We start from the raw sequence: 57,671 nt of genomic DNA, 5'->3' as shown, positions 1-57,671 counted from the left end.
TAACTTCAAGAGTCTTCCCTTGATTATTGTCCTGATCCCTCTGGTGGGTGGTCCCATAGAAATGTATTTTTTCAGACGACGGGAAAACTCAAGAGACATGGCAGTGGTCTATACAACAGTGCTTACCTTCTTTCTGATCCTTGCTCTTTTCCCTCAGGTCATGGAAGGAACTATGAGGTTTGAGATTCCCAGAATGCTTGGGCTTGGACTGAATTTCAAGGTGGATCTCATGGGATTCATCATGGCCATGGTGTCATCCATCATCTGGGTTCTTGTGAGTATGTATGCCCATGATTATATGAGCATCGAAAAACATCGAAACAGATTCTTTCTTCAGATGTCCATCACTTATGGGGGAGTACTGGGAACCATCATGGCAGGGGATCTCATCACCATGTTTCTGTTCTTCGAGATTATGACTTTCGCTTCCTATTTCCTTGTGGCGCATAATCAGTCCAAAGAGTCTCTCATCGCCGGAGACAGCTATATCTATATGGGTGTCGCGGGAGGCCTTGCGCTTCTACTTGGCATCATACTTCTTTATGTCCATGCAGGTACGGTGGCATTTGTTCCCATGGCTACGAAAGTCAGTTCTCTTGGCAATGTCAAGTATCTTATTGCCACACTCTTTCTCATCGGATTTGGCATCAAGGCAGGAATGCTACCACTTCATATCTGGCTGCCCAGAGCCCATCCGGTGGCTCCGACACCAGCCAGTGCACTTTTATCGGGTCTGATGATCAAAATCGGTGCATTCGGGATGCTAAGGGTGCTGACCAGTTTCTTCATGCCGGCGAAGGGGGCTTTTCTACCCTATGATGATCCAATCTGGGATCTGAGCAATGTGTTGGGGGCCGTCATCATCTGGATCGGCATCATCACCATGGCGGCAGGGGTCTTCATGGCTCTTCAGCAGAGCAATATGAAGAAGATGCTCGCCTATCACAGCATCAGTCAGATGGGATATATCATTATGGGGATCGGAGTAGCGGCATATCTTGGCCCCAAAGGGGCCATGGGGTTCTCTGGGGCCATCTATCATATGGTCAATCACGCTTTGTTCAAATCACTGCTCTTCATGGTCGCAGGGGTCATTTATCTCAAAACCCATGAAATGGACATGTACAAACTCGGTGGTATGTGGAGAAAGTTTCCCTTTACTGCGCTGGTTTGTCTGATTGCAGCTCTAGGTATAACGGGAATGCCTCTCTTTAACGGATTTGCCAGCAAGTCCATTCTGCATCATGCCATTGTAGAAGCCTACGAATACGGCCATCCGTCCTTCCGATACGCAGAGATGATTTTCACACTGATCAGTGCCGGAACGGTCACTTCCTTCATCAAGCTATTCGGATTTGTGTTCCTGGGGAAGCTTCCAGAGAAATACAAGGATATTAAAGGGGAGAAGATCATGATGAACCTTGGGATGGGCGGACTGGCGCTTCTTGTGACCCTCATTGGAGTATTTCCGAATTTCATCATGAATCAGTTCATCATCCCTGCAACGAGAGGATTTGCATACAGTGAAGATTTTATAGAACATTATCTGGTGGGCATGAATTTCTTCAACAGCCATGACCTGATGACTATGGTTTATATATTCGCCATCGGCATTGCGATCTTTTATCTGGGCATCCGGTATCATCTGTTTCATCTGCATCTTCCGAGATGGATGGATGGAGATTTTACGCTCAACAAAGGGATCAGAAAGAAGAGTCTGGCCATGTCCAATACATTCATACATGGTATGGAAACAACAATCATCAAGAGTGATGTGGTGATTTATGCCATTGTACTGCTGGGTATTATCATTTACCTTGTATCCTGAAGGAGGGTGTAGCGATGAATACAGCACGAGCGATTGTACAGTTATGGCTGCCTGTGATCATAATCATGCTGACTATGATTGAAATTCTTCTAATTCCTCTCTTAAGCGGAAAAAACAGAGGAATCAGGCGGTTTTCTGTACGGGCTGTCATTCTTTTCACTACGATACTGATGATTGCCATCTATCCTGAAGTGCTGGCAGCTCCCACAGAGTATGAGATTGCCAGGGTATTCGGGAATGGAATCATCTTCAGAATCGATCTTTTAAGCCTGGTATTCATGATTCTGGCAGGGGTCATCTTTCTGGCGGTCAGTTTCTACACATCCGTGGATATTAAAGGATGCGGGCGAGAAAGAAGTTTTTACCTGTTCTTCATGATCACCTATCTGGCTACCATTGGTACACTGATGGCTGGGGATCTGCTCAGCTTCTTCATGTTTTTTGAAATTGTGACCTTTGCTTCCTTTGCGCTGATGGTTCATGAGAGGGGACAGAAGGTCATAGAAGCGGGAAGTATCTATATTTATTTCGGTATTTTCGGTGGATTATCCATCCTGGCAGGAATTCTTGTATTATCTGCCTATACCCAGAATTACGAATGGATCACCATCGCTGAAAAATTCGGAGAAATAGGTAATGTCAAATACGTTTCAGCGGCTTTCTTCCTCACCGGATTTGGCGTGAAGGCAGGGATGGTTCCACTGCACCATTGGGTACCGGTCATCTATCCAAAAGCTCATATCTCAGTGAATGCGTTGTCTTCAGGTATCCTCATGAAATTAGGTGGATATGGCATTGCAAGGCTCATTGTATCTGTCATCAGTTCTACAGAGGCGCTAGAAGAGCAGACAGTGAACAGGGTGCTGGTCACACTGAAAGACATCGGTGCTGTGGTCATATGGCTTGGCATCATTACAATGGTTGTAGGCGTCATAGCGGCGCTGGAGCAGGAGAAAATGATCCGTATGCTCGCTTATCACAGCGTAAGTCAGATGGGTTATGTGATCATGGGTATAGGAGTTGCTGCCTATCTGGGATACGATGGTGCCATGGGATTTTCTGGAAGCGTGTATCACATGATTAATCATGGTTTATTCAAGGCGTTGCTGTTCATGGTCGCAGGGGTAGTCTTTTTCAGAACCAGGGAAAAGAATATGTACAATCTGGGTGGTCTATGGAGAAAAATGCCTATTGCAGCAGCTGCAGGACTTATTGCAGCACTAGGGATCACAGGAATGCCTTTACTTAATGGTTTTGCAAGTAAATCCATCCTGCATCATGCCATCATAGAAGCATACGAATATGGACATCCAGCCTTTAGGTGGGCAGAGTATCTTTTTACTTTTGTCAGTGCATGCACTGCGGCATCATTCATCAAGCTCTATTCTCATGTTTTTCTTGGACACATGCCTAAGAAATATAAATATGTGAAAGAAAAATATGATACGGGAACCATTGCCATGATTGTGCTTTCTGTCCTGATTCTTGCTATTGGGCTCTTTCCGAATCTGATGATGGATCACTTCATCATACCGTCAGCCCGGTCACTGAATTTTGATGCCTACTTCATAGATCAATACCTCGTTGACATGAACTTCTTCAACAGCAAGGATCTCTTGTCCATGATAACTGTATACAGTGCCGGATTTATAATCTATATTGCGGGCATAAAATTCAATCTGTTTCACTTTCACTTACCCAAGCAGCTTGATTTTGAAAGCGAATATTACGCTCCAGTCTATGAACGTTCTGGAAGATTCTTACGAGGGTTATTGCGTTCAGCAGAAAAATACATCAATAAATCGGATGTTTTTATCTATGGATTTATGCTTCTGCTCCTGATTTTGCTGCTGCTTAATTTCCTGTAATCAAAAAAGAAATCGCGCTATCTAGTATATTCATGATTAGATAGTGCGATTTTTTATTCTTTCAAGATAATGAGTAGGGGATGGGCTTGGTGCAATATGTATTTTATGAGAGGACAATTTCTGAACATTTCAAATAATTATTTTTTTCTATTTACTAAAAAAGCAAACAGAATTGACCTGGATTTTCAAAAAAATATGGCTCGGGAGTTTTGCTTGGATTTCGCTTTGCAGAAGAACAGATGTATAGTCATGATCACTAGCTTATAGTGTAAATGTTTCAATGAAGTGAGAGGGGGGAAGGGGATGCTGAACGCCAATCAGTAAACTAAATAAATATTATGTAAAGTTGAATTCATCGTAATTTTGAAGAAGTACAATATATAAGGTCAAAAGAATAAATTGACACCTATATATTGTGTTGGTTATTCATCGGCCAATGGATTTGCTTTGACAGCTTCACGGAGTGCTTCGTTATCGACATGGGTATAAATCTGTGTGGTTGAAACATTTTCATGTCCAAGAATCATCTGTAGACTTCTAATATCGACTTTTCCATGCTTATACATCAGTGTAGCTGCTGTATGTCGAAGCTTATGAGGACTGTATTTTTCATCCGTCAGACCAGCGTGCTGCACATGTTTCTTCACTAAGATCTCAACGGTTCGCTTATTTATGGGTCTTCGGTGGGTGGACAGAAACAGGTAGTCTTTATGCTGGTCATCCGTTTCGATTTTAGATCGGATTGTCATATATTCATTCAAACTAGAGATGCATGCCTGATTCAGATAAACGACCCGTTCCTTGTTTCCTTTACCGATGACGGTAAGAGTATCTTCTTTGATTTTACTGATTCTGATGCTGACAAGTTCTGATAGACGGAGTCCGCAATTCAGAAATAACGTCAGTATGCAGTAGTCACGCTTGTAGTTGATATTTTCTTTGTCCATTGATCTCAGCAGAGACAAGCTTTCATCGAGGGTCAGATAGACGGGGTTTCTTTTCTTGATTTTGGGTCTTTCTAATTCTATAGTTGGATCTTTATCGATGATACGGGCTTTCACGGTTAAGTATTTAAAAAAAGTTTTGATACAGGCCGTTTTTCTAGCACGTGCATAGGTTGAATTTTTACGTTTTTTATCTGTAAAAGATAGGAACGCATAAATTTCGGATAAAGTGATTTTCCTTAAGAATTCATCATCGATATCATGGATGAGGATTTCATCGAAAGGAATCTCGGCAGGAACAAGTCTTCGATGCATTTTGATGAATCTGAAGAACAAACCCAGATCATAGCCGTAGGCTTCAATGGTGCTGTCTGACTTGCCGCGTATGGTGCTGGAGTAGTTCAGAAAGTCCAGCACGCGTGCGGGATAAACTTCATAATAAGTCGTGTTATTTTCACTCATAGTTACCATCCTTAAATGTATATTTCAGAAGGGCGATTTCGGTCAAAAAGCATGATTTTTGTATCTCTATCTTAATTATATCGTATTAAATTCGCGAAATCAACATTTCGCGAAATAAAATATTTATAGAGAAATGGACCCCAAAAGCCCTCTTCTATCCTTTTCAGGAATATTTATTGTTAATGATGGCTTCTTCATGCTTCTCTGACACTTTCTTTTATCGGATCTCATCTCTTGAACCGGGTCTTGCTTTACATCCTAGATGCTCAGAATCTTCTCGATCTGTTTTACTCTCATACTATTGCATCTTGGCCGTAATGATTCATGCTGCCAGTTTTTCTGTACGCTCAAAGATTAGATACTCTTATCTTTCACGATATTAAATATTTATTTGAAATATCATGATATTTATAGATATACAGTAATCTTGAAACACCTCAAAATTGATCAAAAAAGTGCCAAAATCCCGAAGAAGTTCGGGGTTTTTTCTTCTGAAAGTATGTTACCATTAGTATCAAGATAAGTTGTTCATCAGCTTATCAGGTTTTACTTCAATCCATCACGCATATATTTGACAACAGCTGGAATGGGATTCCCCCCTTCCAGCTGTTGTCTGTTTGAACGTTCAATTCATTATTCGAATATGGTCAGGTTCTCTATGCCGATGATTTTGTATGGAATTGCAAATGATACAGGTGTTCTTTCATTCTGATTGATTTCTATGGATTCACTTGCAAAGTAGATATCAGTTCGGTTCAATCTGAATGTGAGGCTTTCCAGAAGTTGATCAACAAACTCATCTGATCGTTCGACACCTCTGGGAATCGCCCCAATTAGTACTTTTCTTATCAGTTCTTCATAGTCAAAAAAGGGTCGAAACAGTGATTCCAGCGGCGCGATGGTTCCATCCTCTCTGAACGTGGCGTATTCCTGAGTGAAATTGAACTGTCCATCATGGTAATTCTTCATCTTGCTGAAGATGATATAGTCACCAATGGAAGATGCGGTGGATTCCTGATAATAAAACTGCTGGTGCTCTCCTTCTGCAATGTCTTTGATTTCCTCTATGTTCACTTCAGAGAAATCGATAAACTTTTTCTTCAGGCTACTGGATAAATTCCATGGATAACGCAACTCTTTATGGACATCAATACCTTCTATAGGAATGATGGAATTCTCTCCTTCTATCCGCTCCTGAAAATTACTGATGAGGATGTGTTCTCGTGGAGTTTCGTTTTCAAAAATAGACGAATCTTCCTTGTAAAAACGTTCTTTAATGGCGAATATATCCTCCAGATCCTTATAGGGAATGCTGATGGTCACCGGATAGTTTCTGGTATCAAATTCAGGTGTATCACAGTCGAAAATCAGCATCAATGTGTTTTCAGTCAGATTGAATTTCTGATCCTCTTTAAGCCCAATAAACGGCCCTGTAAGTGTAATGAATTGAAACTCCTTGCCGTACTCCTCAGTGGCCTGCTGGTAGCTCAGGTAATCCGACACAAGGGTATTCAGGGTTTTCAAATAATCCGAATCGCTCAGAAATAAATCCGACAGCCGGATCTCCTCTCCGGTATGAAGATCCAGAGTCAGACTGTCACGATAATCCACGTATTCCGTATTCAGGCCAGATGCATCTGTGCTGTATGTTCTTGATACGGATGTCATCACTGAAATGATGTCATTGTAGCTGAATATAAGCTGGGTGGATACATCCTGATTCAGGATCGTAGATTCTTCAGGAATCAGCCTGCGTATGCCTCTATATGGAGGCAGCTTTATCTCTTTGAGGCTCATGTGATGCTCCGCGATTTTCTGGTTGATCTTCTCTTCCACGGTTTTATCTTTCAATCCTTTTATGGAGAGAGTGAATTCACGAAATTCAGGGCTTTTTATTTTCTCTGTCAAAACCTCTATGGGTGGATTGGCAATGAGGTAAGTTGTATGAACAGGACCAGATACTTCACGAAAAGGAGAAACATAGTCTTCTCTCCCCTCCTTATTCAACGCAGGAGTAATCCTAGAGGTCTCAGCGGGCTCTTTTTCAATGGAATTACATCCCACAATAACAAGAAGAACTACAATCATCCATAAGCAGATGATAAAGCGTTCGATGCTGCCTTTTCTATGGATTTTCTTTGATTCTGACATAACCTGCCTCCTCTGCCATTGCCTGACCTTCTTCTGAAAGCAGATAGGAGATCATTTTACGTACAGGACTGTCCTCTGGTTCATCACCACGTATAACGGCGTAATAGGCTGTTTTGAGTGGGTATTCTCCCGATGTGATGGTCTGAGGATTTGGCTCAACACCGTTGACTTCAAGGAGTTTAACACGCTCATTCCCCCACATTTCGCTGGTATAGTAATAGTAGGAGTATCCGATACCATTGGGACTGTCTGTATAAGCCGCAACAGAATCAATGAGTTCTCCCATACCTGCTATGGTCTGCTCCATAGGCGCTTCCATAGGCGTCAGATCCTTCATGACCAGATTAAGGAACCCTGTCTGACTGCCTGAATTGACTGGTCTCTGATAAGCGACGATATCCATATCAGGTCCGCCCATCTCTTTCCAGCTTTTAATTTTCCCGGAATAGATCCCCCTGATCTCTTCCAGACTCAATCCGGATATGGGATTATCTTTACCGGTAAGAAAAACGAAGGCTTCACTGACGATGGGAACCACTTCCAGTTCCACGTCATGATTTTTTGCCATGTCCAGTTCTTCTTCAGATGGACTGGTGACGAAGATGATGTCTGCATTCTTCTCGATGAGATTGATATATCCTTCATGTGTTTTGTTGTGAAGGACATATTGTCTTGCTTCTTCCCGCGGCAGATCCATCAGCCTGGATGCCAACACTTCTGAGAGCGGGATTGTCACCGTAGATCCATCTACAACCGGGTATGTCTCAGGTGTGAAGGACAGTTTTTCAGCCTTCTCTGTTACATCTGCACATCCTGAAATAATGAATACTGATAAAATGAGTGCAATGGTGATGGTACGTGTTTTGTTCATGAATAAGCCCCCTCTAAATACAACATATTAAAAGAGTTTCAAAAGAATTCACTTTGAGCACTTTTCCTCTTGAAACTCTGTTTTCCTACTGGTTCACTTCAGCGATGGTTCCGTCTTCATTGACGATTACAGTATACTCCACATGATCTTCTGCAGTTTCTTCACCTTCCCAGGATTTGAAGTAATCAAAGATGATGGTAGCTTCGCCAGCGCTGAGACCTTCAAATTTGTATTGATGCATCCCTCCGCCACCTACGACTTCGGGGTCTTCTGAGTCTTCCGTATAGACATCTTCAACGAGATGAATCACATCAGTATCCGAAATGGTGTAACTCCAGCTGAATCCGGTTGTGGGGTTTTCTTCAAGCTCGATGATCAGTGCTTTTCCTTCATAGCTGACAGCATTGGAGGCGTCATCTGGAGAGAACTGTGAACAAGCAGTAAGGGATATTACAAGCACAAAAGCAAAAAGCAAAGTGCAAAGCAATTTTGTTTTTGTTGTACTCACTTTTATCACCTTTCCTTCTTTTTGTTTAGAATATATCAAAAAATCATTTCTTAAAAGATACAAATCAATTAATTTTAGAACAATCTGAAAAATAAAAGAAGGTAAAAAAATACCGCTACAGCTGCAGCGGTATCTTTCAGCTTTATCTTCTGTTGTGATTCAATGCTTTTGGTTTATCCAGTATTTCATGCCAGATGAACCCCTTCTGCGCTTCAGAAAGACTGATCACCAGTGGTACTGACGAAGCGGTTCCGGATTCCTCAGAAACCCCATCATCCAGCATTTCGAGCTTGAGCGCGTCATTTTCTTCTGCATACGCTTTCTCTCTTGCCTCTGATTCAAGTCTCCTTGCCTTTTCGAATGCCTCTACAGCTTCCTGTTCGCTTCTCTTTTTTGCTTCTTCCAGTTCGAGTTTCTTTAATCGCTCCACATCCATGGTCTTCCGATCTTTAAGAACTTCTTCGCCGGCCAGCATATTGAAAAGCGAAGTAAGACCATCCTGAAGGTTTTCAGGCTTTTTCATCTCGTTCACTTGTGTCTGAACCGTTGCAGAACGAGGATTACTGGATAGATTCTTGTTGGGATAGTTGGTTACTGCTGGTCTTTTAGTCTGGGGCTTTTTGCTCTTTCTGGTTAAAGAAGAGATTACGCCGAAGATCACCAGCATTACAATAAAATCCATAGGAATCCTCCTATCTTAATCTTCCTTCTGCTGTGGGGTAGGCTGTTTGCCACTCTGAGAAATTGAATCTCTCATATTGGTGTCAGCCATCACATTTTTCATGTTGTAATAGTCGAATGCACCGATATTTCCTTTTCTGAATGCTTCTGATAGTGCCTTTGGTACTTCAGCTTCAGCTTCAACAACCTTGGCGCGCATGGCTTGTACTTCTGCACGCATTTCCTGTTCCTGAGCAACCGCCATGGCACGTCTTTCTTCAGCTTTTGCCTGAGCAATCTTCTTATCTGCCTGAGCCTGATCTTCCTGAAGTTTCGCACCGATATTTCTACCGATGTCCACATCAGCGATATCTATGGACAGAATTTCAAATGCAGTACCGGAATCCAGGCCCTTCTTCAGAACTGTGGAAGAAATCGTATCCGGATTTTCAAGAACGGATTTGTGATCTTCTGCAGAACCGACTGTTGTTACAATACCCTCACCGACTCTGGCGATGATGGTTTCCTGTCCTGCACCACCGACCAGTCTATCCAGGTTTGCACGTACAGTTACTCTTGCTTTTACTTTGACTTCAATACCATTCTTTGCTACTGCAGCGATGAATGGAGTTTCAATCACAATGGGGTTAACGGACATTTTAACAGCTTCCAGAACGTCTCTACCAGCAAGATCGATTGCTGCTGCTCTTTCGAACTGTAGTGGAATCTGAGCTCTTTCTGCAGCGATAAGGGCATTGACGACTCTGTCGACATTACCACCTGCAAGATAGTGCGCTTCAAGCTTATTTCCGTTCAGTTCCAGTCCAGCTTTGTCACCCTTGATCCAAGGATTGACGATTCTGCTTGGTACGACTCTTCTAAGTCTCATACCAATCAGATTAAAGAATCCGACTTTAACACCTGCTGCTAGAGCGCTGATCCATAATCCTACTGGGATAATGGTGAAAAGTAGAATAAGTAGAACAATGATTATCACGAATAGAATAAGTGATCCATAAATTTCTGGCATTTACTACAACTCCTTTTGATTTTCTTTTACGATGACTCTCATACCTTCGACACTGGTGACAAGTATTTCAGTACCAGCTTCGATGAATTCCCCTAAAGTGACCACGTCCACTAATTCGCCATCAAAAATAGCGGTACCTGATGGTCTTAGGGTTGTTTTAGCAATCCCTGTTTTGCCGATGTACTCTTTTAATCCGGGTTTCGCAGCGGTATAGCCACGTTCCGGCGTCTCGCCCATGCTTAGTACCAATTTCTTGAAAAAGTTTCTAATCGGCACCTACGTCAACTCCTTTAGTTTGTTTTACGATGACTCTCATTCCCTCTACGTTAGTGACAATGATCGGGGTGCCTTCTTCAATGTACTCACCTGAAGTGACCACATCAACAAAAGCATCATCAAATTCAGCGGTACCGGAAGGTCTGAGCGTGGTTTTGGCGATGCCTTGCTTACCGATGAGAGAAGCAAGACCCTGCTTTGCAGCTACATAACCTTTTTCGGGCGTTTCCTCCATATCCAGCACAAGACGTTTGAAGACCTTTCTGCCTGGAGTGAACCTGAACACGATGAAGATCAGGACCGCCGCCCCGATGATAGCAATGACCAGTGACTGTACAGCCGTTGAAGGATCCGGGGTAGATAGGAATATACTGCCAAATAGTGCTGCAAGTCCAAGAACACCTGCAATACCAAATCCCGGGATGATGAATACCTCTACCAGCAGTAATGCGAGTCCGATGATGAACAGTAATGCTGCTTCCCATCCTGAAATCCCTGCGAGGATACCTCCTCCAAAATAAAGTCCCAAAGCGGCTATTCCAATGCCACCTGGTATTCCGAATCCTGGAGTGAACAATTCAATAAGTATGCCTGCAATGCCAATCATCAATAGAACAGTACTCACTGCTGCGGTTGTCAGAAAATCCGTCACATAATTGATGGTGGTTTTTCCTGAAGATCCTATGATATTCAGATTCTTATCCGCTCTCAGATCGAGTTCACTACGATAAATACCATCCGTCATCTCATATTTCAATGCTTCTTCCGCGGTGAGCGTCAGAAGCTTCCCCTCTTCCACCAGGCCTTCAATAACGATGGCATCGTCTGCCATTGCTCTTGCGATGAGTGGGTCTCTTCCATTCTTTTCCGCCTGGGAAGCGAGTTCTGCTGACCATACGGATACTGTTTTCTCATCAGCTCGTTCACCGCCGATCTGGGGTTCTGCGCCACCGATGGTTGAACCTGCAGTCATGTACATCTCACTTCCGCTAAGCGCCATGAGAGCACCTGCTGAAATCGCTCCGCCATCCACAAGAACTATGGTGTCCATGGATGAAATGGTTTTGGACATTTCCAGTGCAGAGTCGACTCTTCCACCTAGAGTGTCCAGAATGAGATATACCGCATCCGCCTGATTTTCTTCAGCTTCCTGATAGGCATTCGCAAGCCAGCGGGACTGGCTGGGAGATACTTCACCGTTAAAGCGAACTTCCCATACATCCATAGCCATAACTGTGGTCAGAAACATGGAAAACATCAGAACAGTCATAATCATGGTTTTCAAGACTCGTTTCATACGACTCCCTCCTTTCAGAGATTAGACAGAAGGTCTTTACTAAACTGGTACTATTCTATACGGTTAGATTTGACCACATGTCTTAAATATATCATAGCACTAATACACTGGTGTTTCTATCTTTTTTGGCGAATATGACAGTTAGTTGCACCTTTATTTATAGGGGGTTAAGCGATTTCATGGTGAAGAATGTGACATGTGGGCGAAGGTACTGTACAGGTTCCGTTCCATGAAAAAAACCGGATATATATATCCGGTCAGATTCAGAACGTCTGATGATACCAGGAAGAAGCATCCTGCACTTCTTCCTGAGTCAGGGAATGTCCTCTCTTGTAGGTGTGGAGGGATACGTCTGCCCCCATTTCACTCAATGTCTTTTCAAGAGCTAACGTATTGTTCAGGGGTACGATGGGGTCATTTTCTCCGGCCCCAATGTAGATGCTGGTTTCCTGAAGTTTTGAAGCTGGTGTTTCCTTCAGTGGAACCATGGGATGAAATAGAATGGATTTAGTAAAAACAGACCCGTACAGATAATGGATTGCTGCGATGATGTTGGCTCCGTTGGAGTAGCCCAAACCTGCAAGCGCATTCAAGCTGAAACCATACTCTTCTGCTGCTGTTTCCAGAAACTCTATGATTTCCCGGGCTCTGTACCGGATATCCTCTTCATCGAAGACACCTTCCTGAATTCTTCGGAAAAAGCGGTTCATCCCATTCTCATTGACGTTTCCACGCAAGGACAGAATGTTCGCTTCAGAATCAATCATCTGTGCAACAGGAATCAGATCGTTCTCATTTCCCCCTGTTCCGTGAAAAAGCACCAAAGTTCTAGTATTGTCTGTACCTTTAATGAATTTATGCTTCATGAATTCTCCTCTCTTTGAGACGTTATTGTATGATCAGTTCTTTTCTGACAGTGCTATCAGTGAATCAGGATCTGAGCTGATTCTACCGATTTCATGTACTGACTAAATGTCCCATTATTATTTAGATTCTATCTCATAAATCTAAAATGGTCAAATTAAATAGCATAAAATCAGTGGTGGGGCTTCATTGATTTCCATAAAAAAGAGATAATCTTTTCAGATTATCTCATAATTCCCTATAGTTCTTTTCTGTAAAGGATGATTCCAGACTCAGTGCTCACAGCATAAACGAAGTCGAAGGTTTCCCCTTCTCCGACATCCAAAGTGAAGTAGAGATTGTAGACTTTCTTGTTGTTGTAGACATCCACTTCATGCTTGATGATTTCCTTGGAGAGCTTAGACGCGAATTCCTCTGTACTTGCATTGGCTCTGAAGTAATTGATGATGATTTCCTTTGCTTCGTCTACAGAAATCTTGTCTACAGTACTCAGTACATCCGGATTTTCATACTTGAAGGAAATGCTGATCAGCGTACCGTCGCTGGTATACTGCATGTAGATGTTGTTTCCGGTAAAGTACTCATCCTGTTTTTCGCGGGATACGCTTTCATACTGTTTCATATTTTCATGATAGGTTACAACAGTCTTGAACTTTTCCGCCTCGTAATCCAGTCTCTTCAGATTATCTTCCGCTTTCAGGTGGATTTCTTCCTTTGTTGCCAAATCAGGTGAGGTGTTGTTCGGAGTATTTCTCAGAAAAATGGTCATCAGCCGTCCTTCTGGGGTCACTTCATAATAGTATTTAGAATCTGTAAATTCTTTGATGGTCATGCCATCATAGGATTTTGTTCGGACGAACTTTATATTTTCCTCTTTATCACTGGTATAGGCCAGGATTGGCGCCATCTGTGTCTCGATTTCTTCTTCGCTGGTACCACAAGCAGTAAGGACCAGCACCCCTAAAACAAGCAGTATGCCAAGGATGATTTTTCTATGCATGGGAATCCTCCTTCTTAATACCTTCAGATTATATCTGAGAATTATAAATGGAATATAAAGTTCCTGGCTTAAGTTCTTAAATAATTTTAAGAAATCCTATTAAAGTGCTGAGTCGATCGGTTCTGTCATATCAAAAGACATCCTCGGACTCGTTTCATCAGAGAATGTCTTTACCATTCTATTCTAGAAAATGGTCTTCGCGGTAAAGAACCCGGGAATCAGCAGACAGATGATGGTAATCACTGTCGCGGACAAAACAGCTCCGATGAAATTGCACAGCAGTGATTTCTTGAAGTCCAGTCCCAGAAAGGCAGCTACTGCGCTTCCCGTCCAGATTCCTGTAGTAGGAAGCGGGATTGCCACGAAAAGAATCAGACCGATTTCCTTTCGCTTTTCCAGTTTGTCCGTATTTTTGGCGATCTTGTGATCGATGAGATCCACAAACCTTTTGAAAAAAGGTTTCGAAGCCATGAATTTGTAGATCTGCTTGAATAGGAGCAGGATGAATGGTGATGGCACGAGACTTCCGAATAGTGCCAAGAGAAAGATGGTGACTGGTTCCATCTCATATACAAAGCCTAGAGGGATTGCTCCTCTCTGCTCGATGATGGGAATCATACTCAGTATGAATACTTGCAGTTGCTGACTCATGTGTTACTCCTTGAAGACATGAGAGGGTCATGCCTTTTAGACCTCTCATGCTGTATTTTCTAGACGGTGATGTCTGATTTTTGAAAGTCGTCGCTTTCATATAAGTGAATAAGCGGGTCAATTTCTTCCTTCATGAACTCATCCACCTGCTGAGGTGCTCTGCCGATGTAATTTTCAGGGTTCAATGTGGAGTTAAGTTCCTCTTCACTGAGACCAAAACGCTCATCAGCAAGGATTCTGCTTATGAGATCGTTGTCCAGTCCTTCCAGTTTTACACGCTTGGAAGCTTCCATGGAATGTTCTCTGATGAGTTCATGGAGTTCCTGTCTGTCTCCACCTTTTCGGACCCCTTCCATGATAATGTTTTCCGTCGCCATGAAAGGCAGCTCGCTTTGCAGATGCGCTGCAATCATTTTCTCGTAAACAATCATGCTTTCGCTGATGTTGATGTAGAGGTTCAGAACGCCATCCAGTGCAAGAAAGGCTTCTGCTACGGAGATTCTCTTGTTGGCGGAATCATCCAGGGTTCTTTCAAACCACTGGGTGGAAGCGGTTATGGCCGGGTTCAGGGCATCCACGATGATGTATCTGGACAATGCGCCCATTCTTTCGCTTCTCATGGGATTTCGCTTATAGGCCATGGCCGAGGAGCCGATCTGGCTCTTCTCAAAGGGTTCTTCGATCTCCTTCATGCTCTGAAGCAGTCTGAGATCATTGCTGAATTTATAAGCGCTCTGTGCGATCTCACTTAATGTATTCAGAATGAAGCTGTCCAGTTTTCTGGGATAGGTCTGCCCTGTCACTTTGAAGGTTTTCGGGAAATTGAAATGTGCTGCGACCTTTCGGTCTAGCTCCTTCACCTTCATCTCATCTCCATCAAAAAGACTCATGAAGCTTGCCTGGGTCCCGGTAGTCCCCTTGACCCCTCTGAAGCGCATGTTTTCGATGGTGTGATTGAGATTTTCCAGATCCAGTGCCAGATCCTGCATCCATAGCGTTGCTCTTTTTCCCACCGTCGTGATCTGAGCAGGCTGATAATGGGTGTATCCCAGTGTAGGCACGTCCTTGTATTTTAGCGCAAATACCTTAAGATTTTTTAAAACTTCTATGAGTTTTTTTCTTATCAGCTGAAGTCCCTCTCTCATGATGATGAGGTCCGTATTGTCTCCGACATAGCAGCTGGTCGCCCCCAGATGGATGATTCCTTTTGCGGAGTCCGCCTGGAGTCCGTAGGCATAGACATGGCTCATGACGTCATGACGGACCACTTTTTCCCTTGCCTCCGCCTCCTCGTAGTTGATGTCATCCTTATAACGGATCAGATCATCAACCTGAGACTGGGTGATGGGGAGGCCCAGTTCCATTTCCGCTTTGGCCAGTGCAATCCATAGTGCTCTCCAGGTTCTGAACTTCTTCTCATCCGAAAAGATGTAACTCATCTCCTTTGAAGAATATCTTTTGTTTAATGGGCTTTCGTAAGTATCTCTCATAAAATCCTCCTGTTCGATCCTCTTCTGTTTACATTCTGTTTCTGATTTCAATATTTGTCTTGCATCACTGCTTCTTTGGCATCGGTATATATTTCAGAGACTGATTCTGCACTTCCTGTATAATGCGGCCTGTCTCCAGAAGATATTCCACGTAGCACTGGAGCATTCTTTCCACCACCAGATACTTGAAGGTGGAATCGATCCGTATCCGCATGATCAGAGCCACTTCCTGAAGGAGCTCCTCTTTTGTCATAGGTCCTGTAATGACGGAAAGAATCTCTTCCGCTCTGTTTCTGTAGAAATAGATGTTGTCCGTGATGAGATCCTTCACATCCGGGTAGATGCCTTTATGCGCCAGAACATACTGGCTGGATTGAAGGCTGTACAGCTTCATCTTGCTTGCTATATCCTGGGTAAGGATATAGGCATAGGGAAGTTTTGCGCTTTCCATGATCTCGTAGCTGATGAGAGCATCCCCGATGTAGGTGACATTGTCCGGTGTTGTGATGGTGATGTGCCCTGTGCTGTGGCCAGGGGTATGAAGTATCCGAAAGTCTGCACCGCAGAACGTGATTTCGGTCTCATCGGGCTCAATCATCCGGTCTGTCTCTACCACCATATGTCCGAAGTGGTCCCGGGCATGATTCATGGCGTAATTGGCATAGAACTTCTTCAGAGACAGAACGGATTCCACGATGCCTGCTTCTTCTCTGGTCATGGCTACAGGACACCCGTATTTTTCTCTGAAATAGGCCGCATTGCCCACATGATCTATATGAGCGTGAGAGCAGAGTATACCCGCCACGTTTAAATGGTTCTCTTCGAAATAGGTGATGAGTTTTTCTCTGTGGTTTCTCATGTATCCCGTATCCAGAAGGATGATGTTCTCTTCATCAATCTTGTAGTAAGGCAGATAAAGAAGGTCCAGGTCCAATACGTAGGTATTTCCTTTGACATGTATGCTCTTCATGTTTTATTCACCTCGATCTTCAGTAGAAATGCTGCACATGCAACAGTACAATTATACACCAAAACACATACATTATAACAAAATTCCTGAAAAATGTTTGTGTTTTCGGTTTCATCCGGATGGAAAAAGAAAAACTAGGATTGAAACTCAATCCTAGCATGTTCTTCATCTACTATCTTGAAAATTACTCTTCAAGTGTTTCAATCAGCTTAGCAACTTCTTCACAGGCGACTTCTTCGTCTTCGCCGTTCGCGATTACTGTGATGGTTGCTCCCTTAGTAACTCCTAAGGATAGAACACCGATTAAACTCTTTACGTTTGCTTTCTTGCCGTTATACTCCACACTTACATCAGACTTGAAGGAAGATGCCTTCTTGACAAGTAGTGTAGCAGGTCTAGCGTGCAGACCGGTTGGGTTTTTTACTGCAACGTCTTTTGAAACCATTAAATCACCTCATATTCATATACTTTTAATAAACAACTTAATTATATCATGTTTTATTGCTAAAACAACTAAATCCTAAAGAGAGATTTCTGCGAATTTTACAAACGCCCCTGACACCTCATAATTGACAGACAGATCCTTTACCTTCTCTGGCGTGGTGATGATGATGGGTGTGGTGATTTTCGCATCCAGTTCCACATAATCACGGTCCATGTATAAAAGCTTATCCCCCACAGTGACCTCATCGCCCACTTTGACATAAGTGGCAAAACCTCTACCCTGGAGTTTCGCTGTGTCGAGCCCCGCGTGAATGAGAATGGTCAGTTTTTCCTTGGTGCTGATGGCCACGGCATTGAGATTGTCGGAAACAAGAACCACTTCACCGGATACAGGAGCAAAGAAGATATCTCCATCTGGAATGATGCAGACGCCCATACCACCCAATAGATCATCTTTCAGGTAATGGTTTGCCTCCTCCAGGGGGATGATTTCTCCAGCCACCGGCATGTAGAGTTCACATTTCATTTTCATTTTCTTCCCTCCTATGAAAGTTGAGACAGAAATTCTTCGATGCGGTCAAATCCCTTTCCGATAGATTCCTTGCTGATGGCATAGGAAAGTCTCACAAACCCTTCCAGTCCGAATCCTGAACCAGGAACCAGTGCCACCATATGGTCGCTGAGAAGACTGTCTGCAAAGTCCAGAGAGTTTTCCATGACTTTTCCCTTATAGGTTTTTCCCAGGTAGTTTCTGATGTCCACCATCAGATAGAAAGCCCCCTTCGGATAGATGTATTTCAGTCCATCCAGCTTTTCGGTACGCTCAATCATGTAGTCTCTTCTGCTCCTGAATTCCTTGTTCATCTCTGGAATGAAGCTCTGATCGCCGCTCAGCGCCTCTACAGCCGCATACTGAACAAAGGAGGTGGAGTTGGAAGTGGTGTGGCTCTGGATATTGGACATGATCTTTACGAGATCCTTGGGTCCAGCGGCATATCCGAGTCTCCACCCTGTCATGGCATAGGCTTTGGACAGGGCATTGATCACCAGGGTTCTGTTATAGGTCTCCTCACTGAGTGAGGCAATGGAATAATGCTTCTCTTCTCCATAGATCAGCGGCTCATAGATTTCATCGGAGATGATGAAGATGTCATGCTCTTCGCAGAAATCCGCAATGGACTGCAGTTCTTCCCTGGAATAGATGGTGCCTGTAGGATTGTTCGGACTGTTCAGGATGATCACCTTCGTCTTGGACGTCAGGGAAGCCTGAAGATTCTCCGGCGTGTATTTGTAGTCGTCTTCTTCCTTTGTGTCGACAATAACGGGAACACCGTCTGCCAGATGCACCAGGTCAGGATAGCTTACCCAGTAAGGCTTTGCGATGAGCACTTCATCTCCGGGATTAAGCAGTGCACTGAGTCCGTTGGCAAGACACTGCTTGCCTCCAGTGGAGATGATCACCTGCTCTCTTGTGTAGTGAAGTCCGTTGTCCCGGCTGAATTTTGCAATGACGGCATCCTTCAGCTCCACAAGGCCCGATGCTGGAAGGTATTTGGTTTTTCCTTCATCCAGAGCTCTTTTGCAGGCTTCAATGATGTTAGATGGCGTGTTGAAATCCGGTTCACCGGCACCGAATCCGATGATGTCCTTCCCTTCGGCCTTCATCTGCTTCGCCTTTGCTGTGATGGCCAGTGTGATGGATGGTGCAAGTTTCGCTGCTTTTTCTGAAAAATTCATATTTTCCCCCTTGAATTGTGCTTTTATTTTGATTTTCTGAGATTGCGGTTGTATCTGATGAGTTTCGTCATCAGATGGTCGTTGAGCCCATAACGCCCAAGCTTGTCGTTGAATGAATTCTTTTTTAGGTCCAGTTGACCATGGAAATCACTTCCACCTGAAATTACCATTCTGTGCTTTTTCGCCAGTGCATAGAACCTGTTGGTCAGCTCCTTCTTGTGGGAAGGATGATAGACTTCCAGTCCCAGCAGCCCATGCACCTTCAGCTCTGTCAGCAGTGCTTCAAAATGAAGGTTATAGAGCTTCTCGCCGGGATGAGCAAGTACCGGTATTCCGCCTGCATCTCGCAGCGCTTTCAGCGCCTCGCGTGTATCGATCTTATACCTCTTCTCGTAGGCGATCTTATCCACGTCAAGATAGACATTGAAGGCTTCCTTGATGTTCTTCACATAACCATGTTCTATGAGAAGCTTCGCGATATGCGCTCTTCCGTAGGAATCCTTCGGAGGAGCCTCATCGGGCAGATGAATATCCATTCCTTCAAGATTCTTCAGGATCTTATGATATCTTTCGACCCGATCGGTTTTAAAGCGTTCCAGAAGGTCCAGGAGTGGCTTGTCGAAGGGATCATGGAAATAGGACAGTATGTGCAGTTCCAGACCCTTGTAGTACGTGGAGACTTCCACTCCGCTGATCACCGTAAGATCCTTGTATTCCGTCTGCAGATTCTCATAAGCGCCCATGGTGTCATGATCGGTTATGCTGATGTAACGGATCCCTTTCTCTCTCGCCATTTCAATAATTTCATCAGGTGTAAATGCTCCATCTGAGTAAGTCGTATGGATGTGCAGATCACTCAGCATTTACCTCACCTCTTTCTATATATTAAATTTAACATATTCTGGGTGAATTGTAATCTCATTCTCCGAAATTAAGCGGTATTCACATCCTGACAGAGGAATCCGCTTTTTACTGTAATACTGATATCGATTTCACGCTGAAGCGTGGAAAATGTGAAAAAGAAGTGTACTGCTTTGCGCTTCCCCATAGTTTCTCCAGACGTAAACGGACAAAAGAGTAAATTTGTAGTGTTATACTGCAAAATAGTGTCAGGTTCTCCTTCGCAGGATATTTTATAATGAAGGTAGTATCAAAGGAGTGAGTTCATGGAAGTGAAAGATCAGAAAATGAGAATCATCCAGGAGTCGGTGCCTGGAAAACAGATCACCTTGGCCCATCTCATCGCCAATCCGGATAGAATCATCTATAAGAAACTCGGACTGAATCCTCATGTGGACTATCATAAATCATCCATCGGCATCATCACCATGACGCCCAGCGAAACAGCCATCATTGCGGGGGATCTGGCCGTGAAGACCGCAAACATCGATCTGGGTTTTGTGGACCGTTTCAGCGGAACGCTGATCATTACGGGAAAGATTTCAGAGGTGGAGTCCGCCATGAGAGCCATAACGAACTATGTCAGAGACGGTTTGGGGTTCAGTATCTGTGACGTGACGAGGACCTAGCTATGAAGAAAATGCTACTGGTCGGTCGGAGTGAATCCGGGAAAACCACGTTGACCCAGGCATTGAAAGGAAAGAAGGTCTCCTATCACAAAACACAGTACATCCATTACCATGATGTGATCATTGATACGCCAGGTGAGTATGCGGAGAACAGAAATCTCTCCCTGGCCCTTGCCCTCTATTCCTATGAGGCGGATGTGGTTGGACTTCTCATCAGCGCCACGGAACCCTATTCTCTCTTCCCACCCAACGTCGCCCCTTGTGTGAACCGAGAAGTCATAGGTATCGTCACGAAGATCGACCAGGATGACGCGGATCCGATCCAGGCGGAAATCTGGCTGAGGCTGAGCGGATGTCAGAAAGTGTTCCATGTTAGTGCCGTCACAGGTGATGGAATCAGAGATCTTCTTACCTACCTTCTGGAATCTCCTGTGATATCCCTTTAAACGTAAAGAAGGAACCCATAATCCATGACCTGGAGCTATTCATCACGAATGTTCCAGGTCTTTTCTGATGTCTGTATGTCTGCATACTGAAGGCTGTGTACGGAAGCGGATGGAATGAAAAAGAACAGGCCCTTATGGGACCTGTTCTCTGTTGAAGTCGAGATGCAGAAACTGTTCCTATTCCAGATGGCTCATAAGACCCTTGAGGATTTCCTCTTCCTGGTTTCTGCTTCCATGTAAGCCCAGTGAGATGGCGGGCTTTGTTCTGCCGTGGAAGTCGCTGCCGGCTGTGAAAAACAGTCCTCTTCTTCGGCATTCGCAAAGGTAATGAGCCCTGGTCTTCTCATCATGATAGCTGCTGTAGACCTCGATTCCCAGAACGCCTTCAGAAAGAATCCCGTCAAGAAGAGCGGTATCCAGTCCGATATTCTGACCCGGATGCGCAAGGACCGGTACGCCACCCGTATCCATGATCAGCTCGACGGCTTCCGAAAGACTCATATAGTGGATGGGCACATAGGCCGGTTTCCCCTTGGCACAGAGATCCCAGTAGAAATTCACGAATGGATTATCGCTTCTGTCTCCCCCTTCGTAATAGGGAAGCATCAGCGGATGATTTCTGTTCTCCGGCAGTTCCATGGCCACTTCGGCAAGGATCTCGCCTGTGACGATTCCTCCTCTGGAAATCTCCCGGATGCGTTCTCTGCTGAAGACGATGCCCAGTTTTTCAAGTAGAGCCAAGCGATCCTCTGCAGAAGACTTTTCCTGTCTTTCCTGATCCTCTTCATAGGCATCATAGCGTCCATCTTCATGGATACCATAGCCAAGCACATGAAGGTTCACATCCTCATAGGTGCAGTCCAGTTCGATGGCAGGCATCACATGGATGCCGTACCTCTTTGCGGCCTGCATGGCTTCAGGAATCCCCCTGATGCTGTTGTGGTCGGAAAGTGCCACCACTTTGAGACCTTTGCGATGGCACATCTCCATCAGTTCTTTTGGGCTGTACTCTCCATCCGCACTGTAGTTCGAATGCATATGCAGATCGATGCTGCTCATAGACTTCACCGCTTGTGAAGGAGATTCTTCCTTCACCCTTTCCTCCTGTCAGGAGATGATTTTATTCTGCTGCTTACGGATCATGATCCGTTTTTTCATCATGGTGTTGATCTTTTCCGTGGAGAAGAGAAGCAGTGCCAGCAGTGTGAAGAGATAGGGGGTGAAAAGCTCCAGATAACCTCTTCCTGCAAGAAGACCGAACAGAGCAGGCATGAAGGTGCTGCCCATGTAGGCGAAAGCCACCTGGATACCGATGATGCTCTGTGCATGGGCCTTACCGAAACGCGTGGGGGTCTCGTGAATCATGCCGGGGAAGATCGGCGCGCATCCCAGGCCTACCAGCAGAAAGCCCGGGAACAGGAAAAGGGAGATGCCCGAGAGAATCAGGAGAATGCCCAGAAGAATGGACAGGATGCCTCCTCTGATGATGGTACGGAAGGAAAGTTTCATGGTGATGAATCCGGTGAGGAATCTTCCCAGGGTGATGCCGCCGAAATAGAGTGAGGTATACCTGGCTGCCGTTTCAGCGCTGTATCCGATGAAATTCACAAGATAGCTGGAACCCCATAGCCCCATGGTCATTTCCACGCCGCAGTAGGCGAAGAAGCTCAGTATGGCATACCGGACGCCCGGGATTTTATAGAGGCTGTCTTCTTCCCTTGTTTCATGCGCATCCTCTTCCTCCTGATCGGAGACGTTTTTCCCTTCGAAGCGCTTCCACAAGGGCAGCGTCAGGAAAAGCAGAAGAACGATGCCGAGCTGGATGATGGAGATGACCCGATATCCGGCTCGCCATCCGCTGCTTGTCAGCAGGAAAAAGGACAGGATCATGGGCCCCGCGGTGGCGCCTACACCCCAGAAGCTGTGCAGCCAGCTCATGTGTTTTGCCTCATAGTTGAGGGACACATACCCGTTCAGTGCCGCATCCACAGAACCTGCTCCCAGGCCAAGAGGAAGAGTCAGAAAAGCAAGCCAGTAAAAGTCCGGTGCCAGAGAGAAGCCCAGAAGGGCCAGAGCGGTCATGAGTACGCTTATGAGAGTCACTTTCCCTGTACCGAAACGCCTTGTTACACGCCCGCTCAGGAAACTGGACAGGATGGTCCCGCCGGTGGTCAGGACGGACAGGATGCCCGCGTTTTCAATGGGAATGCCCAGGGACTGATGCATTACTGGCCAGGATGCCCCTAGGGCGGAATCTGGAAGTCCCAGACCGATGAAGGCTGCGTAGATTACTATAAGGAAAAATGTCGCCATGTTCTTTCTCGCTTTCTTGTACTGATGCACCTATGGTGCAAAGATTAGTTCAATTATAGAGGGTCTCTTCTGAAGGGTCAAGGAGAGGGAAAGGAAAAAGAGCAGGTCCTAAGATCTGCTCTTCTCTAACTTTCAAATTCAATTTCCGAATCCTTTTACAGTTTCCGGATTACTTTGCGTAATCAACAGATCGGGTTTCTCTAATGACATTGATCTTGATCTGTCCAGGGTATTCCATTTCTTCCTCTATTCTCTTGACCAGGGATCTTGCCATCAGCATTGCGCCCGCATCATCAACCACATCAGGTTTAACAATGATTCTGATTTCTCTTCCAGCTTGAATTGCATATGACTTCTCAACGCCTTCGTAAGAATTTGCAATTTCTTCCAGTTTCTGGAGTCTCTTTATGTAGTTTTCCAGAGTTTCACGTCTTGCACCAGGTCTTGCCGCAGAGATTGCGTCTGCCGCCTGGACCAGTACCGCTTCCATGGACATCATCTCCACATCACCATGATGGGCTCCGATGGCATTTACAACGAGTGCTGACTCATGATACTTCTTCGCCAGATCTGCACCGATCAGTGCATGACCGCCTTCTACTTCGTGATCCACGGCTTTACCGATGTCATGAAGCAGTCCTGCTCTTTTTGCAAGTGTTACGTCTAATCCCAGTTCTGTTGCCATGAGGCCTGCCAGATTGGCGACTTCTATGGAATGCTTAAGGACATTCTGTCCGTAGCTTGTTCTGAACTTCAGTCTTCCCAGAAGTTTCAGCAGTTCCGGGTGAATTCCATGGATACCGATTTCGAATGAAGCCTGTTCGCCTTCTTCCTTGATCACATTCTCCACGTCTTTCTTGGATTTTTCCACCATCTCTTCAATTCTTGCAGGATGAATTCTTCCATCTACAATGAGTTTCTCTAGTGTCAGTTTTGCAACTTCTCTTCGGATCGGATCGAAACTGGATAGGATTACAGCCTCTGGTGTATCATCAATAATGAGATCCACGCCTGTAAGGGTTTCCAGTGTTCTGATGTTTCTACCTTCTCGTCCGATGATTCTACCCTTCATTTCATCATTTGGCAGGGATACCACATGCACTGTGGTTTCAGATACATGATCCGCTGCACACCTCTGAATTGAAGTGGTAATGATTTCTCTCGCTTTCTTGTCCGCCTCTTCTTTTGCTCTGGATTCCATTTCCTTTACCATCAGTGTCAGGTCTCTTTGAACCTCACCTCTGACTTCATCCATCAGCACTTTCTTTGCGTCCTCTTGTGTGAGACCGGCGATTTTTTCCAGTTCAGTTCTTCTAGCTGCCAGAAGCTCTTCTGTCTCGTTCTCTTTGACAGTCAGATCGGAAATCTTCTTATTGAGGGTTTCCTCTTTCTTTTCCAGCTGTTCCAGTTTCTTGTCCAAGGATTCTTCTTTCTGGATGGTCCTTCTTTCAAGTCTCTGGACTTCGCTTCTTCGTTCTCTGACTTCTTTTTCCGCTTCAGTCTTCAGCTTGAATGCCTCATCCTTTGCTTCAAGAGATGCTTCCTTCTTAAGTGCTTCTGCCTCTTTCTTCGAATCCTCGAGGATTCTTCTGCTGTCTTTTTCCGCTTCGCCAAGAATTTCCTTGGCTTTTTTCAACTTACTATTTGATAAATATAAGATTATGGCACCTACCACCAGTAATGTAACAACGCCTGTTACGATAATAGCGATTTGTTCTGTGCTCATATTTACACCTCCTTGCTTTTTTAGTCATTTTTTATAGCTAAATGTGAAAGCTTGGAAAGTGCATATCATTCTCACTGTGAATTTTGATAAACCAATACAAATTTATTGTATCTTATCCCATAATAAGTGTCAAATAATTCCTCTGAATATTAATCAGTAAAATCACACCTTCTGTAAACCTTTTACTGAAGGTGTGATGAGGCGGATCAGAGTCTGTTCTCAAGTGGATGAAACAGATCGTTTCAGGTTCAGAACCTTCCGATGTTCTTTCATGAAAAAGAGACCGGTTCATGGAACCAGTCTCACATTAAATTATTTCTTTTTCTTATCGGCTTCTTCTTCTTCGATTTCAGCGATGATTTCCTTGGCTTCGATGATCTCCGCCATCTTAGCCAGCGGAAGCTCATACTTCGCGCGGATCTTATTTTCGATTTCCAGAAGCAGTTCCGGATTTTCGGCAAGGTAGTTCTTGGAGTTTTCTCTGCCCTGACCAAGTCGGGTTCCTTCATAGGAGAACCATGCACCGGACTTGTCCACGATTTCCTCACTCACCCCTACATCCAGCACATTTCCTTCTCTGGAAATACCACCGTTGTACATGATGTCGAACTCTGCCATCTTGAAGGGTGCAGCGACCTTGTTCTTGATGACCTTGATCCTGGTTCTGTTTCCGATGACGCTGTCTCCACTCTTGATGGAATCGATTCTTCTGATGTCCATTCTTACAGAAGAGTAGAATTTCAGTGCACGTCCACCTGGTGTCGTCTCTGGATTACCGAACATGACGCCGATCTTTTCTCTCAGCTGATTGATGAAGAGAATGCTGCAGTTGGTCTTGCTTACCGTACCGGCAAGCTTTCTCAAAGCCTGGGACATCAGTCTTGCCTGAAGGCCCATATGGCTGTCCCCCATCTCTCCTTCGATTTCCGCTCTGGGCACCAGTGCGGCTACGGAGTCGACGATGACAAGATCGATGGCGTTGGACCTGACAAGAGCCTCGGCGATTTCCATGGCTTGTTCTCCTGTGTCAGGCTGGGATACCAGCAGGTTGTCAATATCCACACCCAGTCTTTTCGCATACTGAGGATCCAGTGCGTGTTCTGCATCGATGAAAGCGGCGATTCCGCCAAGCTTCTGCGCTTCGGCAATACAATGCAGAGCTACAGTGGTCTTACCTGATGATTCAGGTCCATATATTTCAATGATTCTTCCCTTTGGAATTCCGCCGATTCCCAGTGCGATGTCCAGTCCCAGACATCCTGTGGGGATGGAGGCCAGATTAAGCTTGGAATCTGCACCCAGTTTCATTACGGAACCTTTACCAAACTGTTTTTCAATCTGATTCATGGCAGCGTCCAAAGCTTTCATTTTATCTGCATTAATATTAGCCAAATCATTCACTCCTTGTGTTGTAAAATTCTGTCGTTCCTTAAATAAAGAACATTCGTTCAAAAATTATTATATGCCATAATCCGTAGACTGTCAACCGGATTTCCTACTGCATATTATAGGGAAACATCCGGTTTCTATTCCTTCTTTTTTTCGAGTTTGTCCATGTAGGCTTTTATTTCCAGAAGGATTTCGTCCTCACCGTCCATGAGCTCCCCGATGGCGATGTGATCCTTCGCTGCGTTCAGATCCCCCAGATTGATGTAGCACATGATGAGATTCGTGAGGATCTCGATGGTCCGGACCTGTTCGAAGAGTGTTCTGAAGTAGTTCACAGCCTGGGCATAGTCTCCGATGGCCGCATAGTTGATGCCCAGCTCATTGAGAACATCCACATAGGCCTCATCGACGGCCAGTGCATCGTTCAGATAGAAAATCGCCTTCTCGTGGTTCTTGAGAATTCTGTAGGCGATGGCGATCATGAGAAGAAGTCTCGGGTTGTCTTCTTCCCTGCTCAGGAGCGGCAGCACCAGCTCCAGGAACCTTTGGGGATTATCGTAGAGAATCTCCTCTCCTTCCAGGATTCGGCTCTTACGGTCAAGAAACTCGATTTCTTCAGTGATTTCACTGGTTTCTTCTCCGCCCAGTCTCAGATACTCTCGGATGTTGTGGAGTGCTCCAACAAAGTCCTCCTTGAATCTCAGAGCGGATCCTTTGAAGAGATAGCCTTCGATGATATCGAGAGCGATGGCTTCATCGGCGTATTTCAGGAGCGCCTCTCTGTACATGGATATCTTCAGGGAAAGCTCCTCCAGTAGCACCAGCGCGTTTTTCAGCACTTCCTTCTCTCCATGGACATGATAGAGTCCAAGAAGATAGATCAGTGCTTCTTCAAGCTTCTCCTCCTGGATCAGCTTCGTGACGAGCCCTTTGATGACCGACGCCCTGCTGAGCCGGTTCAGGATCGCTTTGTAGAGATCCATCTGATTGAAGCTGGGATCCGCACCTGCCACATAATACATCCCTTTGACGAATTCACCAAAGGGAAGATTTTTCGTCAGATCCTCATTGATGTTCTCTGCGATGTACTCAGGAGAGAGAGGAAGAAAAAGTTCTTCCTCTCTCTCTCTGATTTCAGGAATCTGAAAATGTTCAACGAGTATGGTTTTGTTGATCTCAAGAAAGATGAGACCGGATAAGTTTGATTTCAGATGATTGATGTAATCCAATTGGACCTCCTATTATGAGCTTAGAAGCCTTTATTGACAAGAGAGATGACCTCTTTCTTGAATGCTTCCAGCTTGCGGTCTGCATCCTCCAGAGAATTTCCCTTCACGGCCATGTACGCTTTCATCTTCGGCTCCGTTCCCGATGGTCTCACGACAAACCAGGATTCATCCTCGAGCATGTACTTGATGACATTGGATTCAGGCAGCGTGATGGGGGTCTTTTCGCCGGTCTGGATGTTGACTCTTTCTCTCAGTTTATAGTCTTCCTTGTTGAGGGCTTTCACACCGTCTATTTCGGTGATGGTATTGTTTCTGAAGTAGTCGATGCACTTTCTGATCTGGTCTTTACCGTCTTTTCCAGTCCTGGTGAAGGATTCGATCTCCTCACGGAAGAATCCGTATTTTTCGTAGATTTCAATAAGCGCATCATAGAGCGTCATGCCCTTGGTCTTGTAGTAGGTTGCGATTTCGCAGAGAATCATGGAAGCCACCACGGCATCCTTATCTCGTACAAAGGTTCCGGCAAGGTAGCCGAAGGATTCTTCAAATCCGAAGAGGAAGGTTTTTTCGTTTGTTTCTTTATACTCTTCGATTTTTTCTCCGATGTATTTGAAGCCTGTGAGCACATCCAGAAGCTCCACGCCGAAGTCTTCAGTGATGTTTCTGACGCTTTCTGTGGAAACGATGGTCTTGATGACCACGCCATTCTCTGGCACTTTGTCCTCTTCCTTCATGGCTTTCAGCAGATAGTAGGTGATGAGCATTCCGATCTGATTACCGGACAGCACCTGATTGTTTCCCTGATTATCCTTCACGATGACGCCTACACGGTCGGCGTCCGGGTCTGTTCCGAAGATGATGTCGGGCTTTACCTCTTCCGCCAGCTTCAGTGCAAGTTCGAAGACCTGTGGATTTTCAGGATTCGGATACGGTGCGGTGGGGAAAGTTCCATCTGGGAGCTCCTGCTCCTTTACCACATGTACGTTGGTGTAGCCCAGCTCTTTCAGGACACGACGTACGGGGATGTTACCTGACCCATGAATCGGTGTATAGATGATGGAGAGATTTTCCGCATTTTCCTTCAGCATGTCCTTTTTGACTGTCAGGGTCTTGATGGAATCAATGTAGGTTTTCAGCACGTCTTCTCCGATGTACTGAAGCAGGCCCTTTTCTAGTGCCTCTTCCTCGGACATGGATGCCACTTCATCAAATTTCTCGATGGACCGGATTTCCGTAAGGATTTTGTCCGCTTCCTCGTCGGTGACCTGTCCTCCATAGGAACCATACACTTTGTAGCCGTTATAGGCCTGAGGATTATGGGAAGCTGTGATGACGATGCCTGCACTGGTCTCATAGTGTCTTACCGCAAATGACAGCAGCGGCACTGGTGCCAGTGTATCATAAAGATAGACTTTGACACCATGGGCACAGAGAATCAGAGCGGATACCTTCGCGAATTCATCGGACTTGATTCTTGAGTCGTAGGCGATGGCGCAGGAGGGATGCTCCACGGTCTTTGTGAGATGCCTGGCCAGCCCTTCTGTTGCCTTTCCGACTGTGTGGATATTCATTCGATTGGTTCCAGCCCCCAGAATACCCCTTAGGCCAGCTGTACCGAATTCCAGTTCGGTATAGAATCTGTCCTCCAGTTCCTTCTCCTCTGTGATTGCGCTGAGTTCCTTTTTGAAGTCCTCTGATACAAATTCGCTTTCAAGCCATTCCTGCAGTTTTTCTTTATAGGACATGCTGATTTCCTCCTTGGTTATACATACTTTACTCACATTATAATATATTCCGGATGAGATTTCACAGATTTATCTCGCATTCTCCGATGTTTGTGGAGAAACGGAAAATGTTTACGAAAGATGAGATGAAAATATTGTCATTATATAATAGAATGGAAGTAACGAAGTGCTGAGATTTTTCATTGTAAAAAAGAAGAATTATGCTATTATTAAATAGTTATTTTTGACATGAGATGTCATGGAAATCGGAGAATACGGAAAGAAGGTGGCTGTAAAGTTGTATAAGCTGAATCAGAATGAGACTCCTCTTTTTGATGCCCTTATGGAATATGTGGATCGGGATACTGTACCCTTTCATGTGCCAGGACATAAAAAAGGAGAAGGAATTGAAAAGAATTTCAAAAAATATATCGGGGAAAATCCCTTCAAGATAGATGTTACGGTTTTCCAGCTGGTGGATTCCCTGCACCATCCTACAGGACCGATCAAGAAAGCCCAGGAGCTTGCAGCGGATGCCTACGGAGCGGATGCTTCATTCTTCTCCATTCATGGAACCTCCGGTGCGATCCAGGCCATGATCATGTCTGTTGTCAGTGAAGGAGACACCATCATTGTGCCCAGAAACGTCCATAAGTCCATTACGGCAGGAATCATCCTCAGCGGAGCCATTCCCGTCTATATGCAGCCGGAGCTGGACAAGAAACTTGGCATCGCTCAGGGGGTGACACCTGAAACCGTGGAAATGACCTTGAGAGAAAATCCCCATGCCAAGGCGGTGCTCATCATCAATCCCACCTACTACGGTGTGGCTACAGAGCTGGAAAGAATCGCCGAAATCGTCCATGAATACGACATTCCTCTGATTGTGGATGAAGCCCATGGACCCCATCTTGCGTTCTCAGGCAAGCTGCCCATGTCCGCCATGCAGGCGGGAGCAGATCTGTGTGCCCAGAGCACCCACAAGATCATCGGAGCCATGACCCAGGGATCGATACTGCATGTGAGGACGAAATACGTCAGTGCTGCAAGAGTGCAGCAGATCATGAATCTTCTGCAGACCACGTCCCCCTCCTACATCCTTCTGGCATCGCTGGATACCTCAAGAAAACAGATTGCCCTGGATGGAGAAGAACTCCTTGACAAGGCCATCGAAAATGCCCAGTATCTGAGAAACGAGGTCAACAAGATTGAAGGATTCTACTGCTTCGGCAATGAGATTCTGGGCAATCCCGGTGTGTTTGCATTAGACCCCACGAAGGTCTGCATCACCTGCAGGGATCTCGGCATCACTGGATTCGACCTGGATATGATCCTGGCCAACAAGTACCACATCCAGATGGAGCTTTCGGATCTCTACAATACCTTAGCCGTAGGAAGCTTCGGCGATACAAGAGAAAACATGGATAAGCTCATCACAGCCCTCAAAGAGATCAGCGAGGAGTACATGAACAAGGATCAGATCAAACCGGACTTCATTGACATACCCTCCATTCCCAAGCAGGTGCTGATTCCAAGAGAAGCATTCAATGCGGAAAAAGTCTCCGTTCTTCTTGAAGACAGCATCGGTGAAGTGTCTGGCGAGTTCCTGATGGCTTACCCGCCTGGAATTCCAGTGCTCTGTCCCGGAGAAGTCATCACAGAAGAAATTGTGGACTATGTCAATGATCTCAAGAAGACTGGACTCTATGTGCAGGGAACCGAAGACCCGAGAGTGGAATACATCAAAGTGGTGAACTAAAAGACGAACAGCCTGAAAGCTTACAGCATAAGCTCTCAGGCTGTTATACATTTAATTTGTGTCATCGGTTCCGATCGATGATGAGGTATTTCAGCACACTGAGATATTCTCTGAGGTAGCCCTTCAGAAGTGCGGTGGGCGGGGTTTCCGAAGGGATACCGAAGGCATCCAGTCCATTTTCTCTTGCGGTGAGTGTTCCTCTGAATACATGAAAACCGCTGGTGACGATACCGAATTTCGGTTTTTTCTCTAGAAGACCTGGTCTTTCCTTTTCCAGCATCGCAATGCTGAAGGTGATGTTCTCGTAGGTGTTGAAGGAGCCTTCCTCCGCAAGGATTCTGGTCTCCTCGATCCCCTTCTCCATGAGATAGTCTTTCATGGCCCGAGCTTCGGTGATCTCTTCCCCTCTTCCGATGCCTCCGGATACGACAGCGATGGTCTCCGGATGGTCCTTGAGATAGGCGTATCCCCTGTCCAGGCGGAGCGACAGCGCAGGAGAAGGTGCTCTTCCATAAAGTCTTGCGCCCAGTATGAGGATGACATCGGCCTTTTCCTCGCTGGTCTTCTGGGCATGATAGAGGATGAGACCTTCCACCACCACAAAAGTCAGCACGAAAGCAGCGGCAAGGACAAAGAGGATTTTTCTGAAGATATGCTTCTCTAGTTTCTTTTTTTCCATTGCAGCTCCACGATGGACAGCAGGTTGTCCTCTTCATCATAGATTTCATGATAGGATGTGCGGTCCTCCAGTACAGACCTTACCATGACATTGCCGCCAGGCCTCTTTTCCTTTTTGTAGACAATGGAGAGGTCCTCCGGTACGTTTACCAGCAGGTAATCTTCATTCGTGTCCGTGGTAAGAGACTCCATGGCCCAGCCGATGTAGACCGTGTTGTTCACATGATCATTGCTGTCGATGTCGTGGAATCGGACTTCGAAGGGTTTTTCATGGGTGTAGACAGGGTTTCTTCTTTTCTTCAGGGGCTTGATGTCGATTTTCTGAACGATTTCATTCTGAAGGAAGGAAAGAGAAGGATCGGTTCTGTCCAGGTACGCTTCTTTGACATGCTCTGGAATCTTCACCATCTTTCTTTTATCTGCATTGATGACGATCCACACAGAGAGCGCATGGCCTACCGTTTTTCCCTCTTCGTCCACCACGTAGAAGTATCTGTGGGAATAGATGTCTTTCTGGAAAAGGGCAAAGGTTCTGAGACGCAGATTCTTCGCATAGTACTCCCCTTCCTCCAGATGCAGATTCCAGCTGTAGAGGACCCACACAAGTCCCATCTCTTCCATATAATTCGGTGCGAGCCCCAGACTTACAGTGTGATACATGGAAGTGGTGTTCAGCATCTGCACCAGGGCATCCAGCTTGACATATAAAAACCGGTCCACTTCCTTGAAATCCACTATGGTGCTCTTCTCGTATTCTTTCATTCCATTCTCCTTGCATGCCGGATAGAAATTTTACTGAATATAATTGCGTGCCGCCGACATTCTTTCATTCTATTAATCAATAGTACGAATATATCCCAAAAAATTTAAATTCATCTTAATATTTGCGAAAAGAGTGAATGGGCGTGTTTGATGAAAGAGAAGATATCAGCTATAATAATTCAAATATTTGAAGTGAATGGAGATAGAATAATGGAAGATATACTGATACTCGTAGATGAACAGGACACTTTTCAGGGATACATGGGTAAAGCGGAAGCGCATCTCAAGGGCGTGAAGCACAGAGCCTTCAGCATCTTTGTGTTCAATGAGAAAAATGAGCTTCTGCTTCAGCAGAGAGCCCTATCCAAATACCATACACCGGGTCTTTGGAGCAATACCTGCTGTAGTCATCCAAGATACGGAGAGACCACTCTTTCTGCCGTGCATAGAAGGCTGCCTGAAGAAATGGGCTTTGATACGGAGCTTACCCACGTCCATGAAATGTCCTATGAGATCCGTTTTGACAACGGCATCATCGAAAATGAATATGATCATGTATTTGTTGGGCGATATGAAAGGAATCCTGTTATCAACAAGGAAGAGGTTCATGATTACAGATGGATATCCCTCGAGGACCTGAAAAAAGACATGACAGATAGGCCTGAGAAATATACCTTCTGGTTCAGAAGGATCATGAATGAATTTGATTTCATGAGTGCGCTCCATGCTGTTGAAGTCCAGGAGGTATAGTGAATCCATCCTTTCCAGAGAAAGTCTTTGCCCGTAATTTCGAAGTGCTATGGATTATTGTTGACGTACTAGTTTATAAAATATATAATATATTAAAACATAAGCGAGTATTATGCATGAGTTTCTATGGATATGAAGAAATATACCTATAGTGGGGGGCGCATGAATGGAACATACTGCAAAGACGGAAAACATCAACAGCTACAATGAGGATTACTTCAAGGGAAGATTCAAGAAGAAAATGTTCGGTGGGTACAATCCGACGGAAGTCATTGACTTCATCAATGCCATGAACAGCAATTTTCAGTGCAGCGACCAGAATCTGAGAAAGAACATCATGAAACTGACCCAGGATAAGCAGACCGCTGAAAATGAGCTGCATACGCTGAAATCTGAACAGAACAGAAATCTTCAGGAAATGCAGCAGGAAATGGATTCTCTTCTGGAAGAGCTGAATGAAAAAAACAGCATTATCCAGAACAACGAATCTCTTCTCGAAGAATACACCCGTAAACTGGAAGAAGGCACTGGAGATTTCGAAAAGACCATCATGGAGCTCAGGAGCGAAAAGGATGCTCTCGAAGCCATGCTTCAGGAGGAAAAGACCAGAAGTCATGAACTCCATGAAAGGATCCATGAACTCAATGAAGAAATGAGACGCCTGAATCTCCAGGTGAAAGAACTGGAAAACCTTGAAGATCCAGCTTTTCTTGATGAGAAAATTGAAGAAGCGAAGCTTCTCGCCTATGCTCAGGTGGATGAAGAAAAAAGAATCGGTCTCAGTCTGAGGCAGGAAATCAAAGTGCTGGAGAATCGCCTGGCAGAGGCCGAAAAATCCAACGAAGCCATCAGAAATAAACTCTATGAGGAAAAAAATCTGAGAATGGCAGTGGAAGAAAACCTCTCCGAAGAGAAGAGGAAATATTCCGATCTTCAGATCAATGGCTTCAAAAAGGAATTCAGCGGCATTCAGCAGTTCCTGGAAGAACTTACCATGGAACAGGAGAGCAGAAACAGAGAGCTGGAACTGGAGCTGCAGCTGGAAAGAGAAAAAACGGAAAAAGCGGAAGAAAGAATAGAGAATCTGCTGGCGAAGTATGGCGCTCTGAAAGATAAAGTTCTCTGGGAAAAGAAGCAGTTCATGACGAAGCTCAGTGAACTGGCTGATGGTCACAGTAAATTCGTTTCAGATTTCAATCTGGTTCTTACAGAGCCGACGCCCATGGATTCCAAGGAAGCAAGCAATCAGTAGAGTAAAGCCGAGAAGCATGAATGTGCATCTCGGCTTTTTCAGTCGCTCTTTTCTCCTTCCTGTCTATGAAAAAAAGTTTTGACAGGAACTGGAAATAGCTCTAAAGTAATGAGATATAGAATTGCAGGACCGATCGGAGGAACCAAATGAACGCAGCAGCCTTTCTCACCTACATCATCATCACCGCCATTACCCCAGGGCCTAACAACATCATGTCCATGACCCATGCCAGCAGAATGGGATTCAGAAAGAGCTATCCCTTCAATCTGGGCATTTTTCTCGGGACCACCATGGTCATGGTGATGACCACCCTGTTTTCCAGTCTTTTCTTCAGTACCATTCCGAAGGCGGAGCCTGTGATGCTTGTCATCGGTGCGACATATCTTCTTTATCTGGCCTACAAAATCATGACCAGCGGAAAAGAGATCCGGACGGGAAAAATGACCGAAGCGAGATTTCTTCCTGGGGTGCTTCTTCAGTTCATCAATCCCAAGCTCTACATCTACAGTATCACCGCCATGGGATCTTACATTCTGCCCCATTACAGAGAAACGGGGATTCTTCTTCTCTTCGCAGTCTTTCTGGCAGTGGTGGGCTTTCTGTGCACCGTTCTGTGGGCACTGTTCGGGTCCCTCTTCCGGAAACTGTTTTCGGACAAGGGCAGAATCATCAATACCATCATGGCGCTCCTTCTGGTCTACAGCGCCCTATCCCTGTTCCTATAGACAGAAATCTTTAATAATGAGAATGTAAAAAGCAGGAGCTCCTTTTTGAGGCTCCTGCTTTGGTTTTCTGTAACTTCTATAGACTGTAACCCAGATCCATGGCCTTCAGGTTCACTTCCTGAAGAGCGGGTTTGAAATACTGTTCTATGAGCCTGTCCAGGAGACCTTTCTCCATGCCCAGATCTTTTGCCAGCATGCCCAGAAGAACCATGTTGGCCACTTTCGCGTTTCCCAGTTCGAGGGCTTTACTCTGCGCATCCACGGATTTCACATGATAACCCTTTTCCTGCATTTCCTCGATGATTCCTTCCGGATAGACTTCCTTCCCCATGTTCACGGAGTACGGCCTGATTTCATGGTCACTGGATATGACGGTGCCGTTTTCCTTCAGAAATTCAAGCCATCTTCCCGATTCGCTCTTCTCGAAGGAGATGATGTAGTCCGCTGTTCCCTTCTCGATGAGCGGAGAATGGACCTTCTCTCCGTACCGCACCTGAGTGGAGACGCTTCCGCCTCTCTGAGCCATACCATGCACTTCGCTCATTTTGACGTCATATCCCAGTTCGATGAGTGCGGCAGACAGAAGATTCGATGCGGATATGGTTCCCTGACCGCCTACACCTACAAACAATATATTGGCTTCCTTACGCATTGACAAGATCCCCCTTCTTCTCGATGGCATCGAATGGACATACCTGGTAGCAGAGCGTACATCCGTTGCACATCTCTCTGTCGATGAACACGCTTCCATCCTTGATGTAGATGGCAGGGCATCCGGTTCTTACACAGGTCTTGCATTTTCTGCATTTCTCCTGGTCGATCTCCACATAGGAGTTTCTCCTCAGAATCTGCACATCCTTCAGCAGTGCACAGGGCTCCTGGGTGATGATCACGAAGGGCTCCGTGGCGGCTTTCGCTTCCTTGACCACTTCTTTCGCCTTGTCCTGATAGTAGGGATTGATGATTTTGATGTTCTCATCCTTTATGCCGAGAGAACGCACCAGCATCGGTATGTTGATGTCCCCTGCCTCTTCGCCCATGAGGGTTTTTCCGGTTCCGGGATTTTCCTGATGCCCGGTCATGCCTGTGGTTCTGTTATCCATGATCACGGTGACCACAGGAATCTTGTTGTAGATGGAATTCACAAGTCCGGTGATGCCGGAGTGGAAGAAGGTGGAGTCCCCGATGAAGGAGAAGACTTTCTTCTTTGTGTTTCCTTGTATGTCCAGCACTTTCTGCATTCCTGTACCGGCGGAAATGGAAGCGCCCATGCAGATGACGGTATCCGTCACATTGATGGGATCCATGGCCCCTAAGGTGTAGCACCCGATATCACCGGAAGCGATGATGTCTCTGTCAGTCTTCAGCGCATTGAAGAATCCTCTGTGCGGACAGCCCGCGCAGAGCACAGGAGGTCTTGTGGGAGACTTTGATTCCATGGGAATCATTTCCTTCTTCTCGGCGCCCAGGAAGGCTTCCCTGATGGTCTCAGGATTCAGTTCTCCGCAGATGGGTAGCACGTCTCTGCCTCTGCAGACAATCCCAAGGGCTTTGATCTCCTTCTCCAGATAGGGTTCATTCTCCTCGATGACTATAATCTCCTCCATGTCCCCGGCAAACTCTAGAATGAGTTCGGTGGGAAGTGGAAATGTCATACCCAGCTTCAGATAGGAAGCATTTTCTCCGAAGACTTCCTTTGCATAGGCATAGGAGATCCCGGAAGTGACGATGCCCAGCTTTTTCGTGTTTTTCTCCACGATGTTCAGGCTGGAGGCATTGTTGAAGTGCCTCAGACTGACGAGTCTTTCTTCCACGATGGGATGTCTTCGCTGAGCATGACCCGGCGTCATGACGTTTTTCAGCTTGTCTTTCCTGTATTCTCTGATGGACACTTCCTTCCGGTCTTCCAGATTCACAAGAGACTTGGAATGATTCACTCTGGTGGTGGTTCTGATCAGTACCGGTGTATCGAATTCCTCACTGATTTCATAGGCTTTCTTCACGAAGATGCGGCACTCTTCCGAGTCGGAAGGTTCCAGCATGGGCACTTTGGCGTGCAGAGCGTAGTAGCGGTTGTCCTGTTCATTCTGGGAGGAATGCATCCCAGGGTCATCGGCGTTGATGATGACCAGTCCTCCGTTGACGCCGATGTAGGCCATGGTGAAGAAAGGGTCTGCAGCCACATTAAGGCCCACATGCTTCATGGTGGTCAGGGCTCTTGCACCCATGATGGATGCTCCTGAAGCCGCCTCCATGCCCACTTTTTCGTTGGGTGCCCACTCCGAGTAGACTTCCTTGTATCTGGCCAGATTCTCCAGTATTTCAGTGGAGGGAGTGCCTGGATAGGCGGAAGCGAAATGCGCCCCTGCCTCATAAGCTCCTCTTGCAAGAGCTTCGTTACCTGTCATCAGTGATTTCATTGTTTTTCCCCCTTGGATAAAGTCATCATTACTGCCAGTGCAATGCTGTTCAGCTTTGCTTCACTGGAATCGGAACGCGATGTGAGAATCACCGGGCATTTCGCGCCCAGAATGATGCCTGCGCTTTCTGCACCGGCCATGTAGGTAAAGGATTTGCCCAGGAAGTTTCCAGCTTCCAGGCTTGGCACAAGCAGCACATCCGCATCTCCAGGCACTTCGCCTGTGACGCCCTTATGCGCTGCAGATTCTTTGGAAATGGCGATATCAAAGGACAAGGGCCCTTCCACCACCACATCCTTCTCTTCTTTGAAGATCTTCTGAAGCTCCTGCGCATCCACGCTGCTTTCCAGATTGGGATTTACTTTCTCCACAGCAGAGAGCGCAGCAACCTTCATGGGATGGAGCTCAAAAAGCTTGCCCAGCACCATTGCGTTTCTGATGATGCTTTCCTTATCCTTCAGGCTGGGCTTCATGACCATTCCCCCATCGGTGAGAAGAATCAGTTTGGGATAGCTTTTCATTTCGTAGACCATCACATGAGACAGGAGTGTGTCTCCTCTTAGCCCCAGCTCCTTGCTGAGGACCGCTTTTAAAAGCACCTTGGTGTCCACAAGCCCTTTCATGATGATGTCCGCCTTTCCTTCTGAGACGGCTCTGGCGGCCATATAAGAAGCCTCTTCCGGTGTTTTGCAGTCAAAGATCTCTGCATGACGGAAAAGGAGATTGTTCTTTTCCATGGTTTCTCTGATCTTCAGGGCATCTCCGAACAGCAGAAAACTGGCCATATTATGTCTTTCCGCCTCAGACAGTGAAATCAGCACATCCTTGTCTTCCGCAGAAGCCACAGCGATGCGCTTTTTCTGATTTCTTGCCTGGCTTACGATTTCTTTCAAGCTGGTAATCAAAATTATTTCCCCCTTAGTGTTCTGATAACGTATACAACGGATTTCAAAAAGAAGATGAAACCCGCTGGTTCATCTTCTTTCAGTATAAAATATCCCATTCACATTATCAATTGAAGCCGAAGAACTATATAAATTCCGCGAAAACTTCCCTTTCGGGACCGTCAACCTGTTAAATTGTGTCAAGCTGTGTCATGATATTCATAATCATCTTATCTATCGTCAGAACTATAACAAATTACTTGGGAGATTGATCAGGCTCTTCCCGGAATCCCGGATCGCTTCAAGGTCCCTGCATCCGGTAAGAAGCATGGCGCCCTTCAGCTCATTGTAGATCTTCTGCGCATAGAGCGTGACCGCCTCCTCGCCGCCGCCGATGGCATACTGGGCAAAGGGTCTTCCGATGAGGACCGCATCCGCACCCAGAGCCAGAAGCTTGAACACATCCACGCCACTTCGGACGCCACCGTCCACCAGCACCTTCAGCCGGCCATCCACAGCCTCTGCGATGGCTGAAAGAACGGCTGCTGTTGCAGGGGTATGGTCCAGGATTCTTCCTCCATGATTGGAAACCACGATGGCATCCGCTCCAGCAAGAACTGCAAGATTCGCCTCTTCCACGGTCATGATGCCTTTGAGAATGAAAGGCACCGAAAGATGCGCCTTGATCTCCTTTAGTTCGCGGATGGATTTGGGGTCGACTCTCTGCCCGTGCATCTTCAGGGTGTCCAGTCCTGCGGCATCGATGTCCACACCGACAGCCAGAGGTGCGGACGTCATGGCAAGATCGATTCTTGACAGAAGCTCTTCATTGTTCCAGGGCTTGATGAAGGGGATGCCTGAAACGGATTCTTCCTTCAGTACTTTCAGGTTGTCTTCGATGAATGATTTATAGGCGGAATCTCCCACCATGGGAATGATGCCTGCAGTCTTTGACCCTCGAATCACAGCACGGATGTAGTCCTCTTCTGTAATTTGGTTGCCCATGTTCAGGTTCACCCCGGTGATGGGGGCCGGCATCACCGGCATGGAGAGTGTCTGTCCGAAAAGCTGGGTTTCCAGAACAGGTTCCTTCACATCATGAATGGTCTTGAGATTCAGTGTGATCTTTTTCAGTGCATTGTAATTGCTTATGAAACTTGAACCAGTTCCTTTTCCGCCCATACCGGGCACTTCCCCTCTGCATGCCACGCCATCGCACTGGGGGCACATTCTGCACTGGGGCATCATGAGTTTTCTGGCATTTACTGCCGCTTCCTTTAATGTCATTTCCACAATCCTCCGATTTCATTTTCTGTATACACGTCAATTCCGTTTTCCATGAGCAGCCTGCAGGCTATGCCATGGCCTTCCACGAGTGTCCTTGAGTAGGTTCCGTCGTAAATCCGTCCTTTCCCGCAGGAAGGGCTTCTGGACTTCAGAACGGCTTTTCTGATGTGGTTTTTTCTGCAGTAGTCGAGGGTGATTCGGGCACCTTCCTCATAGTTTTCCGTCACGTCTTTCCCGTTTATGGTGAGGACAAGACCGTTTCTGATTTCTGCAGGGTCTCTGGGGACAGAAAGTCCGCCCAGAACTTCCGGACACATGGGAATCAGTTCGTATCTCTCTTTTAGCCGATTCATTTCCTCGATCTCAAATCCTGTTCCGTCGTATCGGACCTTCTCCCCGAGAAGACAGGCGGATACAAGCAGTTTTTCTTTCATAGATCTATTTCAGGGTGATGATGGTGACCCCTTTTCCCCCTTCTCCGTACTCGCCCAGGCGGTATTTCTTCACATGCGGATGATGTCTGAACATGTCCCAGAGATGCTCTTTGAGGATCCCTGTTCCCATGCCGTGGATGATGGTGACCTCATTGAGCCCCGCCATGGAGGCTTCATCCAGATACATGTCGACAATATGCTCCGCTTCCAGTGCGTCCTGTCCACGCACATCACAGCTGATGGATACCTGCTTCAGGTTAAGCCTTGCTTCTCTTTTCGCGATCTTTTTCTGCTTTTTGTCTTCTCTGATTTCCACCAGATCCTTCTTGTTCACGCTGAGCTTCATGATGCCCGCCTGGACCATGAGGTCGCCTTTGGCATCCGGCAACGTCAGAATGGATACCTTCTGATTCAGAGTGGAGAGCAGGACTTCCTGTCCTTCCTTGAATTCAGTGATTTCCTTCCCTTCCACTTTTTCAAAGAGGTCTTTCTGCTGGGTGCTGTCCATATTCTTCTTGAGATGATCCCGGATCTCCTGAAGGCTTCTTCGGCTGTCCTTGAGCTCGACGCTGCTTTCCAGGTCCCGAAGCTGCTTGAGGATTTCATCCGCCTTCACCTTGGCTTCTTCCAGATATTTTCTGCCTTCCGCCTTGGCGTCTCGCATGGCTTTTTCCCGGATCTCATCGATCCGTTCCAGTTTTCGATTGAGTTCCTCCTCTTTGGAGAGGAGCTCTCTTTTGATGTTTTCCGCATGCCGTGCATCCTTGGAGGCGTCCCGTCTGGATTTCTCAAGGCTTTCAATGAGCTCCTCGAACTTCAGTGCTTCCCGGTCGATGAAGGCTCTGGAGCGCTCTATGATGTCATCATGAAGGCCCAGTCTTTTGGAGATGAGAAATGCGTTGGATTTTCCGGGGACACCGATGAGGAGTCTGTAGGTGGGCCGCAGAGTCTCCACATTGAATTCCACGGAAGCATTGACGGTCTTGTCCGATTTCAGCGCATAGGCTTTCAGTTCACTGTAATGGGTGGTGGCCAGGATGCGGATGCCTCTTTCCTTCAGGGTTTCGAGAATGGCCATGGCAAGAGCTGCTCCTTCGGTGGGATCCGTTCCTGCGCCCAGCTCATCGAAGAGAACCAGGGAACGCTCATCCGCCTCCTTTATGATGCTGACGATGTTGGTCATGTGGGAGGAGAAGGTGGAGAGGCTCTGCTCGATGCTCTGCTCATCTCCGATGTCTGCATAGATGTCCCGGAAGTGTCCGATGCTGGAGCCATCTGTCACCGGAATGAGAATTCCGGACATGGCCATGATATGGAGCAGTCCTACGGTTTTCAGGGTCACGGTCTTACCGCCCGTATTGGGTCCTGTGATGACGATGGTTGTGATGCCGTCCTCCATATAGATGGTGGATGGAACAACTTCCCTGTCGGGAATGAGAGGATGCCTGGCATCTTTCAGGTTGAAGGTCAGGTCCTCTCTCACTTCGGGCTTGGTACCCTCGATTCGGCTGGAGTACTTCGCCCTGGCGAAAATCACATCCAGCTCATAGATGATGGAAGCGTTTCTTTTCACCGCTTCCAGATCCATTTCCACTTTTCCTGATAGTTCCATGAGAATACGCTCGATTTCGGCTTTTTCCTTCAGCATGAGTTCCTTGATCTCGTTGTTGAGATTCACAAGGCTCATGGGTTCTATGAACAGCGTGGCACCGGAGGCGCTCTGATCGTGGATCAGACCCTTGACCTGTCCCTTATGCTCCGCCTTCACCGGTATGACATAGCGGTCCCCGCGAACCGTGAAGATGCTGTCCTGGAGGTATTTCTCGTTTTCTCTTACAAGGCTCTGAATCTTGTCTTTGACAGAGCCTGTCTTGTCTCTTAAGGAGCGCCTGATTTTCAGCAGGGCATCGGAGGCCTGATCGGATATTTCCTGATCTCCCACGATGGCATGATAGATGGCATTTTCCAGCTGCTTCAGCGGACTGATTCCATAGACCAGGTTCTTCAGATGGAAAGCGTGTTCCTCTTTGCCCACATAGTCCTTGAAATGACGAGCGCTTTTCATGACATTGGCGATCTTGAGAAGAGATTCCGCACTGGCGGTTCCCCCTTTTCCGATATACGCGATGGCGTTTCTCACATCATAGACGCCTTCAAAAGGAGCACTGCCCTTCTCTTCCAGAAGGCTCAGGGCTTCCTTCGTCTCTTCCAGGGCGCGCTCGATTTCCGCCGCTGCAGAGAGAGGAGAAAGGGCGTCTATCCCCTCTTTTCCTGGAGAAGAGACGGCGTAGGATTTGACCCTCTCCTTGATTTTATGGAATTCAAGTTTGTTCAGATTCTTTTCTTTCACTATTCAACACCTCGCTTGTAATGTCCTCTGTTAAATGAGGGGAGCTCCAGAGCTTCTCCGTGGAGAAATGCATGGAGAACTTCCCTGGCTTCTTCAGCGCTTTCCGTCGTGAGGTCCATTCGCAGGGACCGGATTCCGATATGCATAAGATCCTTCGTGCTGTCCAGAAGATTCTTCGGCTTTCCGTTCATGATATAGCTTCTGCAGAAGATGTCCGTCATGACGGGAAACTCTTCCCCCATGCGGTCCTTCAGGCGATAGCTTTCTCTCATGCAGGCCTCGTTGCAGGGCACTTCGCGAGTCATGCCGCCTACTGTTGCCCCTACGGGGCAGTATTCGCTGTGCATCATTTCCTGTCTTCCATAGACCATGGTGATGTATCTTTCTTTGTTTTTCAGCCCCTTCAGCTCCTGCCGGTTGAGCTCTTCACTGACCATGGACATGGCCAGATCCTCCTCGTAGAAGTTCAGGGCGTCACTGTTCATGATGTTCAGCTTGTAGTCGCCGATGATGTAGAAGTCCTTCCCGAGAAGCCTTATGACCCCGGCATTGTTGGTGATGATTCCGGCCAGTCTGCCGTGGTCTTCCAGTTTCTTCACCTTCTCCACGATGGCGTGGAGCTCTGTTCTTAGAATGTTGGATACCTTCACATAAAGACGGATCTCCTTGTGCTCCTCCAGAACCTTTGCCACATCTCTGAAGTTTATGTATCGGGCTCCCCGGTAGAAGGGATACAAAGCGAGGTCCTTCACACCCATTTCAAGGGCCAGCATGAGCTGCTCTTTGGTGGACACCGAAACCAGCCTCAGATTCTCTCTGATCTCCTGTTTCATCGGATGAGGCTTCCTATCTGGATGCTCCGGCAGGGTTCTCTTGGCGCTTTTCACCTGGTCCTCTGCAAGATCTTCCAGAAGAAGCCTTCTCATCTCATTGAGCTCTCTGATGGGCAGGAATCCTTCGCCGAAATGATCCACAAGGATTGCAGTGAGGACATAGGGAGACTCTCCGCTCTTTTTCAGCGCCTCTTCCACCCGCTCTAAGGTCAGGGGCGCTTTGATGGGGGTTTCCACGATCTTGGATGTTCTTCGGTACGTCTTGCCCTTATACTCCACCATAAGGGAGGCTTCTTCTCCTGCCTGGAAGAACAGTGTTCCCGTGAGTCCGATCTTGCGGTCATAGCGTCCATTGTGGCTTCTTTTGAGCTCATCCATGAGTTCAAAGTCATAGGTCTTGTATAACGGTCCTTCCGGGAGTGTGCTTCTGCCTGTCAGTTTCACCGTTTCTCCAGGCTGGGCTTTCTCTTTCACATTACCCCTGTCTCGGATGCCTTCCACGGTGAGTCCCTTCTCCCCTACACGAAGGCCATCTCCTTTACGAAGAGGTTCAGAAAGCGTCAGGCTTCCGTCACTGTTCACCCTGCCGATGGGTACACCGGTGTTCTTCGGATAATGGAAGGACATCATATCCCTTCCTGTTTTACCGTGGAAGTACCCGTCTGAAAAGCCTTCTCTGTTGAAGACCTTTAAAAGGTTATTCTTATGATAGGCTTCTTTCCTGCCTTCAATCTCTTCTCTGAAATACTTCACCGCCGCAGCCACATATTCCGGCCGCTTCATTCTTCCTTCTATCTTCAGAGAGTAAACCCCTGAGTCGATGATCTCATCCATGTTGTCCACCGCTGTGATGTCCTTGGGACTCATGAGGTAGGCTTTGGCCCGGGAGACACCTAATTCGTCCACCAGGTTGTAGGGCAGTCTGCAGGGCTGGGCACATCGGCCTCGATTGCCGCTTCGTCCACCCAGAATGCTGCTCATGAGGCATTGTCCGGAGTAGCTGATGCAGAGGGCGCCATGGACAAAGATTTCCGTCTCCACGCCCAGGTCTCTGCTGATGTGCCGGATTTCCTCAAAGGAGAGCTCTCTGGAGAGTACCACCCTTCTGATTCCCTTCTCCGTGAAATAGAGCGCTCCTTCCCCGTTATGGATGGTGAGCTGGGTGGATGCATGAAGCTCGAAATCCGGGAGCAGTCCGCGCAGCCTGTAGATGAGTCCTGTATCCTGCACAATGAGGGCATCCACACCGATGGTGTAGAGAAACTGGGCATAGGAAACAGCCTCATCAAGTTCACTGTCCTTGAGAAGCGTGTTCAGCGTGATATTCACTTTCACCCCATAGCTGTGACAGTAATCCACCGCATCTTCCAGTTCCTGCTCCGTAAAGTTGGAAGCATAGGCTCTGGCGGAGAATCGGGTTCCCCCCAGGTATACGGCATCCGCTCCGTTCTGAACGGCCATGATCAGTGATTCCATGCTTCCTGAAGGTGCCAGCAGTTCTATATTATTCAAATTCATCTACCTCATCTACTAAAATTTTCCTTATCCATTATAACACAAAACCGGAACTGAACCATTGTCAGTGCCGGTTTTGTGAATTCTTTCCGAGATTGCGGAAAAGATAAAGTTCTACTTCAGCTTTTCCTTCAGAATCGGATTCTTTTCCTTTTTTTCCCTGTTGTCTTTCGTCTGGGTCAGCTGGGTGTCGAAGAGCTTCTTCTGCAGCTCCAGCACCTTGTATTTATAGGACTGCAGCTCAAACTTCAGTTCCTTGTTCAGCTTGGAGAGGGTCTCATTTTCATCCCGGTATTCCTTGGCGCTGTCCTGGGTCAGTCTCAGCTCCGTTTCCAGTCTTTTGATTTCACGTTCCTTGGATAGTCTGCCCTTCTCATCGGCATTTCTGAAGGTGGAGATCTTATCATGCAGCATCTGATTTTCCTTCTGCAGATTTTCCATTGCTTCTTCCAGCAGTTTGATTTCTTCTTTGAGGCCTTCCGATTTCTGATAGACAGACCCTTCTTCCTTCTTGATGGCTTCAATTTCGAAATCCTTCTTGAAAGCTCTGTCCACGGAATTCAGGGCAGCGAGAACCGCAGCGGAGGAGGTATCGATCTGCTTGTTTCTTTCCATGACGGATGTGATCAGATGATTGACCTCTTTCCCAACCTTTCTGAGATAGTCTTCCTTCTCTTCCCCTTTGACGACATATTCCTGTCCACAGATTCTAACAGTAACTTTGTTCATAGAATGGTCCCCCCTCAAGTACATTTTCTAATCCGGCGCCGGATGCGCCGGTTAATTTCCAATATTCTAACAAATCTCATCGTGTAAAGACTATTATAGACTTTTTCAGAGAAAAAATCATCCGCTTTCTCATTATTTCACGGAAGCGGATGATTTACTCATACTGAAACAGCCTTCAATTCATGAACTATCTTAATGTGGCACCTAATACATGCTCCAGTGTTCTCACGATTTTATCATGCACCTTATTGACTTCCTTGTCGGTGAGGGTCCTTTCCTTGTTTCTGTATACCAGGTTGTACGCTACACTCTTCTTGCCTTCTGGAAGCTGTGTACCCTTATAGACATCAAAGAGTGTGAAGCTTTCCAATAGATTTCCACCCTGTTTCCTGAAGATGTTTTCCATCTCCTGAACGAGAACCGCATCATCCACCAGAACGGCGATGTCTCGGGTGACGGACGGATACTTCGGAATCTCGGTGTATTTTCTTTCCAGATCTGCACTGTCATAGAGTGTCAGAAGATCCATTTCCAGCACATAGGAAGCCTCATCCATATTGTAGTTGGCAAGGACTCTAGGGTGCACTTCGCCGAAGCTGCCCAGAACCTTCTTTCCGAGAAGAATGTCTGCAGATTTTCCTGGATGGAAGAAAGGATTGTCGCTTCTTCTGAAGCTGACGTTTTTCAGCGCGAACTCATCCGCGATGACTTCCACAATGCCCTTCAGATGGAAGAACAGGTCCTTTCCGTACATACCGATGGTCAGCATCTCCTTTTCTTCCGGAAGCACGTTCTCTGTTTTCAGGTAGACTTTTCCGATCTCATAGAGATATGCTTCATCATTGCTTCTGGCTTCGTTTCTGCTCAGAGACTCCATCATGGAGGAGAGCATGGATGTTCTCATGACGGAGAAATCCTCTCCCAACGGATTTCGGATCTCCACCATATCCCGAAGACTGGAGTCTTCCGGAATCAGCACCTTGTCCAGATCCTTTCTGGAAATGAAGCTGTAACTGATGGATTCATAAAGTCCTTGTGCCACCAGATACTCTTCCAGCTTCCTTCTCAGGATCTGATGAGGGTACCTTCCACCTCTAGGAGCGTTGACATGAGGGATGGTGGCCTCAATGTTGTTGTATCCGTAGATTCTAGCGATTTCTTCTGCGATGTCCTCTTTGATAAGCAGATCGTTTCTGAAAGTCGGTGTTTCGATTGTAAGGATTCCTTCCTTCACATCGGTGGAAATCTCCAGATCATTGAGGATCTTAACCATTCTCTCTTCGGAGATTTCCGTGCCCAGGAAACCGTTGATGTAGGAAACGGGAACCTCCAGATGATTCGGCTCTCTTTTTTCGTTATAGACATCCACGGTATAGTCCAGCACTTTACCGATTTCAAGCGTCTCTATCAGATGACAGATGCGGTTCATGGCAAGTTCTGCCAGATTAGGATCGATATCCTTATCGAATCTTGTGGATGCTTCTGTTCTCAGATTAAGATAAGAGGATGCGTTCCTTGTGGTGACGCCATCGAAATTGGCGGATTCCAGAATGACTCTGGTGGTGTCTTCCTTGATTTCAGAGTCCAGACCACCCATGATTCCTGCGATGCCTATGATGGTCTTGTCGTCATTGATCAGCAGTGTCTTCTCCTTCAGGGTTCTTTCATTCTCATCCAGGGTGGTGAATTTCTCTCCACCCTTTGCTTCGGTGACGCGGATGATGCCGGAAGTGATCTCTCTCTTGTCGAAGGCATGGAGGGGCTGTCCGGTTTCCAGCATGACAAAGTTTGTAAGGTCCACCATATTGTTTACTGGTCTTACACCGGCCTCCAGAAGCCTTGCCTTGATCCATTCAGGGCTTTCTCCAATGGTCACATCCACGATTTCCCGTGCCATGTATCTTCTCGCCAGAGGAGTTTCCAGAGATACCTTCACAGGTTCCACATCAGATGGAATCGGATGGTAGGTCAGAGAGGGCTTCTTCAGAGGGGTTTCATACATCGCACGGGTTTCTCTGGCAAGACCGAGGATGCTGAGGCAGTCCGGTCTGTTGGAGGTGATTTCAAGGTCCAGTATCCCCCCGTTGAGGCCCAGTGCTTCTTTGATGTCCACTCCGATTTCGGTGTCTTCGGGCATGATCATGAGACCGTCACAGGTTCCTTTTTCATTCAAACCCAGTTCTTCCTCGGAGCAGAACATTCCGTTGGAAACAATCCCCCGGAGCTTGCCTTTCTTGATGCTGACACCTTCCCAGAGCGTTGAATTGTGAAGGGCCACTGGGACAACATCCCCCTCCTTCATGTTCGTCGCAGCGGTGACGATGACGATGGGCTCCTCCTGGTTTATGTCTATGGTGCATACGACCAGCTTATCCGCTTCCGGATGCGCTTCGATCTTCTGAATCTTTGAAGTGACCACGTTCTGGATCACATCGAAAGGGTTTTCAAGCCCTTCCACTTTTGAGCCGGAAAGGGTCAGATCATCTGCCAGTGTCTTTCCGTCTACACTGATGTCTATATAATCTTTTAACCATCTGATTGGTAATTTCATGCTGTTTCTCCTCCTACTTGAATTGCTTCAGGAATCTCATATCACTCTCATAGAGAAGCCTGATATCGTCGATGCCGAATTTCTGCATGGTCATGCGGTCCAGTCCGAATCCGAATGCGAAGCCTGAATAGACTTCAGGATCGATGCCGCCCTTCTTCAGGACTTCCGGATGCACCATACCGCATCCCAGAAGCTCGATGAATCCTTCGCCCTTGCAGACCTTGCAGCCTTCTCCGTGACAGACGAAGCAGGTCCCGTCCATTTCCGCCGATGGTTCGGTGAATGGGAAATGATGCGGTCTGAATTTGGTCTTGATGTCGTCTCCGTAAAGCTTTTTGACGAACTGCTCCAGTGTGCCCTTCAGATCCGCGAAGGTGATTCCTTTGTCTATGACAAGGCCTTCGATCTGATAGAAGATCGGTGAATGGGTCGCATCCACATCATCAGAACGGTAGACTTTCCCCGGAGAGATCATCTTGATGGGTGGTTTCTGATTCTCGATGGTTCTGATCTGTACAGGAGATGTCTGGGTTCTCAGGACAACATTATCGTCAATGTAGAAGGTGTCCTGCTCTCCTCTGGCCGGATGATCCTTGGGAATGTTCAGGGATTCGAAATTATAATAATCAAGCTCCACTTCAGGGCCTTCTTCTATGGTGAATCCCATTTCCAGGAAGATGTTCTCTATCTTTTCCATGGTGATCATAAGCGGATGCTTACCGCCCATGGGCGACTTCACACCAGGCAGCGTGATGTCGATGACTTCGTTTCTCAGCTTTTCCTCGGTGGCTCTTTCCCTGATGACTTCCTTCAGGGATTGGATTTTCTCTTCCAGTTCCTCTTTCGCTTCATTCACAAGCTTACCTACCAGAGGTCTCTCTTCAGGAGAGAGTCCGCCCATGCTTCTCAGAATCTTTGTGAATTCCCCTTTTTTTCCGAGATATTCCACTCTCAGCTTTTCCAGCTCTTCACCATTTTTCAGGTTTTCGATTTTTTCGTTGAAACTTTTTTTGATGGCTTCAATTTGTTCGCGCATAATTTCCTCCATTTCGAATAAATAAAAAAACCGTCCCTCATAAATAGGGACGGAAGAATCCGTGGTACCACCCTGATTGACGAGAGTGCTCCCGTCCGCTCAGTTAAATGTATCGGTTTACCCGTCAGAGACTACTCCAGTTTCCCCTCTGATGCTCCGAAGTGAACTTCGCTGCGCAGTTTCTACAGAAAGCTTACAGTCTGTGGCTTTCATTCCCTGTCTAGAACGCTTGGGCAGTTACTCTCTTCATCCATGCATGAATATTGTTTTGTATCTTCCCTATTATAGAAGATATGACTGAATTTATCAACCGCATTATCACAGTTTATTTCAGAAACCTGTTCTCCATCTGACGGACCCGTTCAAACAGAATGATGGAAGCGGCCACAGCCGCATTGAGGCTTTCGGCGTTTCCCGGCATGGGGATGCGAAGCAGCACATCCGCCTTATTTTCTATTTCCTGTGAGATTCCGCTGCCTTCATTGCCGATGGCGATGATGAGATTTCCGGTGAGATCCTCATGGAAGAGATTCTTTTCCGCTTCAAGGCTTGTCACCGCAAGCTGATATCCCGCCTCGAGAAATCCTCTCAGGGTCTCTTCCCCCTGATGGTAGATCGGCAGGTGGAAGATGGAACCCATGGAGCTTCGGATGACTTTCTCGTTGTAGGGATCCACGGTGTTTCTTCCAAGAATGATGCCCTTGGCGCCGGATGCGTGGGCCGAACGGATAATGGTGCCCAGATTTCCGGGATCCTGAAGACCGTCGAGATACAGCAGCAGTTCAGAGGAAGCGCCTCTGCCTGGAACCTCTTCAGTGGAAGCGTCTTCCAGGGACACCACTCCGATGACGCCCTGGGGATGCACGGTGGAAGAAAGGTCCCGGATCACATCATTTTCAGTGAGGATGATCTCGGATTCTTCGGCATAGGGCGCGATGTAGCGGGAGAACTCCTCTTCCTTCCCTCTTTCGTAAAGAACCGTGTGCACCTTTTTTCCCGCTCTGAATGCTTCCTCCAGAAGGCGGAATCCTTCCACCAGATACAGGCCCTGGCGCATACGATGCTTCTTCTCCTTCAGCTTCTTCAGGCTTTTGATTCTGCTGTTGTTCCTGCTTTCGATGTAAGTCTCCTTAATCATTGGTAACCAGGCTTTCGATTTTACTCAGGTCATCAATGGAACCGATGACCACCAGCACATCACCCTCCTGGATCACATCTGTGGCCCGGGGAGAAATGTTGATGTCCATATCGGATTTGATGGCCATGATGTTGATGCCGTACTTCGCTCTGGCATCCAGTGTCTTGATGTCTTTTCCGTACCAGGATACGGGCGCCTGTACTTCCACGATGGAATAGTCCGGTGACAGTTCGATGAAATCCAGGATATTGGCAGCCACCAGGTTATGTGCTACACGGATTCCCATATCATGTTCAGGAAGAATCACCTTATCGGCTCCGATCTTTGTAAGCAGTCTGGCATGCATGTCGTTGGTGGCTTTTGCCACCACCTTCTTCACGCCCGCTTCCTTCAGGTTCAGTGTGACCATGATGGAAGACTGGATGTTGGTACCGATGGAAACTACAGCGATGTCGAAGTTTCTGATGCCCAGTGTTCTCAGGGCCAGTTCATCCGTGGCATCCATCTGCACCGCATGGGTGACGGAATCCGCTATTTCCTGGATCATGTTTTCATCATCATCCACTGCCAGTACATCATGGCCCATCTTGAATAAGGTCGTTGCGACACTCTGGCCGAAACGTCCGAGTCCTATTACGATTATCTGTTTTTCTTTCATCTTATTTTCTCCCTTAACCTATTAGAATTTTGCCTTCCGGATACTTGTAGTTGATCTTTTCCTGCTTTCCTGCCAGAGCCAGCATAACCGTTAAAGGACCAACTCTACCCAGATACATGATGATGGCGATGGTGACTTTGCCTACCGAAGACAAGGTCGGGGTGAGGCCCTGACTGAGTCCTACGGTACCGAATGCTGATATGACTTCATAGAGAATCGTCTCAAAGGAAGCGCCTATTTCTGTGATGGATAGAATCATGACGCCGATGATGACGATGGTGATGCCCAGCATGAAGATGGCCATGGCTTTGAACACAACGGACTGGGAAATTCTTCTCTTATACACTTCCGCATCCTGACGGCCTTTCAGAACGGAAATCAGCGTGAAGATTACTATGCCTAGGGTGGTGGTCTTCACACCACCGGCGGTGGAACCGGGAGAGCCTCCTACAAACATGTATCCCATGGTGAGAAGCTTTCCTGCAGGAGACATGTCGGAATTTGAGATGCTGTTGAATCCTGCGGTTCTAGGCGTCACAGCAGAGAAGAACGCATTGGTCAGCTTGTTTCCGAAACTCATATGCTCTATGGTTGCCGGATTGTTCCATTCGAAAATCAGCATGGCGATGGTTCCCACGGTAAGAAGAATACCAGAGATGGTCAGCACAACCTTTGCATGAAGACTGAAGTTTTTCAGTTTCCGCTTTGCTCGAACTCCACTGATGATTTCTCTCAGCACCAGATAGCCCAGGCCACCAATGTTGATGACGATGGCCAGTGTGATCAGAATGATCTTATTCTCATTGAATATGGTGATGGAAGTGAACCCCCCCAGAAGATCGAATCCTGCATTATTGAATGCGGAAATCGCATGGAATATGCCGTAATAGATACCTGTTCCAATGCCATAGACCGGTATGAACTGCGTCATGAGGATCAGTGCCGCAAAAAGCTGCACAGATACAGTAAAGAGAAGCATATATCGTACATGGTTGATGATGCCTTGAAGACTGAAGGTATTGTATGCCTCCTGCATGACCAGTCTTTCTCTTAATGAGATCCTTTTCCCAAGAACCATGGCGAAAAATGTGGACATGGCCATGAATCCCAGACCACCGATCTCAATCAGGGTCAGAATGACGCCCTGTCCGAAGGTGGACCAGTAGGTTCCTGTGTCCAGAACCACAAGCCCTGTCACACAGACAGCAGATGTTGCCGTGAAAATGGAGTCCAGAAAGCTTGTGACTTCTCCGCTCTGGGTGGAAATGGGCAGCGTGAGAAGGATTGCGCCTGTCAGGATCACGGTCAGAAATCCTATGGCTAGTATCTTGAATGGACTCATGTTTCGTTTCTTTTTGAGCTCTTCCATATTGTGCACCTCTTCGTCCTGTAATGGTTGTTCTTTTATACTACCATTCTATAATAACACGATTCATTGTACTCTTTTAGTAGTAAATTTCAAGCAATTTGTAAAGTGCCTGCTTTTCATCGCCCTTCCCTGCCTATGCATGGAAGAATCAGGATTTCTCCATAAAAAAACAGTCATTCGGTTTATAGACCGAATGACCATGTTTCTTCTCGATATTATGCGAGCTTGGACTTAGCAGTTTCCACAAGTACAGTGAACGCCTTTGGATCGTGGATTGCGATCTCTGAAAGCATCTTTCTGTTGATGTCGATACCTGCAACCTTAAGACCATTCATGAATCTGGAGTAGCTCAGACCATTCATTCTTGCTGCTGCATTGATTCTGGCAATCCAGAGTCTTCTGAAGTCTCTCTTCTTCAGCTTTCTTCCGATGTAGGAATTTCTCTGTGCTCTGATTACAGTTTCGTTTGCTGTCTTGAATAGCTTGCTCTTACCGCCATAGTATCCCTTTGCAAGCTTAAGTACTTTTTTATGATTCTTACGAGCGTTTACGGCTCTTTTTACTCTTGCCATTATTAATCCTCCTGTATCCTTCTATTATAGGTATGGTAGCAATTTCTTCATTGCTTTTTCCTGAGTTGTAGAAACATACCCAGTCTTTCTAAGATTTCTCTTTCTCTTAGTGGACTTCTTTGTAAGGATATGACTTCTGAAAGCTTTTCCTCTCTTAAGCTTGCCGCTTCCAGTCTTTCTAAATCTCTTTGCTGCCCCTCTATGGGTCTTCATTTTTGGCATAGTTAATTCCTCCTAAAGTTTGTTACTTCTTTGGAGTCAGGATCATGATCATGTTACGCCCTTCCATCTTGGCAGGCTTCTCGATCTGACCGACATCCTCTAGCTTTGTTGCGAAATTATCCAGAATTTTGTATCCGTTCTCTTTATAAGCCGCTTCACGCCCTCTAAATCTTACGGTTACCTTCACCTTATCGCCATCCTCCAGAAATTCTCTGGCCTTGCTGGCTTTAATCGAAATATCGTGTTCTTCAATTTTAGGACTGAATCTGATTTCCTTTAATGTAATGACCTTCTGATTCTTCTTGGCTTCCTTTTCCTTCTTCTGCTGCTCGTAGATAAACTTATGGTAGTCCATGATTTTACATACGGGTGGCTTTGCGGTCGGAGCAATCATAACCAGGTCAAGATTCTGTTCTTCAGCGATTCTCAGTGCTTCCTTTGAAGATACGAGTCCCATCTGTTCGCCTTCGCTTGAAATAAGTCTGACTTCTTTTTCTCTTATTTCGTAATTAATTGGGTTGTTTTGTTTAATAATTTTCACCTCCGGAATTTGCATGCCTTTTCCAACGTTTCAAGACGTTAAAAAAGGACGGTATGTACCGTCCTCGAATTCACTAAAGAATGAATTGTTAACCATACAACGCGAGTCGTAGGGTGAGAAACGGTGGTTTCTTCTTGTACCGTACTATTATAGCATAGATATGTATTGTGTCAACAATAAAATTCATGCCGCTTTCGTACTTCTTTATGATACCCTATAAACACTGAAGTTACAAGCCTTATTGAGGTTTATCTTCCATGAGGCGGAAGACGAAAGTGAAGACCGTATCGCTATGGGGAATACTATCCACTTCAATCTCAATATCATGCCGCTGAGCGATCTCTTTCACGATGGCGAGTCCAAGACCGGTGCCTGTCACGGAATCCGAATTCTTGTGCCGGTAGAATCTTTCAAAGATGTGTTCCAGATCTTCTTCATCGATTCCCTTTCCATGATCTGTCACACAGACCCGCAGAATTCCTTCTGAGACAGCCGCATCGATTTTCACCTGATCCCTGCTGGGGGAGAATTTTATGGCATTATCCAGGACGGCGGTGATCATCTGACGGATACGTCCGTAATCACCATGAAAGAGAAGTGTTTCGTAGGGGTTGTCGTAGATCAGATCAATATCCTTTTTCTTTCCGAGGGTCTGCATGCTTCGGACTGCATCATTAAGCACTTCAGTCAGATTCAGTGGTTCCATCTGCATTCTGAAATCCGGATTCTGAAGCTTCGTCAGGCTAAGCAGGTCATCCACCAGTCTCTGGAGAGCCAGTATTTCCGTGAACATCTGCTCGTGATAGGCCTCCACCTGAGCGGGCTCACTGATGACTTTATCCTTCAGTGCTTCAAGAGATCCTCGAAGGACGGTGACTGGGGTCCTCAGTTCATGAGAGATGCTGGAGATGAAATCTCGTCTGGACTGATCCAGACGTTCACTTTCCCTGGAAGCCAGATCCAGTCTTTCTGAGAGAATATCAAGAGTTCTGGCCAGGTCCCCTATTTCATCGTTCTGGAACACCTGCGTCTTGGCGGAATAGTCGCCTTCGGACAGTCTTCCAGCAGTGGTGGTCATTTTTTTCAGTGGCTTCACAAATCTTCTCGAAAGAAGAATGGCGAGTAAGACAGACAGGAACAGTGCCACCATTGCACTGAGAATGAAAATCTGGAGACCGCTGTAGATGACAGATTCCAGACCAGTGATGGCTGTATGAAGAAGGACCACGGCGATGACATCCTGATTGCCGGACAGGACAGGAGCTCCTACGGTCAGGGTTCTTGCTCCCAGCAGGTCACTGAATCCCTCGCTGAAGTAGATGTTTCCTTGCATGGCCTCCTCTATCACTTCATTTGCGGATTCGGGCAGTTCCTTATAGGAAAGATCTGTCCCGTGTCCTCTCAGGATCAGTTCTTCATGCTCATTCACAATCCATACATCACTCATGGCGATGTCATCGATGACATTGAGATAGGGCATGAAACCTCTCATGCCATTCATAGTCATACCACCCATGCCCATACCGTGGCGATCTGTATCTGATTCCGTATCAAGATATTCCGACAGGTTTTCGGCAATGACTTCAGCTCTGTCCTGAATTTCGGCCTTCTGATAGTCCATGGTGTTTTTTCGAAACATCAGTGTGAAAGAAACACTCATGATGAGAGAAAACAGAATAAGAAGTGAAGAAACAAACAGGATCAGTTTCTGTGAGATTTTATAATTCATCTTTCACCTCGAACTTATATCCCATACCCCATACAGTTTTGATCTCCCATTTGGGATGATCATAGGGGTCCAGCTTTGCCCGGAGCCTTTTGATGTGAGAATCCACGGTTCTCGAATCACCGAAGTAATCATAGCCCCATAGACTGTCCAGAAGATTTTCTCTGGTGAACAGTTTATTCCTGCTCGTAGCAAGGGTCCATAGAATTTCGATCTCCTTTTTCGTGAGACTGACGACTTCTTCATTGACTTCCACAATGAACTGGTCCAGGTCGATCTTCAGGTTTTCATAGCTGAAGATGTTTTTCGTCACCTCGGCATCCTGAGGCTCCATTCTGCGCAGCACAGCCCGGATTCTAGCCATGACTTCACCTGGAGAGAAGGGTTTGACGATATAGTCATCTGCACCGATATCCAGACCCATGATGCGTTCAAAATCTTCTCCTCTTGCAGTGACCATGATGACCGGTACATTGGATGTCTTTCTGATTTCTCTGCAGACTTCAAAACCGTCCATTTTCGGCATCATGACATCTAAAAGAATCGTATCATATTTATTCTTCCTGAAGTGGTCCAGGGCTGAAGAGCCGTCATAGGTGACATCCACATCATACCCTTCATTTTTCGCATATTCACTCAGGATCGAAGTGATCTGTTTATTATCATCGGCAATCAGTATTTTCGGCATAATCCATCTTCCTTTCAAGGCGGTTTAGTGATTCATACTTCCATTCTAATGGATTTCTTTGTCTTTTTTGTGATTTTCAGAGAATTATTTCATAGAGTTGCAAAAAACAAACTTATGACACAAATGGAGGATATAGTGAGTGTGTACAGAGGACACCCTCTTTTCGTACAGAACATAAATGGAGGCGCATAAAATGAAAAAAATCAGAAACATCGTAGCCGCTGGTGCATTGACCCTTGCCATGGGCATAACATCCCTTACCGTATTTGCGGCTGCTAAGTACGACTCCCCGCAGGAAGCCCTTGCAGGGGTCACAGGTAAAACCATGGAGGAAATCGCAGAAGAGCGATATGTAGAAGGTAAAACCTATGGTGAAATTGCTGCAGAAGCCGATAAACTGGATGAGTTCAAAGAGGAGCTGTTTGAACAGAAGAAGGAAATCATCGAAGAACGTGTTGCGGAAGGTGGTCTTTCCAGAGAATATGCAGATGAATATCTTGAGAGAATCGAAGACAATCAGGCAACCTGTTTCGGAAGCGGAGAAAGAGGCAGAGGCATGATGGGCGGACTCAGATTCGGTGGCGGCAGAGGCAGATAACTGTAGACCATGAATAGTCCTGAGATTCCGTGAAAACAGTGGTTCTTACCGATTCTCGTGCAAGAATGATGGAAAACACAAATATAGTCAGGAAAAAACAAAATTATGACACAAAGTCCTGTTACATTGTAACTGTAGAAAGAATCTATGAAAAAACAAACGTATTCAAGGAGGAAAAGAAAATGAAAAATGTAAGAAATATCGTCGCAGCAGGTGCACTGACCTTAGCCTTGGGAGTGACTTCCATGACCGTATTTGCGGCTGCAAAGTACGACTCCCCGCAGGAAGCTCTTGCAGGCATCACAGGTAAAACCATGGAGGAAATCGCAGAAGAGCGATATGAAGAAGGTAAAACCTATGGTGAAATTGCTGCAGAAGCCGATAAACTGGATGAGTTCAAAGAGGAGCTGTTTGAACAGAAGAAGGAAATCATCGAAGAACGTGTTGCAGAAGGCAGTCTTTCCAGAGAATATGCAGATGATATTCTTGAGAGAATCGAAGACAATCAGGCAACCTGTTTTGGAAACGGAGAAAGAGGCAGAGGCATGATGGGCGGCTTCGGATTCAGATTCGGTGGCGGCAGAGGCAACGGCTTCGGCAGAAACAGATAATGGATAATCTCCCCTTATTCGGAGCATCTGAGGATGCTCCGAATTTTCGTTGTGTCACTTTAGTGCGTTTCAAATGGTTAATTTGAAACAAATAAACCACCTGCTATGCAGGTGGACAAAATCAGCTTAAGCTTCAAGAACAAAAACTCCTATGATAAAATTTTAGTTGGCCGCTA

General features: G+C 46.3%; 53 protein-coding genes and 1 other annotated feature (1 of these 54 running past the window's edge). Of the genes, 10 read left to right on the top strand and 43 right to left on the bottom strand.

Annotation, left to right across the window (positions count from 1 at the left end; genetic code table 11):
* A protein-coding gene (locus tag J3A84_RS00265) for a complex I subunit 5 family protein (RefSeq protein ID WP_242693910.1) crosses the window boundary here: on the top strand, positions 1–1,828 show its 3' portion. The gene continues 212 nt to the left of window position 1, outside the view; the window shows 1,828 of its 2,040 coding nt (coding positions 213–2,040); the start codon falls outside the window, past its left edge; the stop codon is at positions 1,826–1,828.
* Between the two features lie 14 nt (positions 1,829–1,842).
* Positions 1,843–3,696 carry a complex I subunit 5 family protein gene (locus J3A84_RS00260; RefSeq protein ID WP_207597994.1) on the top strand — a complete coding sequence of 618 codons (1,854 nt, stop codon included), beginning with the start codon at positions 1,843–1,845 and terminating at the stop codon, positions 3,694–3,696.
* A gap of 422 nt (positions 3,697–4,118) precedes the next feature.
* Here the strand turns inward: J3A84_RS00260 and J3A84_RS00255 are convergent, their stop codons facing one another.
* The 17 genes from J3A84_RS00255 to J3A84_RS00175 form a co-directional block, all read right to left on the bottom strand.
* On the bottom strand, positions 4,119–5,102 hold the full coding sequence (locus J3A84_RS00255) for a tyrosine recombinase XerC (protein ID WP_207597993.1): 984 nt from the start codon (positions 5,100–5,102) through the stop codon (positions 4,119–4,121).
* Positions 5,103–5,735: 633 nt separating this feature from the next.
* Positions 5,736–7,253, bottom strand: a complete 1,518-nt coding sequence (locus tag J3A84_RS00250) for a DUF3298 domain-containing protein (RefSeq protein ID WP_207597992.1) — start codon at positions 7,251–7,253, stop codon at positions 5,736–5,738.
* Positions 7,228–8,124: a PstS family phosphate ABC transporter substrate-binding protein gene (locus J3A84_RS00245; RefSeq protein WP_207597991.1), complete on the bottom strand. Its 897-nt coding sequence runs from the start codon at positions 8,122–8,124 to the stop codon at positions 7,228–7,230. The genes J3A84_RS00250 and J3A84_RS00245 overlap by 26 nt, the downstream gene beginning before the upstream one ends.
* A gap of 85 nt (positions 8,125–8,209) precedes the next feature.
* Complete coding sequence (locus tag J3A84_RS00240; protein WP_207597990.1) at positions 8,210–8,632, bottom strand: protease inhibitor I42 family protein; 423 nt, start codon at positions 8,630–8,632, stop codon at positions 8,210–8,212.
* 142 nt (positions 8,633–8,774) lie between these two features.
* Complete coding sequence (locus tag J3A84_RS00235; RefSeq protein WP_207597989.1) at positions 8,775–9,314, bottom strand: hypothetical protein; 540 nt, start codon at positions 9,312–9,314, stop codon at positions 8,775–8,777.
* 15 nt (positions 9,315–9,329) lie between these two features.
* Positions 9,330–10,322 (bottom strand): flotillin-like protein FloA, encoded by a 993-nt coding sequence (gene floA / locus J3A84_RS00230; protein WP_207597988.1) that lies wholly within the window; start codon positions 10,320–10,322, stop codon positions 9,330–9,332.
* 3 nt (positions 10,323–10,325) lie between these two features.
* Entirely contained in the window at positions 10,326–10,598 is a 273-nt protein-coding gene (locus tag J3A84_RS00225) for an NfeD family protein (protein WP_207597987.1), read from the bottom strand.
* Positions 10,588–11,895, bottom strand: coding sequence for an NfeD family protein (locus J3A84_RS00220; protein ID WP_207597986.1), 1,308 nt, complete (start codon positions 11,893–11,895; stop codon positions 10,588–10,590). Before J3A84_RS00220 ends, J3A84_RS00225 begins: the two co-directional genes overlap by 11 nt.
* Before the next feature lie 263 nt (positions 11,896–12,158).
* On the bottom strand, positions 12,159–12,761 hold the full coding sequence (locus tag J3A84_RS00215) for an alpha/beta hydrolase (protein ID WP_207597985.1): 603 nt from the start codon (positions 12,759–12,761) through the stop codon (positions 12,159–12,161).
* A 236-nt stretch (positions 12,762–12,997) separates the two neighbouring features.
* Positions 12,998–13,759, bottom strand: a complete 762-nt coding sequence (locus tag J3A84_RS00210; RefSeq protein ID WP_207597984.1) for a hypothetical protein — start codon at positions 13,757–13,759, stop codon at positions 12,998–13,000.
* Positions 13,760–13,942: 183 nt separating this feature from the next.
* A complete protein-coding gene (locus J3A84_RS00205; RefSeq protein WP_207597983.1) occupies positions 13,943–14,410 on the bottom strand; it encodes a COG2426 family protein in 468 nt (155 codons plus the stop codon).
* 59 nt (positions 14,411–14,469) lie between these two features.
* The gene (gene purB / locus J3A84_RS00200; RefSeq protein WP_207597982.1) at positions 14,470–15,900 is read right to left on the bottom strand and encodes an adenylosuccinate lyase; all 1,431 of its coding nucleotides are present in this window, start codon (positions 15,898–15,900) and stop codon (positions 14,470–14,472) included.
* 64 nt (positions 15,901–15,964) lie between these two features.
* A complete protein-coding gene (locus J3A84_RS00195) occupies positions 15,965–16,870 on the bottom strand; it encodes an MBL fold metallo-hydrolase (protein WP_207597981.1) in 906 nt (301 codons plus the stop codon).
* A 184-nt stretch (positions 16,871–17,054) separates the two neighbouring features.
* A complete protein-coding gene (locus J3A84_RS00190; protein WP_207597980.1) occupies positions 17,055–17,315 on the bottom strand; it encodes an HPr family phosphocarrier protein in 261 nt (86 codons plus the stop codon).
* Between the two features lie 75 nt (positions 17,316–17,390).
* Positions 17,391–17,846: a PTS sugar transporter subunit IIA gene (locus J3A84_RS00185; RefSeq protein WP_207597979.1), complete on the bottom strand. Its 456-nt coding sequence runs from the start codon at positions 17,844–17,846 to the stop codon at positions 17,391–17,393.
* An 11-nt stretch (positions 17,847–17,857) separates the two neighbouring features.
* On the bottom strand, positions 17,858–19,051 hold the full coding sequence (locus J3A84_RS00180; RefSeq protein ID WP_207597978.1) for a pyridoxal phosphate-dependent aminotransferase: 1,194 nt from the start codon (positions 19,049–19,051) through the stop codon (positions 17,858–17,860).
* Positions 19,052–19,074: 23 nt separating this feature from the next.
* The gene (locus tag J3A84_RS00175; RefSeq protein ID WP_207597977.1) at positions 19,075–19,914 is read right to left on the bottom strand and encodes a PHP domain-containing protein; all 840 of its coding nucleotides are present in this window, start codon (positions 19,912–19,914) and stop codon (positions 19,075–19,077) included.
* A 303-nt stretch (positions 19,915–20,217) separates the two neighbouring features.
* On the opposite strand from J3A84_RS00175, the gene J3A84_RS00170 reads away from it, so the two are divergent.
* The gene (locus J3A84_RS00170) at positions 20,218–20,580 is read left to right on the top strand and encodes a BMC domain-containing protein (protein WP_207597976.1); all 363 of its coding nucleotides are present in this window, start codon (positions 20,218–20,220) and stop codon (positions 20,578–20,580) included.
* A gap of 2 nt (positions 20,581–20,582) precedes the next feature.
* Entirely contained in the window at positions 20,583–21,026 is a 444-nt protein-coding gene (locus J3A84_RS00165) for a EutP/PduV family microcompartment system protein (protein WP_207597975.1), read from the top strand.
* Positions 21,027–21,203: 177 nt separating this feature from the next.
* On the opposite strand, the gene J3A84_RS00160 is transcribed toward J3A84_RS00165, so the two are convergent.
* From J3A84_RS00160 to J3A84_RS00135, 6 genes are all read right to left on the bottom strand, one after another.
* On the bottom strand, positions 21,204–22,121 hold the full coding sequence (locus J3A84_RS00160) for a PHP domain-containing protein (RefSeq protein ID WP_342590920.1): 918 nt from the start codon (positions 22,119–22,121) through the stop codon (positions 21,204–21,206).
* Positions 22,122–22,133: 12 nt separating this feature from the next.
* Positions 22,134–23,339 (bottom strand): MFS transporter, encoded by a 1,206-nt coding sequence (locus J3A84_RS00155; protein ID WP_207597974.1) that lies wholly within the window; start codon positions 23,337–23,339, stop codon positions 22,134–22,136.
* Positions 23,340–23,508: 169 nt separating this feature from the next.
* Positions 23,509–25,065, bottom strand: coding sequence for a ribonuclease Y (rny, locus tag J3A84_RS00150; RefSeq protein WP_207597973.1), 1,557 nt, complete (start codon positions 25,063–25,065; stop codon positions 23,509–23,511).
* Between the two features lie 312 nt (positions 25,066–25,377).
* Positions 25,378–26,457: a recombinase RecA gene (gene recA, locus J3A84_RS00145; RefSeq protein ID WP_207597972.1), complete on the bottom strand. Its 1,080-nt coding sequence runs from the start codon at positions 26,455–26,457 to the stop codon at positions 25,378–25,380.
* Between the two features lie 134 nt (positions 26,458–26,591).
* Positions 26,592–27,683 (bottom strand): tetratricopeptide repeat protein, encoded by a 1,092-nt coding sequence (locus tag J3A84_RS00140; RefSeq protein ID WP_207597971.1) that lies wholly within the window; start codon positions 27,681–27,683, stop codon positions 26,592–26,594.
* A 20-nt stretch (positions 27,684–27,703) separates the two neighbouring features.
* Positions 27,704–29,428 (bottom strand): phospho-sugar mutase, encoded by a 1,725-nt coding sequence (locus J3A84_RS00135; protein ID WP_207597970.1) that lies wholly within the window; start codon positions 29,426–29,428, stop codon positions 27,704–27,706.
* 277 nt (positions 29,429–29,705) lie between these two features.
* On the opposite strand from J3A84_RS00135, the gene J3A84_RS00130 reads away from it, so the two are divergent.
* The gene (locus J3A84_RS00130) at positions 29,706–31,166 is read left to right on the top strand and encodes an aminotransferase class I/II-fold pyridoxal phosphate-dependent enzyme (protein WP_207598479.1); all 1,461 of its coding nucleotides are present in this window, start codon (positions 29,706–29,708) and stop codon (positions 31,164–31,166) included.
* A gap of 61 nt (positions 31,167–31,227) precedes the next feature.
* Here J3A84_RS00130 and J3A84_RS00125 read toward each other — a convergent pair whose 3' ends face one another.
* Together J3A84_RS00125 and J3A84_RS00120 are read right to left on the bottom strand one after the other, a co-directional pair.
* On the bottom strand, positions 31,228–31,845 hold the full coding sequence (locus J3A84_RS00125; protein WP_207597969.1) for a YdcF family protein: 618 nt from the start codon (positions 31,843–31,845) through the stop codon (positions 31,228–31,230).
* The gene (locus tag J3A84_RS00120) at positions 31,827–32,606 is read right to left on the bottom strand and encodes an acyl-[acyl-carrier-protein] thioesterase (RefSeq protein ID WP_207597968.1); all 780 of its coding nucleotides are present in this window, start codon (positions 32,604–32,606) and stop codon (positions 31,827–31,829) included. The genes J3A84_RS00125 and J3A84_RS00120 overlap by 19 nt, the downstream gene beginning before the upstream one ends.
* 210 nt (positions 32,607–32,816) lie before the next feature.
* Between J3A84_RS00120 and idi the strand changes: the two genes are divergently transcribed.
* The 3 genes from idi (at position 32,817) to J3A84_RS00105 (ending at position 35,333) form a co-directional block, all read left to right on the top strand.
* On the top strand, positions 32,817–33,356 hold the full coding sequence (gene idi, locus J3A84_RS00115) for an isopentenyl-diphosphate Delta-isomerase (RefSeq protein WP_207597967.1): 540 nt from the start codon (positions 32,817–32,819) through the stop codon (positions 33,354–33,356).
* Between the two features lie 166 nt (positions 33,357–33,522).
* Positions 33,523–34,608, top strand: a complete 1,086-nt coding sequence (locus J3A84_RS00110) for a coiled-coil domain-containing protein (protein WP_207597966.1) — start codon at positions 33,523–33,525, stop codon at positions 34,606–34,608.
* Between the two features lie 146 nt (positions 34,609–34,754).
* Positions 34,755–35,333: a LysE family transporter gene (locus J3A84_RS00105; protein ID WP_207597965.1), complete on the top strand. Its 579-nt coding sequence runs from the start codon at positions 34,755–34,757 to the stop codon at positions 35,331–35,333.
* A gap of 76 nt (positions 35,334–35,409) precedes the next feature.
* On the opposite strand, the gene J3A84_RS00100 is transcribed toward J3A84_RS00105, so the two are convergent.
* The 18 genes from J3A84_RS00100 to J3A84_RS00015 all read right to left on the bottom strand — a co-directional run bounded on the left by J3A84_RS00100 (position 35,410) and on the right by J3A84_RS00015 (position 56,286).
* Positions 35,410–35,985, bottom strand: a complete 576-nt coding sequence (locus tag J3A84_RS00100) for an indolepyruvate oxidoreductase subunit beta (protein WP_207597964.1) — start codon at positions 35,983–35,985, stop codon at positions 35,410–35,412.
* On the bottom strand, positions 35,978–37,753 hold the full coding sequence (gene iorA / locus J3A84_RS00095) for an indolepyruvate ferredoxin oxidoreductase subunit alpha (protein WP_207597963.1): 1,776 nt from the start codon (positions 37,751–37,753) through the stop codon (positions 35,978–35,980). Before iorA ends, J3A84_RS00100 begins: the two co-directional genes overlap by 8 nt.
* Positions 37,750–38,658, bottom strand: a complete 909-nt coding sequence (locus tag J3A84_RS00090; RefSeq protein WP_207597962.1) for a phosphate acyltransferase — start codon at positions 38,656–38,658, stop codon at positions 37,750–37,752. The genes iorA and J3A84_RS00090 overlap by 4 nt, the downstream gene beginning before the upstream one ends.
* Positions 38,659–38,883: 225 nt before the next feature.
* Entirely contained in the window at positions 38,884–39,924 is a 1,041-nt protein-coding gene (locus J3A84_RS00085; RefSeq protein ID WP_207597961.1) for an alpha-hydroxy-acid oxidizing protein, read from the bottom strand.
* Positions 39,921–40,358, bottom strand: coding sequence for a 2-thiouracil desulfurase family protein (locus J3A84_RS00080; protein ID WP_207597960.1), 438 nt, complete (start codon positions 40,356–40,358; stop codon positions 39,921–39,923). The genes J3A84_RS00085 and J3A84_RS00080 overlap by 4 nt, the downstream gene beginning before the upstream one ends.
* Positions 40,359–40,362: 4 nt before the next feature.
* A complete protein-coding gene (locus J3A84_RS00075; protein ID WP_207597959.1) occupies positions 40,363–42,708 on the bottom strand; it encodes an endonuclease MutS2 in 2,346 nt (781 codons plus the stop codon).
* Positions 42,708–45,053: a U32 family peptidase gene (locus J3A84_RS00070; protein ID WP_207597958.1), complete on the bottom strand. Its 2,346-nt coding sequence runs from the start codon at positions 45,051–45,053 to the stop codon at positions 42,708–42,710. Before J3A84_RS00070 ends, J3A84_RS00075 begins: the two co-directional genes overlap by 1 nt.
* 117 nt (positions 45,054–45,170) lie before the next feature.
* On the bottom strand, positions 45,171–45,785 hold the full coding sequence (locus J3A84_RS00065) for a cell division protein ZapA (RefSeq protein ID WP_207597957.1): 615 nt from the start codon (positions 45,783–45,785) through the stop codon (positions 45,171–45,173).
* 187 nt (positions 45,786–45,972) lie between these two features.
* Positions 45,973–48,336: a phenylalanine--tRNA ligase subunit beta gene (pheT, locus tag J3A84_RS00060; RefSeq protein ID WP_207597956.1), complete on the bottom strand. Its 2,364-nt coding sequence runs from the start codon at positions 48,334–48,336 to the stop codon at positions 45,973–45,975.
* 13 nt (positions 48,337–48,349) lie between these two features.
* On the bottom strand, positions 48,350–49,372 hold the full coding sequence (gene pheS / locus J3A84_RS00055) for a phenylalanine--tRNA ligase subunit alpha (protein ID WP_207597955.1): 1,023 nt from the start codon (positions 49,370–49,372) through the stop codon (positions 48,350–48,352).
* 42 nt (positions 49,373–49,414) lie between these two features.
* Positions 49,415–49,634: a binding site (T-box leader), on the bottom strand.
* 63 nt (positions 49,635–49,697) lie between these two features.
* A complete protein-coding gene (locus tag J3A84_RS00050; RefSeq protein WP_207597954.1) occupies positions 49,698–50,510 on the bottom strand; it encodes a TrmH family RNA methyltransferase in 813 nt (270 codons plus the stop codon).
* Entirely contained in the window at positions 50,503–51,168 is a 666-nt protein-coding gene (locus tag J3A84_RS00045; RefSeq protein WP_207597953.1) for a potassium channel family protein, read from the bottom strand. The genes J3A84_RS00050 and J3A84_RS00045 overlap by 8 nt, the downstream gene beginning before the upstream one ends.
* A gap of 13 nt (positions 51,169–51,181) precedes the next feature.
* On the bottom strand, positions 51,182–52,537 hold the full coding sequence (locus J3A84_RS00040) for a TrkH family potassium uptake protein (protein ID WP_207597952.1): 1,356 nt from the start codon (positions 52,535–52,537) through the stop codon (positions 51,182–51,184).
* A 215-nt stretch (positions 52,538–52,752) separates the two neighbouring features.
* Positions 52,753–53,109: a 50S ribosomal protein L20 gene (gene rplT / locus J3A84_RS00035; protein WP_207597951.1), complete on the bottom strand. Its 357-nt coding sequence runs from the start codon at positions 53,107–53,109 to the stop codon at positions 52,753–52,755.
* 24 nt (positions 53,110–53,133) lie between these two features.
* Positions 53,134–53,331, bottom strand: a complete 198-nt coding sequence (gene rpmI / locus J3A84_RS00030; RefSeq protein ID WP_207597950.1) for a 50S ribosomal protein L35 — start codon at positions 53,329–53,331, stop codon at positions 53,134–53,136.
* Between the two features lie 22 nt (positions 53,332–53,353).
* Positions 53,354–53,887, bottom strand: a complete 534-nt coding sequence (infC, locus tag J3A84_RS00025) for a translation initiation factor IF-3 (RefSeq protein WP_207597949.1) — start codon at positions 53,885–53,887, stop codon at positions 53,354–53,356.
* Between the two features lie 223 nt (positions 53,888–54,110).
* Entirely contained in the window at positions 54,111–55,601 is a 1,491-nt protein-coding gene (locus tag J3A84_RS00020; RefSeq protein WP_207597948.1) for a sensor histidine kinase, read from the bottom strand.
* Positions 55,591–56,286 (bottom strand): response regulator transcription factor, encoded by a 696-nt coding sequence (locus tag J3A84_RS00015; protein WP_207597947.1) that lies wholly within the window; start codon positions 56,284–56,286, stop codon positions 55,591–55,593. The genes J3A84_RS00020 and J3A84_RS00015 overlap by 11 nt, the downstream gene beginning before the upstream one ends.
* 193 nt (positions 56,287–56,479) lie before the next feature.
* Between J3A84_RS00015 and J3A84_RS00010 the strand changes: the two genes are divergently transcribed.
* Positions 56,480–56,884, top strand: coding sequence for a hypothetical protein (locus J3A84_RS00010; RefSeq protein WP_207597946.1), 405 nt, complete (start codon positions 56,480–56,482; stop codon positions 56,882–56,884).
* Positions 56,885–57,066: 182 nt separating this feature from the next.
* Positions 57,067–57,495 carry a hypothetical protein gene (locus tag J3A84_RS00005; protein ID WP_207597945.1) on the top strand — a complete coding sequence of 143 codons (429 nt, stop codon included), beginning with the start codon at positions 57,067–57,069 and terminating at the stop codon, positions 57,493–57,495.
* Positions 57,496–57,671 lie beyond the last annotated feature (176 nt).

The organism is Proteiniclasticum aestuarii (assembly GCF_017368455.1).
Taxonomy (GTDB): Bacteria; Bacillota; Clostridia; order Clostridiales; family Clostridiaceae; genus Proteiniclasticum; species Proteiniclasticum aestuarii.
This window is presented reverse-complemented; position numbering and strand designations above follow the sequence as displayed.

Bases quoted from the DNA above. Each gene is read 5' to 3' on its own strand.
- pheS (WP_207597955.1), bottom strand. From the start codon at position 49,372: ATGCGCGAACAAATTGAAGCCATCAAAAAAAGTTTCAACGAAAAAATC.
- J3A84_RS00125 (WP_207597969.1), bottom strand. From the start codon at position 31,845: ATGGAAAAAAAGAAACTAGAGAAGCATATCTTCAGAAAAATCCTCTTT.
- J3A84_RS00255 (WP_207597993.1), bottom strand. From the start codon at position 5,102: ATGAGTGAAAATAACACGACTTATTATGAAGTTTATCCCGCACGCGTG.
- J3A84_RS00190 (WP_207597980.1), bottom strand. From the start codon at position 17,315: ATGGTTTCAAAAGACGTTGCAGTAAAAAACCCAACCGGTCTGCACGCT.
- J3A84_RS00010 (WP_207597946.1), top strand. From the start codon at position 56,480: ATGAAAAAAATCAGAAACATCGTAGCCGCTGGTGCATTGACCCTTGCC.
- J3A84_RS00110 (WP_207597966.1), top strand. From the start codon at position 33,523: ATGGAACATACTGCAAAGACGGAAAACATCAACAGCTACAATGAGGAT.
- J3A84_RS00105 (WP_207597965.1), top strand. From the start codon at position 34,755: ATGAACGCAGCAGCCTTTCTCACCTACATCATCATCACCGCCATTACC.
- J3A84_RS00195 (WP_207597981.1), bottom strand. From the start codon at position 16,870: ATGAAGAGCATACATGTCAAAGGAAATACCTACGTATTGGACCTGGAC.
- J3A84_RS00175 (WP_207597977.1), bottom strand. From the start codon at position 19,914: ATGCTGAGTGATCTGCACATCCATACGACTTACTCAGATGGAGCATTT.
- J3A84_RS00180 (WP_207597978.1), bottom strand. From the start codon at position 19,051: ATGAATTTTTCAGAAAAAGCAGCGAAACTTGCACCATCCATCACACTG.
- J3A84_RS00235 (WP_207597989.1), bottom strand. From the start codon at position 9,314: ATGGATTTTATTGTAATGCTGGTGATCTTCGGCGTAATCTCTTCTTTA.
- rplT (WP_207597951.1), bottom strand. From the start codon at position 53,109: ATGGCAAGAGTAAAAAGAGCCGTAAACGCTCGTAAGAATCATAAAAAA.
- J3A84_RS00065 (WP_207597957.1), bottom strand. From the start codon at position 45,785: ATGAACAAAGTTACTGTTAGAATCTGTGGACAGGAATATGTCGTCAAA.
- J3A84_RS00155 (WP_207597974.1), bottom strand. From the start codon at position 23,339: ATGGCGACATTTTTCCTTATAGTAATCTACGCAGCCTTCATCGGTCTG.
- floA (WP_207597988.1), bottom strand. From the start codon at position 10,322: ATGCCAGAAATTTATGGATCACTTATTCTATTCGTGATAATCATTGTT.
- J3A84_RS00170 (WP_207597976.1), top strand. From the start codon at position 20,218: ATGGAAGTGAAAGATCAGAAAATGAGAATCATCCAGGAGTCGGTGCCT.
- infC (WP_207597949.1), bottom strand. From the start codon at position 53,887: ATGCAAATTCCGGAGGTGAAAATTATTAAACAAAACAACCCAATTAAT.
- rny (WP_207597973.1), bottom strand. From the start codon at position 25,065: ATGAGCACAGAACAAATCGCTATTATCGTAACAGGCGTTGTTACATTA.
- rpmI (WP_207597950.1), bottom strand. From the start codon at position 53,331: ATGCCAAAAATGAAGACCCATAGAGGGGCAGCAAAGAGATTTAGAAAG.
- J3A84_RS00245 (WP_207597991.1), bottom strand. From the start codon at position 8,124: ATGAACAAAACACGTACCATCACCATTGCACTCATTTTATCAGTATTC.
- idi (WP_207597967.1), top strand. From the start codon at position 32,817: ATGGAAGATATACTGATACTCGTAGATGAACAGGACACTTTTCAGGGA.
- J3A84_RS00005 (WP_207597945.1), top strand. From the start codon at position 57,067: ATGAAAAATGTAAGAAATATCGTCGCAGCAGGTGCACTGACCTTAGCC.
- purB (WP_207597982.1), bottom strand. From the start codon at position 15,900: ATGAGAGATACTTACGAAAGCCCATTAAACAAAAGATATTCTTCAAAG.
- J3A84_RS00085 (WP_207597961.1), bottom strand. From the start codon at position 39,924: ATGACATTAAAGGAAGCGGCAGTAAATGCCAGAAAACTCATGATGCCC.
- J3A84_RS00220 (WP_207597986.1), bottom strand. From the start codon at position 11,895: ATGAAACGAGTCTTGAAAACCATGATTATGACTGTTCTGATGTTTTCC.
- pheT (WP_207597956.1), bottom strand. From the start codon at position 48,336: ATGAAATTACCAATCAGATGGTTAAAAGATTATATAGACATCAGTGTA.
- J3A84_RS00185 (WP_207597979.1), bottom strand. From the start codon at position 17,846: ATGAAAATGAAATGTGAACTCTACATGCCGGTGGCTGGAGAAATCATC.
- iorA (WP_207597963.1), bottom strand. From the start codon at position 37,753: ATGAAATCACTGATGACAGGTAACGAAGCTCTTGCAAGAGGAGCTTAT.
- J3A84_RS00050 (WP_207597954.1), bottom strand. From the start codon at position 50,510: ATGATTAAGGAGACTTACATCGAAAGCAGGAACAACAGCAGAATCAAA.
- J3A84_RS00080 (WP_207597960.1), bottom strand. From the start codon at position 40,358: ATGAAAGAAAAACTGCTTGTATCCGCCTGTCTTCTCGGGGAGAAGGTC.
- J3A84_RS00210 (WP_207597984.1), bottom strand. From the start codon at position 13,759: ATGCATAGAAAAATCATCCTTGGCATACTGCTTGTTTTAGGGGTGCTG.
- J3A84_RS00260 (WP_207597994.1), top strand. From the start codon at position 1,843: ATGAATACAGCACGAGCGATTGTACAGTTATGGCTGCCTGTGATCATA.
- J3A84_RS00165 (WP_207597975.1), top strand. From the start codon at position 20,583: ATGAAGAAAATGCTACTGGTCGGTCGGAGTGAATCCGGGAAAACCACG.
- J3A84_RS00020 (WP_207597948.1), bottom strand. From the start codon at position 55,601: ATGAATTATAAAATCTCACAGAAACTGATCCTGTTTGTTTCTTCACTT.
- J3A84_RS00100 (WP_207597964.1), bottom strand. From the start codon at position 35,985: ATGCGTAAGGAAGCCAATATATTGTTTGTAGGTGTAGGCGGTCAGGGA.
- J3A84_RS00120 (WP_207597968.1), bottom strand. From the start codon at position 32,606: ATGAAAGAATACGAGAAGAGCACCATAGTGGATTTCAAGGAAGTGGAC.
- J3A84_RS00250 (WP_207597992.1), bottom strand. From the start codon at position 7,253: ATGTCAGAATCAAAGAAAATCCATAGAAAAGGCAGCATCGAACGCTTT.
- J3A84_RS00015 (WP_207597947.1), bottom strand. From the start codon at position 56,286: ATGCCGAAAATACTGATTGCCGATGATAATAAACAGATCACTTCGATC.
- J3A84_RS00040 (WP_207597952.1), bottom strand. From the start codon at position 52,537: ATGGAAGAGCTCAAAAAGAAACGAAACATGAGTCCATTCAAGATACTA.
- J3A84_RS00215 (WP_207597985.1), bottom strand. From the start codon at position 12,761: ATGAAGCATAAATTCATTAAAGGTACAGACAATACTAGAACTTTGGTG.
- J3A84_RS00205 (WP_207597983.1), bottom strand. From the start codon at position 14,410: ATGAGTCAGCAACTGCAAGTATTCATACTGAGTATGATTCCCATCATC.
- J3A84_RS00045 (WP_207597953.1), bottom strand. From the start codon at position 51,168: ATGAAAGAAAAACAGATAATCGTAATAGGACTCGGACGTTTCGGCCAG.
- J3A84_RS00135 (WP_207597970.1), bottom strand. From the start codon at position 29,428: ATGTCCTATAAAGAAAAACTGCAGGAATGGCTTGAAAGCGAATTTGTA.